The sequence below is a fragment of the Salmonella sp. NW722 genome (assembly GCF_051702785.1).
Classification (GTDB): Bacteria; Pseudomonadota; Gammaproteobacteria; order Enterobacterales; family Enterobacteriaceae; genus Salmonella; species Salmonella enterica.
In genome coordinates, this window is sequence record NZ_JAMMIN010000001.1 from 806,866 (window position 1) to 864,536 (window position 57,671).

Sequence of the window (57,671 nt, forward strand, 5' to 3'; positions counted from 1 at the left end):
TATTATGCCATGATTACTACCCTTACCGCGCCGGGCAGTATGCGCTGGTGAGCGTGCGTAATTCAGCGGAAACGCTGCGCGCCTACACCCTTTCGTCTACGCCGGGCGTCAGTGAATATATCACGCTGACCGTTCGTCGGATTGAAGATGGCACGGGTTCACAGTGGTTGACCCATGACATCAAGCGCGGCGATTACATCTGGCTGTCTGATGCAATGGGCGATTTTACCTGTGACGATAAAACAGAAGATAAGTTTCTGCTGCTCGCCGCCGGTTGTGGCGTAACGCCAATCATGTCGATGCGTCGCTGGCTGGCAAAATACCGCCCGCAGGCCGATGTGCAGGTCATCTTTAACGTCCGTTCGCCGGATGATGTGATTTTTGCCGACGAGTGGCGACAGTATCCGGTCACGCTAGTGGCGGAAAATCATGCCACGGAAGGTTTTGTCGCGGGCCGTCTGACCACGGAATTGTTACAGCGCGTACCGGATTTGGCATCGCGCACCATCATGACCTGCGGCCCGGCGCCCTATATGGATTTCGTCGAACAGGGAGTGAAAGCGCTTGGCGTAACGCGCTTCTTTAAAGAGAAGTTCTTCACGCCGGTGGCGGAAACGGCAACCAGCGGCCTGAAATTCACCAAGCTACAGCCAGCGCAGGAATTCTATGCTCCGATCGGTACGACGCTGTTGGAGGCGCTGGAGAGTAACAAAGTACCGGTTGCCGCTGCCTGTCGGGCAGGTGTTTGCGGCTGCTGTAAAACCAAAGTCGTTTCCGGCGACTATACGGTGAGCAGCACCATGACGCTGAGCGAGGCGGAGATTGCCGAAGGTTACGTACTGGCCTGCTCCTGCCATCCGCAGGGCGATCTTGTTCTCGCATAATCGGTAAACGTTCCATCGTAGGCCCGGTAAGCGTTAGCGCCACCGGGCGATTTACCACTCGCTTCATCCTTTCGCCCCTCTCTTCGCCAAAGAAAAACGTCATCGTCATCTTCAACTAAACTTGTAACCGTTATCACATTTAAGGAGATGGAGAACCATGAAACAAACCGTTGCTGCTTTTATCGCCAAAACGCTGGAACAGGCTGGCGTAAAACGAATCTGGGGCGTCACTGGCGATTCCCTGAACGGCCTGAGCGATAGCCTTAATCGTATGGGAACCATTGAATGGATGCCAACCCGCCACGAAGAGGTCGCCGCTTTCGCCGCCGGCGCACAAGCGCAGCTTACCGGCGAGCTGGCAGTGTGCGCCGGTTCATGTGGACCGGGCAACCTGCACCTGATCAATGGCCTGTTTGATTGCCACCGTAACCACGTCCCTGTTCTGGCGATCGCCGCCCATATTCCGTCCAGTGAAATCGGCAGCGGTTATTTCCAGGAGACCCACCCGCAGGAGTTGTTCCGTGAATGCAGCCACTATTGCGAGTTGGTTTCCAGCCCGGAGCAGATCCCGCAGGTACTCGCCATCGCCATGCGCAAAGCGGTGTTAAATCGCGGCGTCTCCGTGGTCGTACTGCCGGGTGACGTGGCGCTGAAACCCGCGCCTGAAAACGCCGTCACCCATTGGTACCATGCCCCGCTCCCCGTCGTCACGCCGGCGGAGGAAGAGCTGAAAAAACTGGCGCAACTGCTGCGCTACTCCAGCAATATCGCATTGATGTGCGGTAGCGGCTGCGCGGGCGCGCATGAGGAGTTGGTCGCGTTGGCGGCAAAACTAAAAGCGCCAATCGTTCATGCCCTGCGCGGCAAAGAGCACGTTGAGTACGATAACCCTTATGATGTGGGAATGACCGGCCTGATTGGCTTCTCTTCTGGCTTCCACACCATGATGAACGCCGATACGCTGATCCTGCTCGGCACCCAGTTCCCCTACCGCGCCTTTTATCCGAGCGATGCCAAAATCATTCAGATTGACATCAACCCGGGCAGTATTGGCGCGCACAGCAAAGTCGACATGGCGCTGGTGGGCGATATTAAAGCCACGCTTCGCGCCCTGCTGCCGCTGGTGGAAGAAAAAAGCAATCGTAAATTCCTCGATAAAGCTCTGGAGCACTATCGGGACGCCCGTAAGGGACTTGATGACTTAGCCAAACTCAGCGACAAAGCCATCCATCCGCAATATCTGGCGCAACAAATTAGCCATTTCGCCGCTGACGACGCTATTTTTACCTGCGATGTCGGCACGCCGACCGTCTGGGCGGCCCGCTATCTAAAAATGAACGGCAAGCGCCGCCTGCTGGGCTCGTTTAACCACGGGTCAATGGCCAACGCCATGCCGCAGGCGCTCGGCGCTCAGGCCACCGCGCCGGGTCGGCAGGTTATCGCGATGTGCGGTGATGGCGGCTTCAGTATGCTGATGGGCGATTTTCTCTCGGTGGTACAGATGAAGCTGCCGATAAAAATCGTCGTCTTTAATAACAGCGTGCTGGGCTTTGTGGCGATGGAAATGAAAGCCGGCGGCTACCTTACCGACGGTACCGAACTGCACGACACCAATTTCGCGCGTATCGCCGAAGCCTGCGGCATTACCGGTATTCGCGTGGAAAAAGCCGCAGACGTGGACGGTGCGCTACAGCGCGCGTTTTCCATTGACGGCCCGGTACTGGTTGACGTGGTCGTGGCAAAAGAAGAGCTGGCGATCCCGCCGCAGATCAAACTGGAACAAGCGAAAGGCTTTAGCCTGTACATGCTACGCGCCATTATTAGCGGCCGCGGCGATGAAGTGATCGAACTGGCGAAAACGAACTGGCTAAGGTAAAACAGTGCACATCACCTTTTAAAATCCAGGGATGTGCCATGATTGATTTACGCAGTGATACCGTTACCCGACCGGGCCGCGCCATGCTCGAGGCGATGATGACCGCCCCGGTCGGGGACGACGTATACGGCGATGACCCTACTGTTAACGCCCTTCAGCGCTACGCCGCCGACCTTTCCGGTAAAGAAGCGGCGCTTTTTTTACCCACCGGCACCCAGGCCAATCTGGTCGCGCTGCTTAGCCATTGTGAACGCGGCGAAGAGTATATCGTCGGTCAGGGCGCGCATAATTATCTCTATGAAGCTGGCGGCGCGGCGGTGCTCGGCAGCATTCAGCCGCAGCCTATCGACGCCGCCGCGGACGGTACGCTGCCGCTGGAGAACGTGGCGGCGAAGATTAAAGCGGATGACATCCACTTCGCGCGCACGCGCTTGCTCAGTCTGGAAAATACGCATAACGGGAAAGTGCTGCCGCGCGCGTATCTGAAAGACGCCTGGACGTTTACCCGCGAACGTGGGCTGGCGCTGCACGTTGACGGCGCCCGAATTTTTAACGCGGTGGTTGCCTACGGCTGTGAGTTAAAAGAAATTTCGCAGTATTGCGACTCTTTTACCATCTGCCTGTCAAAAGGTCTCGGGACGCCGGTCGGTTCGCTGCTGGTCGGCAACCGCGACTACATTAAACGCGCGACGCGCTGGCGTAAAATGGTCGGCGGCGGAATGCGTCAGGCCGGGATTCTGGCAGCGGCCGGACTGTATGCGCTGAAGCATAACGTGGCGCGTCTGCAAGAGGATCATGATAACGCCGCCTGGCTGGCGCAGCAGCTTCGGGAAGCGGGCGCGGAGGTCATGCGCCACGAAACGAATATGCTGTTTGTTCGCGTTGGCGAAGCACAGGCCGCCGCGCTTGGCGACTATTTGCGGGAACGGAATATCCTGATTAACGCCGCGCCGATTGTGCGTCTGGTGACGCATCTGGATGTCTCTCGCGAACAGCTTGCCGACGTCGTCGCCCACTGGCGCGCCTTTTTAGCCCGCTAAGGAGAGCAATGTGGCGCAACGCATTCTGGTTCTCGGCGCCAGCGGCTATATCGGCCAGCACCTGGTCTTTGCGCTAAGTCAGCAAGGGCATCAGGTGCGGGCGGCGGCGCGACGCGTCGAACGTCTGGAAAAACAGCGCCTCGCCAACGTCAGTTGTCATAAGGTCGATCTGCACTGGCCGGAAAATTTACCCGCGCTGCTTCGCGACATTGATACCGTTTACTATCTGGTACACGGCATGGGCGAAGGCGGCGATTTTATCGCCCATGAGCGTCAGGCGGCGCTCAACGTGCGCGACGCGCTGCGCCAGACGCCGGTTAAACAACTTATTTTCCTCAGTTCATTGCAGGCGCCGACGCATGAGCAATCCGATCACCTGCGCGCCCGCCAGCTTACGGCTGACACGCTGCGCGACGCAGGCGTACCGGTGACGGAATTACGCGCCGGGATCATCGTCGGCGCAGGCTCCGCCGCCTTCGAAGTCATGCGTGACATGGTTTACAACCTGCCAATACTCACGCCGCCGCGCTGGGTGCGTTCGCGCACCACGCCCATCGCTCTGGAAAATTTACTCTACTACCTGGTCGGCTTGCTGGACCACCCTGCGCACGAGCATCGTATTCTGGAAGCCGCCGGGCCGCAGGTATTAAGCTATCAGCAGCAGTTTGAACGTTTTATGGCCGTCAGCGGTAAACGGCGTCCGCTGATCCCGGTGCCTTTTCCGACCCGCTGGATTTCGGTCTGGTTTTTAAACGTCATTACCTCCGTGCCGCCGACTACCGCAAAAGCCTTAATTCAGGGGTTAAGGCACGATTTGCTGGCCGATGACGCCGCGTTAAAAAAGTTGATCCCCCAAACGCTTATCACCTTTGACGACGCCGTTCGCCGCACGCTGAAAGAAGAAGAAAAACTGGTGAACTCCAGCGACTGGGGCTACGACGCGCTGGCCTTCGCCCGCTGGCGTCCCGAATACGGCTATTTTCCAAAGCAGGCGGGCTTTACCGCGCAGACCCCGGCCAGCCTATCGGCGCTATGGCAGGTCGTAAATCGGCTGGGTGGCAAAGAGGGCTATTTTTTCGGCAATATTTTGTGGCAGACGCGCGCCGCGATGGACCGTCTGGTGGGGCATAAACTGGCGAAAGGCCGCCCGTCGCATACCTTGCTCAAGCCTGGCGATACGGTAGATAGCTGGAAAGTGATCATTGTCGAACCAGAAAAACAGCTCACGCTCTTGTTTGGCATGAAAGCGCCGGGTCTGGGGCGGCTTAGCTTCACGCTGCACGATAAAGGCCGCTACCGCGAAATTGACGTGCGCGCCTGGTGGCATCCACACGGAATGCCGGGCCTGATTTACTGGCTACTGATGATCCCGGCGCACCTGTTTATTTTCCGGGGAATGGCAAGGCGTATTGCCCGACTTGCAGAACAAATCACAGAAAAATGAGAAAAAGTTGCTGTATTCTTTCGTGTTTCCCATTGCATACCGACGTAATTCACGGAAGAATGCGCACGACGGTTTATTAAACACAGTGGATTGATATGAAGGTACTGGTTACCGGCGCCACCAGCGGCTTAGGTCGAAACGCGGTTGAATTTTTGCGCAATAAAGGCATCAGCGTCAGAGCGACGGGTCGCAATGAAGCGATGGGCAAGCTGCTTGAAAAAATGGGCGCGGAATTCGTCCATGCGGATTTAACCGAACTGGTCTCCTCGCAGGCTAAAGTGATGCTCGCCGGGATCGACACGTTGTGGCACTGCTCCAGCTTTACCTCGCCCTGGGGAACCCAACAAGCTTTCGATCTGGCGAATGTTCGCGCCACCCGCCGCCTGGGAGAATGGGCGGTCGCCTGGGGCGTGCGCAATTTTATTCATATCTCCTCTCCCTCACTCTATTTTGATTACCACCATCACCGTGATATCAAAGAGGATTTCCGTCCGCATCGGTTTGCCAATGAGTTCGCCCGCAGTAAAGCCGCCGGTGAAGAGGTGATTAATCTGCTGGCGCAGGCCAATCCGCAAACACGTTTTACGGTGTTGCGTCCGCAAAGCCTGTTTGGCCCACACGATAAAGTATTTATCCCACGTCTGGCGCATATGATGCACCATTACGGTAGCGTCTTATTACCGCACGGGGGCAGCGCGCTGGTCGATATGACCTACTATGAAAATGCGATCCACGCCATGTGGCTGGCCAGCCAGCCGGACTGCGATCATCTGCCTTCTGGCCGCGCTTATAACATCACTAACGGCGAAAACCGCACCTTACGCAGCATCGTACAAAAGTTAATTGATGAACTGACTATCGACTGCCGCATTCGCTCTGTGCCTTACCCGATGCTGGATATGATCGCCCGCAGTATGGAACGCTTCGGCAAAAAATCCGCCAAAGAGCCCCCGCTAACGCATTACGGCGTGTCAAAACTGAATTTTGATTTTACGCTCGATACGACTCGCGCGCAGGACGAGCTGGGCTACCAGCCCATCGTCACGCTGGACGAAGGCATTGAGCGCACCGCCGCCTGGCTGCGCGATCACGGAAATTTACCGCGTTAATCCTGGCCGTACTTCTCCAGTAATGCTTCGGCAATCGCCTGCGTTTCGGCATCTGCGATACCGTTCCATTGCGCCGGACGGAAGTGCATCTGGAACGCCATAATCACCCGCTGTTGCTCGCGCGCCGTCATATCGGCTTTGACTTCATAGCCATAGCGCGAGAGTAACGCAAGCACCGTTGCGGTATCGACTGGCGTATACGGCGCGCGTCCAGCCAGATAAAACGCCACACGCTGGGCGTCAGGCCAGGCGCCAATCCCCTGCGCCGCCAGCTCGCGCCACGGGAAGCGCGGGCCGGGATCGTCTTTACGCTGCGGCGCGATATCCGCATGGGCCACCACATTCTGTGGTTTGATGTCATAGCGCGCGATAATGTCCTTCGCTAACGGAATCAATGCCTGAATTTGCGCGGATTCAAACGGCGCGAAAGATTTCACCCCGCCGGACATTCGCCAGCCGCGATTTTCCAGCTCAATGCCAATAGACGTATCATTGAGACGCGTGGCGCCTCGCCAGAAACTGACGCCCGCATGCCAGGCCTGATCCTGTTCCGGCACCAGTTGCCAGATGCGCGGTTTACCGCCATATAATGGCGGGGTTGCGGGAATCAGGTAATGCGAACTGACGTTGCGGCCCGTTAACGTCGCCAGCGAAACGTCAAAGTTTTCCGCCGTATAGTGAATCACCAGGACTTTAATGCGCGGATAGGCCGCCTGCGCCCGATGTCGGGTATCAAGCTGATATCCCTCTTTATCGATAATTCCTTTTTCGCTCGCGCAGCCTGTTAACAGCAACGCGAGACCCACCAGCCACAGTAGCGCTCTCATCGGCGCGTTTTCACCGCCGTTCCGCTGACGCTGACCATCAGCATACTGCCATCCTTGCCGACAGTTTCGTAATCAATATCGATGCCTACCACCGCATCGGCGCCCAACGCTTTAGCCTGCTCGCCAAGTTCCTGAAAAGCGATTTCACGCGCTTTACGCAGCTCTTTCTCATACGCGCCGGAACGTCCGCCGACGATATCCCGAATGCCGGCGAAAAAATCGCGGAAAATATTGGCGCCTAAAATGGCTTCGCCCGTTACCACACCGCAATACTCCACGATGCTTTGTCCTTCCAGCGTTGGGGTTGTTGAAAACTGCATAGTGAATCTCCCGGGTTAGCTAAGCACACGATCTCAAACGCATTATCAAGCTGATACGCTATCATTGAAAGGATATAATTGATTATCGTAGATCGGTTTTTGCTCGATCGCCTATAAGGAAATCATCATGCGCTATTCTAAACTCTCTTTGCTCATCCCGTGCGCGCTTCTGCTTAGCGCCTGTACGACCGTCACTCCCGCCTACAAAGATAATGGCCCGCGTATCGGCGCGTGTGTGGAAGGCGGCCCGGACAGCGTGGCTCAACAATTTTACGACTACCGTATTCAACACCACAGCAATGATATCGCCGCGCTTCGCCCCTACTTGAGTGATAACCTGGCGAAATTGTTGACCGACGCCAGCCGCGATACGGAGCACCGCCAGTTGATGAGCGGCGATCTGTTCTCCAGCCGCGCTACGCTGCCGGATAGCGCCAACGTCGCCAGCGCATCAACCATTCCGAACCGAGATGCGCGCAATATTCCTCTGCGGGTGGCGTTAAAACAGGGCGATCAAAGCTGGCAGGATGAAGTGCTTATGATTCACGAAGGCTCATGCTGGGTGATTGACGACGTTCGCTATCTGGGCGGAGATGTCCATGCCCCTGCCGGTACGCTGCGCCAGTCGATAGAAAACCGTTAACAGCCAGTATTCCCCCGCTTTTGCACCCATAACCCCGTAAATTGTCTGGCATTCTGCCCGGGATGCCGACAATTCTTCTTACCTACTATTCCTCCTGCTATTTTGTGCTATGTTTAGGGAAGAATGTGGGATATATTTAACTTTTAACGCATAAATATTGCATAACTATTCTGCGAAAGGTACTATCTGCGGCTTCAATAGCTATCAGACTGCCTGTATACGAGTGTCAATGAGTATTCAATTAAACGGCATTAATTGCTTTTACGGCGCGCATCAGGCGCTGTTCGATATCACGCTGGATTGCCCCGAAGGCGAAACGCTGGTGTTGCTTGGCCCAAGCGGGGCGGGTAAAAGTTCGCTGCTGCGTGTACTCAATCTGCTTGAGATGCCGCGCTCCGGCACTCTGACTATCGCCGGGAACCATTTTGACTTTACGAAAACGCCGTCCGATAAGGCGATTCGTGAGCTACGTCAAAATGTCGGAATGGTCTTTCAGCAATATAATCTTTGGCCACATCTCACCGTTGTGCAGAATCTGATTGAAGCGCCCTGCCGCGTACTGGGTCTGACAAAAGATCAGGCGCTGGCGCGCGCAGAAAAGCTGCTGGAGCGTTTACGTCTGAAGCCATATAGCGATCGTTATCCGTTGCACCTTTCCGGCGGTCAGCAGCAGCGCGTCGCGATTGCCCGCGCGCTGATGATGGAGCCGCAGGTGCTGCTGTTTGATGAACCGACCGCCGCGCTGGACCCGGAAATTACCGCTCAAATCGTCAGCATTATTCATGAGCTGGCGGAAACGAACATTACTCAGGTGATCGTTACGCATGAAGTCGAAGTGGCGCGTAAGACCGCCAGTCGTGTGATTTATATGGAAAATGGTCACATCGTCGAGCACGGTGATGCGGGTTGCTTTGCCCACCCTCAGACCGAAGCGTTCAAAAACTATCTCTCTCACTAAGATTCGGGACAATGACAATGAAAAAAGTTCTGATTGCCGCGCTAATTGCAGGCTTTAGCCTTTCCGCTACAGCAGCCCAGACCATTCGTTTTGCGACCGAAGCGTCCTATCCGCCGTTCGAATCGATGGATGCTAATAACAAGATTGTCGGCTTTGACGTCGACCTGGCCAACGCGCTATGTAAAGAGATCGACGCCTCCTGTACCTTTACCAATCAGGCGTTCGACAGCCTGATCCCCAGCCTGAAATTCCGCCGCTTCGACGCTGTAATGGCGGGAATGGATATCACGCCGGAACGTGAAAAGCAGGTGCTGTTTACCACGCCATATTACGACAACTCCGCGCTGTTCGTGGGTCAGCAGGGCAAATACACCAGCGTCGATCAACTGAAAGGCAAGAAAGTCGGCGTACAGAACGGTACGACGCACCAGAAATTCATCATGGATAAGCATCCGGAAATCACCACCGTACCGTATGACAGCTATCAGAACGCGAAGCTGGATCTACAAAATGGCCGTATCGACGCTGTTTTCGGCGACACGGCGGTCGTGACCGAATGGCTGAAAGCCAATCCTAAGCTGGCGCCGGTCGGCGATAAAGTCACCGATAAAGATTATTTCGGCACCGGCCTGGGTATCGCGGTACGTCAGGGCAACACCGAGCTGCAGCAGAAATTCAATACTGCGCTGGAAAAAGTGAAGAAAGATGGGACTTACGAGACCATCTATAACAAATGGTTCCAGAAGTAATCTTTGATGAACGAATTTTTTCCTTTAGCAAGCGCCGCCGGGATGACCGTCGGCCTTGCCGTCTGTGCGCTGATCATTGGCCTCGCGTTAGCCATGTTCTTTGCCGTCTGGGAGTCCGTAAAATGGCGCCCGATTGCCTGGATAGGCTCCGCGCTGGTCACTATTTTGCGCGGCCTGCCGGAAATTCTGGTGGTGCTGTTTATCTATTTCGGCTCCTCGCAACTCCTGCTTACGCTGTCTGACGGGTTTACCCTCCATCTCGGCTTTACGCAGATCCCGGTGCAAATGGAGATTGAGAACTTTGACGTCAGTCCGTTCCTGTGCGGCGTGATTGCGTTGTCCCTGCTGTATGCGGCCTATGCGTCGCAGACGCTACGCGGCGCGCTGAAAGCCGTTCCGTCTGGTCAGTGGGAGTCGGGTCAGGCACTGGGATTATCAAAGACGGCGATTTTTTTCCGTCTGGTGATGCCGCAGATGTGGCGTCACGCCCTGCCAGGGCTGGGTAATCAGTGGCTGGTGTTGCTAAAAGATACGGCTCTGGTCAGCCTTATCAGCGTTAACGATCTGATGTTGCAGACCAAAAGTATTGCCACACGCACCCAGGAACCGTTTAACTGGTACATTATTGCGGCGGCTATTTACCTGGTCATTACGCTGATCAGTCAGTACATTCTCAAACGCATAGACCTGCGCGCGACACGTTTTGAGCGGAGGCCGGACTAATGCTTGAGTACTTACCTGAACTGCTAAAAGGGCTACACACCAGCCTGACGCTGACCGTGGCTTCTATTGCCGTCGCTTTGGTGCTGGCGTTAGTTTTTACCATTATCCTGACGCTAAAAACGCCGTTCGTGGTGTGGCTGGTGCGCGGCTATATCACGTTGTTTACCGGTACGCCGTTGTTGGTGCAAATTTTCCTGATCTACTACGGACCCGGTCAATTCCCGACACTGCAAGAGTATCCGCTACTCTGGCATCTACTGTCTGAACCGTGGCTGTGCGCACTGATCGCGTTGTCGCTAAACAGCGCCGCTTACACAACGCAGCTATTTTATGGTGCGATTCGCGCGATTCCGGAAGGTCAGTGGCAGTCCTGTGGCGCGCTGGGGATGAGTAAGAAAGATACGCTGGCGATTTTGTTGCCCTATGCGTTTAAACGCGCCCTCTCCTCCTATTCTAATGAGGTGGTACTGGTCTTCAAAAGTACCTCGCTGGCCTATACCATCACCTTGATGGAAGTCATGGGGTACAGTCAGTTGCTCTATGGTCGTACCTACGATGTGGTGGTATTTGGCGCGGCAGGCGTAATTTACCTGGTCGTCAACGGTCTATTGACGCTGATGATGCGTTTGATTGAGCGTAAAGCCCTGGCGTTTGAGCGGCGCAATTAACCCGGCAGGATAAGGCATTCTCGCCGCCGTTCGACAATGGTCAGATGGCGCTGCGCTTATCAAACCTACGATGCATAATATTGAATAAACCCGACGGACAAGTGGTTAACCTGTCCGTCTTTTTTTATCCATTTCAAAATATTTAATCATTTTTATTGCATATAAATTCAATTGATGGCATTGTAAATCTATGCCGCAGACACGGCGCATAATCATAAGATTACGGGAGTGACATCATGAAAAAGTTAGTTCTGGCTGCATTACTCGCCTCTTTCGCCACTGGCAGCATCGCCGCTGAAAAAATCAATTTCGGGGTTTCCGCCACCTATCCCCCGTTTGAATCCCTGGATGCGAGTAATAAAATTGTGGGCTTCGATATCGATCTGGCAACCGCATTATGCAAGCAAATGCAGGCAGAATGTACTTTTACCAATCATGCTTTCGATAGTCTTATCCCGGCGCTGAAATTCAGAAAATATGATGCCGTCATTTCCGGAATGGACATTACCCCGGAGCGCAGTAAGCAGGTCGCCTTTAGCAATCCCTATTATGCGAACTCCGCGCTGGTGATTGCCAAAAAAGACACCTATAAAACCTTTACCGATCTAAAAGGTAAGCGTATCGGTATGGAAAATGGCACCACGCATCAAAAATATCTCCAGGATAAACATCCGGAGGTCAAAACCGTGGCCTACGACAGCTACCAGAATGCGATTATCGACCTGAAAAATGGCCGTATTGACGGCGTCTTTGGCGATACCGCAGTGGTCAATGAGTGGCTGAAAACGAATCCGCAACTGGGTCCGGCAACAGAGAAAGTGACCGATCCGCAATACTTCGGTACCGGACTTGGCATCGCGGTGCGCCCGGACAATAAGGCGTTGCTGGAAAAACTGAATAATGCGCTGGCCGCCATTAAAGCGGACGGCACTTATCAGAAAATCAGCGATCAGTGGTTCCCGCAGTAAGACGTATGTGATTAGCCCACCGTGTTGCGAAATGGCAGTATAAATACCTTATTCAGCCCACGGGCCGCCATCGGAAACTATCCTGGCCTGATAAGCGCAGCGCCATTGAGCATTCTACAGTTTGTCATCAGTCTCAAACGCCTGCATCAACAGGCGATTCGGACTAATACTTGCCGGGTGACGCTAACGCGCACCCGGCTTACAACATTGTTACGTTTTTAGACAACATCCAGACCCAGACGGCGATACTGCTCCGCCGGAGCATCATTTTCTTTCATCAAACGGATAAGTAAGTTGATCATCCTTGCTTCGATGGCCTCATCATGAATAGGATGTTGCTGCTGCGGATCGTCTCTGAGATCAAACAAAAGATGACCAAAGCTATTCACACCTTTATATTTTTCCCTGGCCGGAATACGTAATACCTGAAGCCCTTTAGTAAAGTTAAACGGAGGTGCCAGAGATAATTTTCCCAGTTCATCCACATCATAACGCGCATTCATCTTGATCGGCATTAACGTGTAGTTCGCAATGTCATGCTCACGCCCCGGCTGCGCGGCCCGCATATAAACATAGCGTCCGTCGGTAACATTAACATGTCCGCTAAACACGCCAAACAGCGCGCCTTCCCTGACGGGTTCATCACTGGCAATGACTTTCGCCAGCGGTTGGCCCTGCATATCTGCGGGAATAGGTTGCTGAAAATAATCCAGTAGCGTTGGCGCCCAGTCAATCATCTGCACCAGCGACTGCCGTCGCGCTCCGCATACCGCGCTGCGCGGGTCCCAGATAAACAGCGGGTTATTCGCCACCTCGTTATAATAGGGCATTTGATTTTTAGCCCACCAACCGTGCTCCCCCAGCAAGAAGCCGTGATCGGTACCGACAATCAGCATCGTATCGCGCCAGAGATCGTGTTCATCCATCAGATCAAGGATACGTCCAAGATTACGGTCGCACATGGAAACCAGGGCCCGATAACGACAGCGAATATGCGCTATCGCCTCCTCGCTTTCACTGACTTTGCCGCGCGGCCAGTCATAATGTGGGCCTTGCCACTCATCGTCATAGAGCGATAAATATTCCTCGGTGGTATAAAACGGCTCATGCGGATCGAACGTCTCAACCTGCAATAACCAGTTATCTTCGGCATGATTTTTATGGATAAAATCGCACCCTGCGTCAAAAACTTTCGTCTGGGGAAAATCGGCTTCCTGCTGGATGTATTCGCGGTTCGCCCAGTCATGACGCCATAGCCCGGAAACGCCGCCTCCGGTTTGTTTTTGTGGAACGCGCAGTACTTCCGGAATGGGCGGCTCGCCAACACTTGCCTTCCAGTGATCGCCCTCCTGACCGCGTACTACGTCCCAGGAGCTATAGCGGTTATGGTAGTTACCGCCGCCGTCTTCCCAGTAATGCAGATGATCGCTGATAAGATGGGTGTAGATCCCCGCTTTTTTCAATAATTCCGGCATGGAATCATCAAAGGGTTCCAGCGGCCCCCACTCACGATGCAGGAAATTATAGCGCCCGGTGTGCAGTTCCCGACGGGCTGGCATACAGGGCATACTGCCGACATAACTATTGTCAAAGGTGGCGGCATGTGCCGCCAGGCGTTGAAAGTTAGGCGCTTTCGTTAGCAAATCACCATAGGGCGGCAAATAGTTTTTATTCAGACTGTCAAACAGCAGAATAATCGCTTTCATGACTCACCCTCATTTGTTGAGCAGGTGCGGAAAATTTTTCTCTACCACATCGTAAATCTGTTTACCTATTGATTCGCCATCCATGATATTTTCAATGGGAATGAGATATTGTCCGTGTTTAGGATCGAGGCTAACGACATCAAGCAATTTTTTCGAAATCGCATAAATATCTGCCCAGTCGGTAAATCCACCGACCTCTCCCGCTGCCGTATGCTCCATATCAAAAGAGAAGTCATATTTTGCTAACGCTTTTTTAACAACAGTCTGTAACATTACGCTACTGCCTACACCATAACCGCATACGAATAAAATATTTACAGAATCTTTCATAATAAAATCCTTTATATAAACCGAATCAATTAAATGGAATAAGGACCAAGATGGAACGTTGAAGCAATAAATTTCAGTAATTCACAAATTGCAGGCCACAGAGTCGCCCAGTCAAATATTCCCGTCCAGCCCACGCCTTCTTTTGCCAGCCCGGTTAAAGGAATGGCCCATACCGTACCGAAAGTCTGAATAATCCCTAACAGGAAAGTACAAATAATAACGGAACGATATCCCCCCATTCGGTTGGCTAATACGCCGATGGGACCGCCGGAAAAGAAGAGCGGAACAAAACCAGGCAATACCATAATAGGGCTATGGATGAGCAGCAGAATGCCCATGGAAAAAATCGTGCCGAAGGTACAAAAGACGAATCCCAGCGTGGCCGCGTTCGGCGAAAAAGGTAATAAAGCAGCAACATCCACAGCCGGTATGGCGTTAGGAATAAAGCGATCCTGCCATCCTTTAAACGAACCGTTAATTTCACCAACCATCATCCGCACGCCCTGCAGCAAGATGACCATATACATAGAGAATTGCAGGCCCAGATTGATGATATAGATATACCAGGGTTTGCCTTTCGCCATTAACTGTACGTTATCGATCCCTGTCGCCAATAGAAAACCGCCAACGAAGAGCGTCATCACAATGGCGATTGCCGTCACGTTGTGGTTAAAAATGGCTAACCAACCGGGAAGTTTCAGGTTTTCGGCGTCATGCTTTTCCGGATCGCCGAATTTATGCGCGAATTTCGAGAAAAACCACAGTCCCAGCATCTGGTTATGCGCAATGGTAAAACCGGCGTTATTGGTCACTTTGGCGATGGGTTTAACAATAAGTGTAGTTGAAAACGCCCAAAAGACCCCGGTCAATACCCCGGCAATTACAATGGATTGTACCCAACCGAACCCCAGCCAGAAGACGATTAACCACAGTACCGCCTGTGAATGAGAGACCCCGGTATTACCGGTAAGAAATATACCTTTTGCGCCGGTATAACGGCCAAATAAAACTAATAACAGGTTAGTAAAAAACGCCAGTACAAAAACGTATCCTACATAGCCGAAATTATCGCCCAGCGCTATTTGCGTCGCGGCTTTCATGGCGTATGAATCCATTAAGTATCCATGCACGCCATAAGCCTTGCTGACTGCCTCTGCAACCGGTTTAAAAGTGGCTGAAAATTGAAAGCCGCCAAATAACACCATCATCAAACCGACCATCGCGCTGATCATACCGGTGATAATTTTTATAGGCGTCTTTTTATCCAGCGCATAGCCAACACCGACTAATATCCCAATTAATATTGCCGGTTCAGTTAAAAACGTTTGAATAACATCTATAAATTTGGCAAACATCGTCTGAACGCCCTCCATAAGCGTGCCTATTCGTTGTCATGATTGACCCCTTTACTGACGTTACGTATTGCTTCGCTGATGCTATTGAAAGTTACCCGATAAACCACCTTGTCTGATTTTGCCTTACACGCACTGTAATAATCAAAAGTAGTCATTAAAAGATTTAAAGTGATTATTTGTGATTTGATTTGCAAAAATAGGATAATACATAAATACAATCAATTGAATTAAATAATCAATTGATTGTATTTATTATTTTTATGAAATAGTTAAGGGATAACAATAAATACTGTGAATATATTATATTGACCTGCGCAGTAACGCTAAAACCTCATAATGCGCGGTATGCGGGAACATATCGAAAAGCTGAACACGTTGAATACGGTAGTTCGGCAGATGACGAATATCCTGCGCCATCGTCTGCGCGTTACAGCTCGAATAAATAATAAAACGCGGCGCCATTTGTGCAAGGTAATCGCACAACGGCTTGCCAATGCCGCGGCGGGGAGGATTCACCAACACCAGATCGGGCGTTTCGCCTTGTGCGGTGGCGAATTGAGTGGAATCCAGCGCCTGGAAATGAAGGCGGGTCAATCCCAGCTCGGCAGCGGATTGCTTCGCGCAGGCAATCGCCTCCGGCGCGATCTCAATACCGGTTAATTGCATCTGCGGCGTCGCGCAGTGCAGGCCGAATCCGCCCACTCCGCAAAAAAGATCCCACATATGGCGTACCGGCAGTTGTCCTACCCAATCGCGCGCCGTTGCATATAATCGGCTGGCGACCGTAGGGTTGGTCTGAAAGAAACTTTGCGGGCGAATCCACAGCGGCACATCGTTAAAACGTTCCGCCAGCGCCTGCTGATCCGTCAGATAGATTTCCGTCTCCCCTTCCATAATCGCCATATGTACCGGCTGAATATTTGCGGTGATCACTCTGAGCTGCGGCAGTTGCGCGCGCAGCCACGGTAACGCCGCGCGCAGTTGCGTAAGTTTGGTTTCTGAACGCAACACGAAGCGTAGCATCATACCGCCATCGAACTGGCTTTCCGTCAGCAACAGGTATTTCAGTTCGCCGCGTTTTCGCGCCACGTTATAAGGCGTGAGTCCGGCACGGGCAATAAAAGGTTTTAGCGCGCTGAATACGGGGGCAAAGGAGGCGGGATACAGCGGGCAGCCGCAAAGATCGACCGGCGTACCGTCGCGATGCAGCATCCCGAAGAGCGGTTTTTCTACACTACCGCTCACAACCATTTTCGCTTTGTTGCGGAAATGCTGTTCCGGGCCGCCAATCGGCGCGCACCACTGTTCAACAGGCAGCCCGGCCAGCAAACGATGTAAATCGGCTGTTTTTGCGGAAAGTTGTTCGTTAACCGACTGCGTAATCCATTGACAGGAACGGCAGCGACCCGCGTCATAGAGTGCGCACTGCATACCAAAAAACCTTCATATTATCCGGGGCGACGATTATACACATTATTGCAGCCGGAAGAACCGACGGCTGGGAGCGGGAATAAACAGCAGAAACAGAATTAAAAGATCGGGGAGTTTTTGCATGACCAGGGAATGCAGGATATCACGCTTCGATTCTCCCGCGATGCTAAACAACTCCGGATACCCGTAGCCTAACGACGCCGCCCACAGATATCCGCTCACAATAATTTGTGTCGCCAGGTACACCCAGCGCGCCCAGCTACGGCCTTTCACCAGCGAAAACGCACAATAAATTTCAATAAAGACCAGCACTAAGCTGGCCAGAAAGACCAGGGTTAAGCTCCACGTCTGCACGCTGCGATGAATAAACTCGCCCATCCCGCGTATGCCGAGGGTATTCATAATCATCAGCACATCGAGACCGCGAATCAAAATAATCGCCATAGCCGCAACCTGCACCAGCGTAGGCACATTTAAACGGGCATGTGATGAGGTTGATTGCTTTATAAATCCCAATGAATGTCTTCCCTGAAAATGATGCCGCGACCCGCGCGGCAACGCATTGCCATAGTGGAAGATTTTAGTGGCTTCAGCCGCGTCTTGCACGCTGGATATCGCGAATCCGCTGTTTTTCCGCTCGCGCCATCAGGTACCATGCAATAAATCCGACGATTCCTACCACGCCGAGGATTAACGTCGCCAGCGCGTTGATTTCCGGGTTCACGCCCATGCGCACGCTGGAGAAAACCAGCATCGGTAGCGTGGTGGCGCCGGGACCGGAAACGAAGCTGGCAATCACCAGATCGTCAAGGGAAAGCGTAAAGGCCAACAGCCAGCCCGAGATCACCGCTGGCATGATCATCGGTAATGTAATGACAAAAAAGACCTTTAACGGCGCCGCGCCAAGATCCATCGCCGCCTCTTCAATCGAACGATCCAGTTCGCGTAATCGCGAAGCGATCACCACTGCCACATAAGCGGTACAGAAAGTGACGTGCGCCAACCAGATGGTCAGCATCCCGCGATCGGAGGGCCAGCCGATAGCATGACCGAGCGCGACAAACAGCAGCAGCAGCGACAGCCCGGTAATCACATCCGGCATCACCAGCGGCGCGGTGATCATAAACGCAAAGCCGTTTGCGCCGCGAAATCGTCCAAATCGCACCATCACCACCGCGGCGATAGTACCGAGCACCACCGCCATCGTCGCCGCGCAGGCGGCAATTGTCAGGCTTAGTCCCACTGCGCTCATCATGGCGGTATCCCGAAAGAGCTCGCCATACCAGCGCGTCGACCATCCCGCCCACACCGTCACCAGCTTCGAACTGTTAAACGAGTAAATCACCAACATTAACATCGGCGCATAGAGAAAAGTAAACCCCAGCACCAGAATCAGAATGCGCCAGGGCGAGCGAACGACCGGTAAGTTATTCATCCATGCTCCCCCACACTTTTTTGCTGATGTTTATGGAACCACATGATCGGTACTATCAGCAGCAGCAACATAATAATGGCGACCGCAGAAGCAACCGGCCAGTCGCGGTTATTGAAAAACTCCTGCCACAGGACGCGACCAATCATGATACTGTCCGGCCCGCCAAGCAGTTCCGGGATCACGAACTCGCCCACCGCCGGGATAAAAACCAGCATCGAGCCGGCGATGATTCCGCCTTTGGTGGGCGGGACAATGATGCTAAAAAATGTTTTCAGCGGTCGGGCGCCGAGATCCAGCGACGCTTCCACCAGCGAATAATCAATACGCGTTAATGCGGTATAAATGGGCAGAACCATAAACGGCAGATACGCATAAACAATGCCGATATAGACGGCCAGGTTAGTGTGCAGGATCGTCAGCGGCTGATCGATAACCCCTAGCCACAGCAACACATTGTTCAGCACACCGTTGTTTTTCAAAATGCCCATCCAGGCATAGACGCGTATTAAAAAAGACGTCCACGAGGGCAGGATCACCAACAGCAGCAGGATATTGCGCGTGGAGGGCTTGCTGTGCGCCACCGCCCACGCCAGCGGGTAGCCCAGCAGCAGGCAGCAGATTGTGGAAATACCGGCAATTTGTAACGATTGCAGATAGGCTTCGAAATAAAGCGGATCGTCGGTCAGTTGCAAAAAATTACCGAGATTGAGCGTAATCGACAACTGACCGTCAGCCCATTCCAGCAGATCGGTATACGGCGGGATCGCCCGCGCCATTTCCGCCAGGCTTATCTTAAAGACGATAAGAAACGGCAGTAAAAACAGCAGAATGAGCCAGATATAAGGCAAAGCAATAACCAGCTTACGCCCATGTTTCATTTGCATTCGCGCCAACCATAGCGCCGCGCCGCCAGGTTTACTGATGCGTGCCGGAGGTTCAAGTGTGCTCATGTTTCCCCCTTATACCGTCAGGACCACGCAGCTATCCGCTTCCCAGCACAAACGCACTTCATCGCCCCAGGTCGGTAACCCTTTCCGGTAACGGTGCGCATTCTGCAGTTGAGCGCTGATCATCTGCCCGCTTTTTAGCCGCACATGATAAATAGACAGATCGCCGAGATACGCAATATGCGCCACTTCGCCGACGGCGAAATTATAGCCATCGGCAGGCGGCGACTCACAGAGCATGATTTTTTCCGGACGTAGCGCCACATATACCGGCACATTATCAACGACAGAGGCATCTGCATCGACTTTTAACGGATGAACCAAACCGGGCGCGTCAATGACCAGACCATCCTCTTCACGCGCTTTCAGTAAGCCCTCAAAAACATTTACCGATCCGATAAATTCGGCGCTGTAGCGGGTCGTCGGATGCTCGTAAATCTCCTCCGGTTCGCCAATTTGCACAAATTTTCCACGGTTCATGATGGCAATGCGCCCCGCCATCGTCATCGCTTCTTCCTGATCGTGCGTCACCATGACGCAGGTCACGCCGACGCGCTCAAGGATATCCACCACTTCAAGCTGCATCCGGTCGCGTAATTTTTTATCCAGCGCGCCCATCGGTTCATCCAACAAGAGCAGCTTAGGACGTTTCGCCAGGCTGCGCGCCAGGGCCACGCGCTGACGCTGACCGCCGGAAAGCTGATGCGGCTTACGTTTCGCAAACTCCTGCATGTGCACCAGACCCAGCATCTCATTGACGCGGCTGGTAATCTCCGCCTTCGGCAGTTTGTCCTGCTTCAGACCAAAAGCGATGTTCTGCTCTACCGTCATATGCGGAAACAACGCATAGGACTGAAACATCATATTAATCGGACGCTGATACGGCGGAACATGCGCCAGATCGACGCCGTCGAGCATAATTTGCCCGCTGCTCGGCGGTTCAAAACCTGCCAGCATCCGTAGCAGAGTCGATTTTCCACAACCTGACGCGCCCAGCAGGGCAAAAATCTCGCCTTTATAGATAGTCAGACTGACATCATCGACAGCATGTTGCCCGTCGAATGACTTCGTCAGGTTGCGAATTTCCAGAAGCGGCGTCAGCGCTTTACGGGTTTTCACCTGCGGGCGGTGGGGGACATCATTCACAAGGCGCTCTCCGGCATAACACAATCAAACGATACAAACGGTGGAATGCCCGATAGCGCACGCTTATCAGGCCATACCGTTAATAAATTACTTACCGCTTTTCACCTTCGTCCATGCGCGGGTGCGGACGCGATCAATCTTCGGCTCCTGCACTTTCAGGGTAAACAACTTGGCCCGCACATCCGCCGGCGGATAAATTCCCGGGTTATCGCGCACCTGCTGGCTGACCAGCGCCGTCGCCTCTTTATTCGCATTGGCGTAGAAAACGTGATCGGAAATATGGGCAATCACATCAGGGCGCAGCAGATAATTAAGGAACTGGTAGGCCTCGTCTTTATTTTTGGCGTCAGCCGGCATGGCAAACACATCAAAAAACGCCATTGCCCCCTCTTTGGGGATCGAGAAAGAGATATTGACGCCATTTTTCGCCTCTTTCGCCCGGTTAGCGGCCTGCCAGACATCGCCCGCCCAGCCGATGGCCACACAGGTATCGCCATTAGCCAGATCGTTAATGTATTGCGAGGAGTGGAAATAGCGAATGTTTGGCCGTAGCTTCAACAACAGATCGGTTGCCGGGCCGGTGTAGTCATCCGCTTTGCTGCTATTCGGATCTTTACCCAGATAGTTCAGCACAGTGGCAAAAATTTCTTCAGGCGCATCAAGGAAAGAGACGCCGCAGCTTTTTAGCTTCTCCAGATTTTCCGGCTTGAGGACTAAATCCCAGCTATTCACTGGCGCATCATCCCCCAGCACCGCTTTCACTTTATCAACGTTATAGCCAATGCCCGTCGTGGCCCACATGTAGGGCATGGCGTATTTGTTGTCAGGATCGTGCTTCGCTACCAGTTTCAGCAGTTCAGGATCGAGGTTTTTCCAGCCGGGAAGTTTGCTTTTATCCAGCGGCTGAAAAACGCCCGCGGTGAGCTGGCGCTCAAGAAAACTGGCCGATGGCACCACCAGATCGAACCCGGTGCTGCCTGCCATTAACTTGCCTTCCAGCACTTCGTTAGAGTCAAAGACATCATAGATAACGTTAATCCCGGTCTCTTTTTCAAAGTTCGCCACCGTGTCCGGCGCGATATAATCTGACCAGTTATAAATGTGCAGCGTTTTTTGTTCGGCAGCGAGCGTGCCGACAGAGACGACCATCAGAGCACCCGCAACCAGACCCGATAGCCATTTTTTCTTTAAGGCGGTCATCATCGCTTTCCTTCTGAAATCCGTTAACAAATGAACCCATTAGGCGTGGTTTAAAACATGCCTGAAATGTGCATACCTTTTCATTTGATACAAATGAAGAAGAGAGGTCGCCCTCCCTGCCCTCAAGCTCGCTATAGAAGCTTCGCAAGAATAACTTTAGCTAAGGTTTGAGGCTATAGCCCAGATTAAAAAACGCCTTTTATCAATTTTTTATGCAGGTTTTGTCTATGTGATAAAGCGAAATGGTCAGAAAGGAGGTGAATAATTCTTTAAATAAAGGTTAATAGCAGCATAAAAAAACGTAAACAGCAGCCGCGCTGGCAGCGACTGCCTGATTATCGGAAGGGATTAGTGAAGAAAATGGTCAACCGCGCTGGTTTTTTGCGCGTCTTCTTCCGCGTTAAACAGAAGCTGATGCGCCCCAGCCTCAAGGATCACCATAGAAATCTGCTCTTCACTTTGGCGAACAAACCATTCGAACTGTTCGTAGGTGACGCCTTGCATAACGGATAAAGACTGGCACACAACCAGTTTTGGCAGATTATCATCCTGCATATCGAGAAAGGCTTTTACCGTCAACGAACTGGCGTTGATAGCAGAGAGATCGGCCGCCAGCGGCAGCAACGCGGAAGGCCTGACCTCCGCCATCGCGGAAAAAAGAATGGTGTTGTCCACCAAATCGATTTTAGCATCGTAGACGCCGTCAAAATTCTGCATATGCGGCAAATGCAGCGCCTGGCAGGTATCACATTCGAAGAAATTCATGCCCAGGTCGTCGAGCCATTGACGCAACGTATCCAGAGTGGGAACGACCAGTGATATCATAATAATGTGCTACCTCTTACGATGACGATGAAAAAATTACCGGCACAGCTTACGCAAAAAGCGTGCTTCGTACTACGGCGGAATCCACGATTGCGATTAGCCGCCGATTTTAAGGCAAAATTCAGGCGTAGCGTGACGTTCTATCCACTGAATCATTCGCCCCGCGATATCCACGCCCGTAGTCTTTTCGATACCTTCCAGTCCCGGCGAGGCATTCACCTCCATCACCAGCGGCCCGCGCGCGGCGCGTAAAATATCGACGCCCGCCACATCCAGCCCCAGCGTCTGTGCGGCTTTGATGGCGATATCCCGTTCACGGGGCGTGATCGTCGCGATGCTGGCCACCCCGCCACGATGAAGATTGGAGCGAAAATCACCGGCTTTCGCGCACCGCTCAATCGCCGCCACAACCTCATTGCCGACGACCAGACAACGAATATCGCATCCTTTAGCTTCGGCAATGTATTCCTGAACCAGGATATGGGCATTGAGCCCCCGAAACGCATCAATAACGCTTTCAGCAGCCTGACGCGTCTCCGCCAATACCACGCCGATCCCTTGCGTGCCTTCTACCAGCTTCACGACCAGCGGCGCCCCGCCAACCATCTTAATAAGATCGCTGGTATCATCCGGCGAATGGGCGATCCCGGTAATGGGAAGATCGATCCCCTGGCGCGCCAGAAGTTGTAGCGATCGCAGCTTATCGCGCGCGCGGGTAATGGCGACGGATTCATTCAGCGGATAGCTACCCAATAGCTCAAACTGACGTAGCGCAGCGGTACCATAAAAGGTAATGGCCGAACCAATACGGGGAATAACGGCGTCAAAATGGGGCAGACGACGCCCCTTGTAATGGATCGACGACGCTGCCGGATTAATATTCATATAGCAGGAAAGAGGATCGAGTATCTCGACCAGATGGCCGCGCCGCATCGCCGCTTCGCGCAGACGTTTGCAAGAATAGAGCGTTCCATCCCTGGACAATATGGCAATTTTCACCCTGCACCTCGCTGAAAACCCTGAAAAGCCCGCGTATCATACACTGGCCCGCAGGTTTTAGCGCGTCGCCCAGCCCTGTTTATGCAAATATTCAAGGATAAATGGGCGATTTTCTTTAATCAGGGTGCGACGGATATGATCGCTCCAGGTATCGCGTCGCGTATTACTGCCGCGGGTCAGATAATACTCAGCCAACTGCTCGTCATAGCGCGCCAGCAGCTTTTCATCAAGCGGTTGATACTGGTTCTCATGAACCACAAGCTCGGCAGGCAGGCGCGGTTTCAGATCCGGATTATCCGCAGGCCATCCCAAACACAGGCCAAAGAGCGGCAATACATGCTTCGGCAATTTTAATAGTTCGGTAACAGACTCAATATTGTTACGGATGCCGCCGATATACACGCCGCCTAACCCCAGTGATTCCGCCGCCGTCAGCGCATTTTGCCCCATCATCGCCGTATCGACGACACCGAGCAGCAGTTGTTCGGCAAGCCCCAACTGCGCGTCAGGGCAGATCTGCAAATAACGATTAAAATCGGCGCAAAATACCCAGAACTCAGCGGCCTGCGCCACATGCTTTTGCCCGCCCGTCAGGGGCACTAACGCCTCGCGCAGCGCCCGATCGGTAATACGGATAATAGAGCTGCACTGTAAAAAACTGGAACTGGACGTGCTGCGCGCGGCGGCAATAATGGCCTCTCGCTGCGCGTCAGTCACGGGTTCATCGGTGAAATGGCGAATAGAACGATGGCCACAAAGAAGTTCAATGGTCGGACTCATTATGCTTTTCTCTATCTGAACGGGAAGAAATGTCGGGTGGACGTTTCATCAACTGCGGCGCCAGTAACTGCGCAATACGCCACATCATCGCCACCGCGGCGGGGAGGATCAACACGACGCCGAGGAAAACCATCAATACGCCAGCCAGCGACGTATTGAACGGCGCGGGCAGCGTAAGGTAATGATTAAGCGATAGCAGAGCAAGCGCCAGCAAAATCATACCGAGGTATTCCAGTATCAGTATGCTTTTGGGTAACACGCCAATCGTGCGCATATCAAGCCTCCCGGTTAACTGACGCACAGTGTAGAACGTTCTGGTCCGGCGTGCTTAACAGATATAGCCCTGGGTTATCAAAGGAACAGGCGTAACCTGCTTTTCATCTGCCGTAAATCGCGGCATGATAACACCTGTTCGCCGTCTGGCTTTATGTTCGAGGAGAGATATGTTTACTGTTATTTTTGGCCGCCCAGGGTGCCCTTATTGCGTGCGTGCAAAAGAGTTGGCGGAAAAACTGAGCAAAGAACGCGACGATTTTAACTACCGCTATATTGATATCCATGCAGAAGGCATTACTAAAGCGGATTTGGAAAAAACCGTAGGTAAACCTGTAGAAACCGTACCGCAGATTTTTGTCGATCAAAAACATATCGGCGGCTGTACGGATTTTGAAGCATGGGCAAAAGAAAATCTGAATCTTTTCGCCTGATTGCTCTGGCAACGCCCTCTACCGGAGGGCGCTATCGGCGTTTTTTTCGCCGGTGGCTAAACAGGCTGCTAATAAACAAATAGCAGAGCGCGCCTAACGCACACCAGAATACGGCGCTAAATAACCACGCCAGTTCTTGCCAAAACGATCGGGTAGGCATAAATACCACGCGCATTAACACCAGGCAAAACGGCGCCGCCAGCATCGCCCCGATCAGCGGTCGGATCACCTCGCGTCGGTGAGAACAAAAACTGGCCACCGCACCAGGCAACGTAAAAAATAACAGTCCAATCTCAGGATGCCCTGCCGCGCGAAAAGCGCCTTGTACATGCATAGTTAATGAAAGACACACCACAATAAAGAGTACAAAGCAGCAGACAACGCTTGCCCACCCGTGTTTATGTTTCAATCGTTCCTCCTGACACTCTCTATCGAACACGCTTTCCGCCGTGAGGCATCCAGTCAGATAAAGTCATGTGGCATTCCATGCCAAAAACACACCTGCACGATTCTTATAGCCGTTAGTACGCAATAAGATTAAACTAGCAGGATATATTGTTGTGTTGTTTTTATTTGGATGCTGTATGCAATACGATTGCACCCTTAATTCATGATAAAAACAGTAGCGTAAATTACCATTTCTTTCAACAGCTTACTCGTAAACAAGAAGTTAGTCTCCGTGAATATAAACGTCGCAGATTTGTTAAATGGGAATTACATCCTGTTATTATTTGTGGTCCTGGCTCTTGGCCTGTGTCTTGGCAAGTTACGTCTGGGTTCAGTCCAACTTGGTAATTCCATTGGCGTTTTAGTGGTCTCTCTATTATTAGGGCAGCAACACTTCAGTATTAACACCGACGCGCTAAATCTGGGATTTATGCTGTTTATTTTTTGTGTCGGCGTCGAGGCTGGCCCCAACTTTTTTTCGATTTTTTTTCGCGACGGTAAAAACTATCTGATGCTTGCCCTGGTCATGGTCGGTAGCGCTCTGCTAATCGCCTTAGGCCTTGGTAAGCTATTCGGCTGGGATATCGGCCTGACGGCCGGTATGCTGGCCGGCTCAATGACATCCACGCCCGTGCTGGTTGGCGCAGGCGATACCCTGCGACATTCCGGCATCGCCAGCACGCAACTCTCCTCCGCTCTTGATAATCTGAGCCTGGGCTATGCCCTGACCTATCTGATTGGGTTGGTCAGTCTGATCGTGGGCGCGCGCTACTTGCCTAAACTGCAGCATCAGGATTTGCAAACCAGCGCCCAGCAAATTGCTCGCGAGCGCGGTCTGGATACCGATGCTAATCGCAAAGTTTATTTGCCGGTTATCCGCGCCTATCGGGTTGGTCCGGAACTGGTGGCCTGGACTGACGGCAAAAACCTGCGCGAGCTGGGTATTTACCGCCAGACAGGTTGCTATATCGAACGTATTCGTCGTAACGGTATTCTGGCGAACCCGGATGGCGATGCGGTGCTGCAAATGGGCGATGAGATTGCGCTGGTCGGCTATCCGGACGCGCACGCCAGGCTCGATCCCAGCTTCCGTAATGGTAAGGAAGTGTTTGATCGCGATCTGCTTGATATGCGCATCGTAACGGAAGAAATTGTGGTGAAAAACCACAATGCGGTCGGTCGCCGCCTCGCTCAGCTCAAGCTGACCGATCATGGCTGCTTCCTTAACCGCGTCATCCGCAGCCAGATCGAAATGCCTATCGACGATAACGTCGTGCTGAATAAAGGCGACGTGTTACAGGTGAGCGGCGACGCCAGACGCGTAAAAACCATCGCCGATCGCATTGGTTTTATTTCGATCCATAGTCAGGTGACGGACCTGCTCGCCTTCTGCGCTTTTTTTATCATCGGGTTAATGATCGGGATGATTACCTTCCAGTTCAGCAATTTTAGTTTCGGCATCGGCAACGCGGCCGGATTGCTGTTCGCCGGGATCATGCTCGGTTTCCTGCGCGCTAACCATCCTACCTTTGGTTATATTCCGCAGGGCGCGCTTAACATGGTGAAAGAATTCGGCTTGATGGTATTTATGGCAGGCGTTGGTTTAAGCGCCGGCAGCGGTATCAGCAACGGTCTGGGCGCGGTCGGCGGACAAATGCTGATCGCCGGGCTTGTCGTCAGCCTGGTACCGGTGGTGATCTGCTTCTTGTTTGGCGCTTATGTGCTGCGCATGAACCGGGCGCTGCTGTTCGGCGCCATGATGGGCGCGCGTACCTGCGCCCCGGCGATGGAAATCATTAGCGATACGGCGCGCAGCAATATTCCAGCGCTGGGTTATGCGGGCACTTACGCCATCGCCAACGTTCTGCTAACGCTGGCGGGGACGCTTATTGTCATCATCTGGCCGGGGTTAGGATAAAACTGAAGTTTGCCTTTAAGTGAAAAAATTTTGCCAATAGGTCGAACTTTTCGTTAAAGCATCAGTCATACCTATTGCCACTGCTTTTCTTTGATGTCCCCATTTTGTGGAGCCCATCAACCCCGCCATTTCGGTTCAAGGTTGGTGGGTTTTTTGTTGCCTGACGCAGAGTGACACGACATTGACTCTCCGGCGATTCGCTTTACCATCTGTAAAATCGCTTCACGCGCCAGCGGCGTTCGATCCGTTACAAAATGCAGCGTCATCCCCTCGATAAACGCATCCAGCGCGCGGGCGGTCTGCGCGTCAAACCACTGCGCCAGCGTATTCTGGCTACGCTGCATCCAGTTTTGCATGACTATTTTTAACGCTGGCTTATCGCTGGCATAGGCATATAACTGATACATTAACGCCATATTATCCGGCGTCGTAACCTGCGAGCCGTAAATCATTTCCGTTATCGCCTGGCACGCCCCCTCCGCATCCGTCACCTGCGCAAAAAAATCCTGGTATTGACGCGACATGTTCTCGGTGAAAAGTGTAAAAGCTTCACTCAATAACGCATCCATACCGGCAAAATAGTAGGTCATCGAGCCAAGCGGCACCTGAGCGATAGCGGCGATTTTCCGGTGCGTCACGGCATGAACGCCATAGGTCTTTACCGCTTCCAGTGTGGCCTGAATTATTTTTTCCCGTCGCTTAGGATCATTGGCGCGTCTTACGGCATTTTCTTTCATGATGAGTTCCACATCTCATTCAGGATGCAGGCGATAGTAGCCTGCCGCTTACGCTGAAAAAACAGACAGTAAAAACTGTCTGCACAACGAAGTATGACGACGATATGTACAAATGTACACAAGCTTGCTAATGTTTACCTCTCGCTTCTATTTTCTGGCCTGACGCTATGACCGTCCTCTCCTCACGTAACGCCTTAAAACGCCGTACCTGGGCGCTGTTTATGTTCTTCTTTTTACCCGGACTGCTGATGGCCTCCTGGGCAACCCGAACGCCTGCTATTCGGGATATTCTTTCCGTCTCTACCGCGGAAATGGGGGCGGTCTTATTCGGGCTTTCTATCGGTTCAATGAGCGGTATTCTTTGTTCCGCCTGGCTGGTGAAACGATTTGGCACCCGGAAGGTTATTCGCACGACGATGACCTGCGCAGTAACCGGGATGGTTATTCTTAGCGTCGCGCTGTGGTGCGCCTCGCCGCTGATTTTTGCCCTTGGATTAGCCGTTTTCGGCGCCAGTTTTGGTGCCGCCGAAGTGGCGATTAATGTCGAAGGCGCGGCGGTCGAACGCGAGCTGAATAAAACCGTTCTGCCGATGATGCATGGTTTTTACAGTTTCGGCACGCTGGCGGGCGCTGGTGTCGGTATGGCGTTAACCGCATTAAGCGTCCCGGCTAACATCCATATCATCCTCGCGGCTGCCGTGGCGATCGCGCCCATTTTTATCGCCATTCGGGCGATCCCTGACGGTACGGGTAAAAACGCATCGGAAGATGCTCACCTTCAGGAAAAAGGATTACCTTTTTATCGGGACATCCAGCTTTTGCTTATTGGCGTGGTGGTGCTGGCAATGGCATTCGCCGAAGGCTCTGCGAATGACTGGCTGCCGCTACTGATGGTAGACGGACACGGTTTTAGCCCAACCTCCGGCTCTCTGATCTACGCCGGTTTCACGCTTGGTATGACCGTTGGCCGCTTTACCGGCGGCTGGTTTATTGACCGCTATAGCCGGGTGACGGTTGTTCGCGCCAGTGCGTTGATGGGAGCGCTGGGCATTGGCCTGATTATTTTTGTCGATAGCGACTGGGTTGCCGGCGTCTCGGTCATTCTTTGGGGCTTAGGCGCTTCGCTCGGCTTCCCGCTGACTATTTCCGCCGCCAGCGATACCGGTCCCGACGCGCCGACGCGCGTGAGCGTTGTCGCCACGACCGGCTATCTGGCGTTTTTGGTCGGGCCGCCGCTGTTGGGCTATCTGGGAGAGCATTATGGATTACGCAGCGCCATGATGGTTGTGCTGGCGCTGGTTATTCTGGCGGCGCTGGTGGCGAAGGCCGTCGCCAAACCTGTATCGACTCCGCAACCGGTGATGGAGCATAACGCATGAGTATCAAATTAATCGCCGTCGACATGGACGGCACGTTTCTGAGCGATCAAAAAACCTATAACCGTGATCGGTTTATGGCGCAGTACCAACAAATGAAGCGGCAAGGCATTCGCTTTGTCGTGGCCAGCGGCAACCAGTATTACCAGTTAATCTCGTTCTTTCCGGAAATTGCGCACGAAATCGCTTTTGTCGCGGAAAACGGCGGTTGGGTGGTCAGCGAAGGAGAGGATATTTTTAACGGCGAGCTGACAAAAGCCGACTTCCAGACGGTTGTCGAACACCTGCTCACACGCGCCGATGTGGAGATTATCGCCTGTGGAAAAAACAGCGCCTATACGCTGAAACGGTACAACGATGCGTTAAAAGCCGTTGCGGCAATGTATTATCATCGTCTGGAGTTTGTGGATAATTTTAATAACATCAACGATGTCTTTTTCAAATTCGGCCTTAATATTACCGATGAACGGATACCGGAAGTACAGGCGGCGCTGCACGACGCCATTGGCGATATCATGGTCCCCGTTCATACCGGCTATGGCAGTATTGATTTAATAATTCCCGGCGTGCATAAAGCCAACGGCCTGCGTCTGTTACAGCAGCGCTGGGGCATTCATGATAGTGAAGTGGTGGTATTCGGCGACGGCGGCAACGATATTGAGATGCTGCGTCAGGCCGGGTTTAGTTTTGCCATGTCGCACGCCAGCGAAGCGGTCGCGGCGGCGGCGAAATACCGCGCCGGATCGAACAACCAGGAAGGCGTGCTGGATATTATCGACAGCGTATTAAACAACGAGCCGCCGTTCAACGTCTAGCGGATGCCTCTCTATGCCTGATAACAAAAAGCTTATCAGGCGTAGCCGCTCTCTCAGACTGTTTGCAAATTCCCCGTCCGCTTATCTTTTAAGAAGACCAGCATCAGCAGTAGCCAAAGAATACCGTTTGCCAGATTAAACAGGCTAAATAGCCCATTGCCGCCGCTTAACCAGGCGTGTTTACTGACTTCAATGCCAACGGTAAAAATCAGCATTTGTATCATTCCCATCGCCGCCGAGACCGTTCCTTTACTCATATCGCTGGAGAAGAGCGTCAGGCGCACCAGTCCGGCATTCGCCAGCCCAATGCCAAAAGCGTATACGCTTAATCCCGCCGTCATCCATAAATAAGCATGGGATGAAACCACCGTCGCCGCCGCGGCGATGATCAGCCCCGCGACGATAGGCCAGCCGCCCATCACGATCAGCGAGCGAACCGTACGTCGGGAGGTTAAACGCGCCAACACCAGATTACCGGCAATGAGCGCGCCAAAAACGGGCACCTGCAGCAGACCATATTCATAGCTGCTGAGCTGTTCGCCGCTAATGATGATAATCGGCGACTGCGCAATCCAGGCCAACAGCGGCAGGCTGACAAATCCCAGCGCTAACGCCCCTGCGACGAACCGCCGGTTTTTTATCACCAGTCGATAATCCCGGCCCAGCGCCTTAAATGACAGCGTTTCGCCCCGCCGCGTGGCGGTCTCCGGCATTGCGCGCTGTAGCCCGAAAAAGGCGATAGCGGCCAGTGCGGCAAATAAAATAAACATCCCCTCCCACGGCAGAACATGCACCCATGCCGCCCCAACCAGTGGTCCCAGTAGCGGCGCGATTAACGCCACGTTCGCCATCAGCGCGGTAATTTTTATACAGACCGCTTCCTCAAAGGATTCCTGAATCGCGGCATACCCTACAGCGCCGATAAAACACAGGCTAATCCCTTGCAAAAAACGCAGGAATGTAAATTGTTCGATGTTTTTCGCCAGTAACGTCGCCAGGCAGGTGATAATAAACCACACGACGCCCGCCAGCATCACGGGACGACGGCCAATCCGGTCAGACAACGGGCCAAGCAGCCATTGTAAGAACATACCGCCCGCCAGATAAGCGGTCATGGACGTCGGAACCCAGTCCAGGCCCGCCTGATACTGCTCAACCACCGCCAGCATACCCGGTTGGATCATGTCGTTGCCAATATAAGTAGAAAACTCGTACAGCACCAGACAGAGAGGAAAAAGCAGCGCCTGACGTCCCAGCCTGCCGCCTGATTGTAAACGATTCTGCATACCATCTCTTCGCCAATAAAAACCGCGCAGAGTGTAATGAAAGTCGGGGAACTGAGATAGCGAATTATGAGGCAGCAAGGGAAATAGCGCACATTTTTACAGAAAGCCGCTTAGCGCTTGCGTACTTTAAGGTTAATTTAAGTTTGCGCCGTTATCATCGACATTATTTTATGCCATTGTCTTAAATCTCTTCATGTTGCCGCCAAATAAGACAATACTGCTTTTCCTCCCTGTTACGCTGCATTTATGCTCAGTTTGCACGGGGATGAGCTGGCTATCCCTTTTGATTTCATTGCTCCGAGCCTGGATGTTATGCTGGAAAACCTTAACAACTCGCTGTTTTATTTTATTAACGCCACGCCTGATTCCGCGCAGTGGACGATTTCGCTCGCTATCTTTATCGCCAAAGATGTCATCAACATCGTCCCGCTCTTAGCCGTGGTACTCTGGCTGTGGGGTCCCCGCGATCGGGTCTGCGCCCAGCGTCAGCTGATCGTTAAAATCGGCATCGCGCTGATTATCAGTCTGGCGGTCTCCTGGACAATGGGACACCTTTTCCCGCACGACCGTCCGTTTGTCGATCATATCGGCTATAACTTCCTGCATCATGCCGCCGATGACTCGTTTCCCAGCGATCACGGTACGGTGATTTTTACCTTTGCGCTGGCGTTTTTGTTCTGGCACCGCCTCTGGTCAGGCATCGTGATGATGGCGATAGCCATGACCATCGCCTGGTCGCGCGTCTATCTCGGCGTACACTGGCCGTTAGATATGATTGGCGCGCTGCTGGTAGCGATGCTTGGCTGCCTGAGCGCACAGCTGATCTGGCAATGGTACGGCGCGCCGCTCTACCAGGCGCTGCAACGTTGTTACCGTTTCTGTTTCGCATTGCCCATTCGAAAAGGCTGGGTACGTGACTAAATAGCGAAAAAAAGAGTAATATTAAGCGCTCTGTATGGTGCGGAGCGCTTATTTAACTCTCCAGGGGAACTATGGAAACGCGACGCGACGAGCGTATTGGTCAATTGCTGCAGGCCTTAAAACGCAGCGATAAACTTCATCTAAAAGAAGCCGCGACCCTGTTGGGCGTCTCTGAAATGACCATTCGTCGCGACCTGAACCATAAAAGCGCGCCTGTCGTATTGCTGGGCGGCTATATCGTACTGGAGCCCCGCAGCGCCAGTCATTATCTGTTAAGCGATCAAAAATCTCGTCTGGTGGAAGAAAAACGCCGAGCCGCTCAGTTGGCTGCGGGCCTGGTACAAGCGCATCAGACGGTATTTATTGATTGCGGCACCACCACGCCGTGGATCATTGAAGCCATTGATAATGACCTTCCCTTTACGGCGGTGTGCTATTCACTTAATACCTTTCTGGCGCTGCAGGACAAACCCCATTGCCGCGCCATCCTGAGCGGCGGGGAGTTTCACGCCAGCAACGCCATTTTCAAACCGCTTGATTTCCATGAAACGTTAAACAATATTTGTCCGGATATCGCGTTTTATTCCGCCGCCGGCGTTCATACCAGTAAAGGCGCTACCTGCTTTAATCTGGAAGAGCTGCCGGTAAAACATTGGGCCATGACAATGGCACAGAGCCATGTACTGGTGGTGGATCACAGTAAATTCGGCAAGGTACGTCCGGCGCGGATGGGGGAATTATCACGCTTTGATACGATTATCAGCGACCGCCGTCCCGATGAGGCCTTTGTGGCCTACGCTAAAGCGCAACAAATTACTCTGATGTATTAACTGCCCGTTGCCGGATGCGACGCGCACCCGGCAACGGAGTTATTTTACGAGAACCAACTGCCAAACCACTGATGGAGTTTCATCAGCACAAAATCCCACATCCGGCTGAAAAATCCCCCCTCCTCGACGTTTTCCATCACCATTAACGGGCGTTGCTCAATGGATTTTCCGTTAAGCTGGAAATCGATGGTGCCGACAACCTGCCCTTTCTTCAACGGCGCCGTGAGCTGTGGTTCGTTCAACGTAAAGCTGGCCTTCAGGTTTTTAAGCTGCCCACGCGGAATCGTCACAGACCCCGCATCGCCCGCCCCCAAATTGACCTCACGCTTATCGCCAAACCAGACCCGTTGCGTCACGAATGTCGCGTCAGGTTTAATCGGCGTGACCGTTTCAAAGAAGCGGAAACCCCAGGTCAGCAGTTTTTCTGACTCATTAAAACGAATACGGTCCGTTTTCGCCCCCAGCACGACAGAGATCAGGCGCATATCGCCCTGGGTGGCGGAGGCGACAAGGTTATATCCAGCCCCTGCCGTTGTCCCCGTTTTCATGCCGTCGACATGCAGATTGGTGCTCCACAACAGGCGGTTGCGGTTCGGTTGACGAATATTATTAAAAGTAAATTCTTTCTCTTTATGAATGGCGTATTCGTCAGGCACATCGTGAATCAAGGCCTTGCCGAGCAACGCCATATCGCGAGCGGTACTGAACTGCCCTGGCGCATCAAGACCGTGTACCGTCTGGAAGGTTGTATTGGTTAACCCCAGTCGTTTCGCATAGGCGTTCATCAGGCCGATAAAGGACTCCTGGCTTCCGGCGACGTAGTCGGCAAGCGCGATACAGGCATCATTACCTGACTGAATGATGATGCCTTTATTAAGATCCGCAACCGACACCTGATCGCCTGGCTTCAGAAACATCACCGACGACCCACGTAGCGCCGGGTTCCCCGTCGCCCAGGCATCTTTGCCCACCGTCACCATATCGGTCAGCTTGATTTTCCCTGCCTTCAGCGCCTGGCCCACCACGTAGCTGGTCATAATTTTTGTCAAACTGGCAGGGTCGAGTTTCTCATCGGCGTTGCCTTCCGCCAGTACTTTACCGCTGGCGTAATCCATTAAGATCCAGGCTCGCGCATCAACGCCCGGCGGCGCGATCGTTTGTTCCTCTGCCTTTACAGGCGAAGCGAAAAGGAATAAGAGAACCGAACCTGCCGCGAGGCTACGAAGGGAAGAAGCGTATTGCGTCATAGTACCACCCGAGTATCCATTCCAAAAACACACGTCACACCACCGTGTAATAAGTGCGGTGAGTAATAACGCACTCACGACGTTAAAGAAACCGTAACTTGGTAAAGTTTTTAAAGTTTATGCAATAACATCCCGTTACGCTTCCTTCATAACGATTTTTTTACAGACCATTGTGTAAATGTTAGGTTTATCTCACGGTAGGCCGATTACTGTCATCATCCTGATAAAACAGAAGGGGTTAATATGATTACGCTGTGGGGCCGGAACAACTCGACTAATGTTAAAAAAGTGTTGTGGACGCTTGAAGAGCTGGAACTGCCATACGATCAAATTCTGGCAGGCGGAAAATACGGCGTTAACCAGGATGCCGACTATCTGGCGATGAATCCTAATGGGCTGGTGCCGCTGCTTAAAGATGATGAAACCGACCTGTTATTGTGGGAATCCAATGCCATTGTCCGCTATCTGGCGGCGCAATACGGCCAGAACCGGCTATGGGTTGATAATCCGGCGCGGCGTGCGGAGGGCGAAAAATGGATGGACTGGGCGAATCAAACGTTGAGCCCGGCGCACCGCGTGATCCTGATGGGACTGGTCAGAACCCCGCCGGAAAAACGCGACCAGGCGGCAATTGAAGCCGGTATCGAAAAGTGTGACAGCCTGTTTGCGCTTCTTGATGATGCTCTGGCCCACCAGCCGTGGTTCTCCGGGGATAACTTTGGCACCGGCGATATCGCTATTGCGCCTTTCGTCTATAACCTGCTGAACGTGGATCTGAAATGGACGCCGCGCCCGAATCTGGAGCGCTGGTATCAGCAGCTTACCGAGCGCCCTGCTTTTCGCAAAGTGGTGATGATCCCGGTGACCTAACGCGTGGCTGCAGGACTTACCTTGAGTAACTGCCCGTCGGACTCATCGGTTAACACATATAAGTAGCCGTCAGGTCCGACACGCACATCCCGAATACGCTGCTTTCTGTCACCCAGAATACGGCCTTCTTCCGTCACCGTATTGCCATCGACGTGCATCACAATGACCTCTTTATCTTTTAGCGCGCCGATAAACAGTTTGTGCCGCCACGGCGCAAAAACGTCGCTGGCATAAAAAGCCATCCCGCTGATCGCCGGAGAATCCTTCCAGTAGTAAACCGGTTGCTCCGTTCCCTCGACAATTTCACCTTTGGCTTCCGGCACTTTCAGACCACTATAGTTGACGCCCCATGTGGCCAGCGGCCAGCCATAATTTTTGCCTTTTTCCGGGATGTTAATTTCATCGCCGCCGCGCGGACCGTGTTCATGCAGCCATAGCGCGCCGCTCCAGGGATTGATGGCCAGCCCCTGCGGATTACGAATACCGTAAGACCAGATTTCCGGACGCGCGCCCGCCTGATGTACAAACGGATTATCCGGCGGAATTTCGCCCTGCCCGGTCAGGCGCACCAGCTTACCCTGTAATTTATCCAAATCCTGCGCGGTAGCGCGCTGGTTATTTTCACCCAGGGCAATAAAAAGAGATCCTTGCGCATCGAATACCATACGTCCGCCGAAATGGTTGCCGGTAGACAGCTTAGGCATCTGGCGAAACACGGTACGAAAATGCTCCAGACGCTGAAGATCGTCGCTCAGCCGTCCAAAACCGACTGCCGTACCGGCGTTTCCTTCGCGGTCAGCTTCAGCATAGCTCAGCCAGACGCGGCGCGACTGGGCAAAATCAGGCGCCAGCACGACGTCCAGCAAACCTCCCTGCCCGTTTGCCCACACTTTCGGTACGCCAGCCAGCGGATCGGAAAGTCCCCGCCCCGCCTGCCAGTGGCGCAGTTGTCCCCCTTTCAGGGTAATGAGCATCCCACGGTTATCCGGCAAAAAAGCCAGCGACCACGGGTGATCGAGCCGGGTTTGCAGCACCTCAACGTTCACCGGCGCAAGATTGGCGTTCACCCATGAAGAGAAAAGAGAGAATGAAACTATCGCGAGAAGTATTCGACGCATACCGCCTCCTTCAGGGCTCTGCGTTAAAGCGTAGTCAGCATCGCAAGAGGTCGGTTTATTTTTACAAAACATTAAGCGGCGCGGTCCGGTAAAAAGGGGGAGTCGCCTCCCCCTTATTCAGACCTGTGTAAGCGGTGAATGTACTTTCAGACTCTGAATACTCAGCGTCAAAGTTGTCAGACAGTTTTCAAGTTTATCTGCGTTGACGGCAATAAAGGTCGGACAATCATGGTGTCCGCTCATTAAACAAACGGCGGCGGCTGCAAGCGCGCCTTCGGCACGGCGCAGCGCGTTCCACTCTTCCTGATCGAGATGCAGTCCCTGCCGTAAAGCGTGATCGTGGAGCTCGCGATTCAGTTCAAAAAAATTGTCACGCAGAGTGTCACTTTCGCTGACTGACATATACCCCTTCGCTTTTCGCAATTGCAGATAAGCGGCAAGATCGATACGCGCGTTTATCAGCTTGTTGAGAAGATCGGTTCTCAGTCTGTCAACGACCATACCTTTTTTCCTCCTCTTTTCTACCAGGGTTCAACTTAATAGTATGGTCGTTTTTTAGACAAAGGGGTGTCAGAGATCAAGAATTTTCTTAGAATTGCCCTTTTTCACCTTTTGCTGACAACCACAACGGTTGATGCCGCCGCTCCTGATGAGATTGCGATACAATTTTTGTTCGGATATCTGTAGAATCCCTGCCCTGACCATTCCAATAAATGAACACTTTTTAAGCTATGAGTAATGTAACCCACCAGCCAAAGATCGGCTTCGTTTCCCTGGGCTGTCCGAAAAACCTCGTTGATTCGGAACGCATCCTGACTGAGCTGCGTACCGAAGGCTATGACGTTGTGCCACGCTATGACGATGCGGATATGGTTATCGTTAATACCTGTGGCTTTATTGACAGCGCGGTACAAGAGTCTCTGGAAGCCATTGGCGAAGCGCTGAACGAGAACGGTAAGGTAATCGTCACCGGCTGCCTGGGCGCAAAAGAAGATCAGATCCGCGAAGTGCATCCGAAAGTACTGGAAATCACCGGGCCGCATAGCTATGAGCAAGTTCTGCAGCACGTACATCATTACGTACCGAAGCCGAAGCACAATCCATTTTTAAGCCTCGTACCGGAACAGGGTGTAAAACTGACGCCGCGCCATTATGCGTATCTGAAAATTTCTGAAGGCTGTAATCACCGCTGCACGTTCTGCATTATCCCGTCGATGCGCGGGGATCTGGTCAGCCGCCCGATTGGCGACGTATTAAGCGAAGCGAAACGTCTGGTTGATGCCGGGGTCAAAGAGATTCTGGTGATTTCGCAAGATACCTCCGCCTACGGCGTAGATGTGAAGCACCGCACCGGATTCCATAATGGCGAACCGGTGAAAACCAGTATGGTGAGCCTGTGCGAGCAGTTATCAAAACTGGGCGTCTGGACACGTCTGCACTACGTCTACCCCTACCCACACGTTGATGATGTGATTCCGCTAATGGCGGAAGGCAAAATCCTGCCTTATCTGGACATTCCGCTGCAACATGCCAGCCCGCGGATTCTTAAACTGATGAAACGTCCTGGTTCCGTTGACCGCCAGCTGGCGCGCATTAAGCAGTGGCGCGAAATCTGCCCGGAACTGACCCTACGCTCCACCTTTATTGTCGGCTTCCCCGGCGAAACGGAAGAAGACTTCCAGATGCTGCTCGACTTCCTGAAAGAGGCGCGCCTCGATCGTGTAGGCTGCTTCAAGTACAGCCCGGTGGAAGGCGCAGGCGCGAATGACCTGCCGGATCAGGTGCCGGAAGAGGTGAAAGAAGAGCGCTGGAACCGCTTTATGCAACTGCAACAGCAAATCTCCGCTGAGCGCTTGCAGGAAAAAGTGGGCCGCGAAATTCTGGTGATCGTTGATGAGGTTGACGAAGAAGGCGCTATCGGGCGTAGCATGGCGGATGCGCCGGAAATTGACGGCGCGGTCTATTTGAACGGCGAAACCAACGTCAAGCCGGGCGATATCGTGCGCGTGAAAGTGGAAAACGCCGACGAATATGATTTGTGGGGCAGTCGGGTTTAACGCCCCCTCCCCCGGCGCGGGTGCCGGATGTGTTATCCCGCCTGACGAGCCCGTTCCAGGCCCGCCAGGCGTCAACGCCACCGGGCTGGCTTACCCCTTAATCTTCGGGTCCAGCGCATCGCGCAACCCGTCGCCTAACAGGTTAAACGCCAGCACTGTCAGGAAAATCGCCACCGCCGGGAAGAGCGCTACGTGCGGCGCGATGACCATATCCGCCCGCGCTTCATTGAGCATCGCTCCCCACTCCGGCGTTGGCGGCTGCGCGCCTAATCCGAGAAATGACAGGCTTGCCGCGGAAATAATTGACGTACCGATACGCATCGTAAAGAAAACCACAATTGACGAGACCGTTCCCGGCAATATATGGCTAAACAAAATCGTCGTGTCGCTGGCGCCGATACTGCGGGCAGACTCAATAAACGTCTGCTGTTTTAAGACCAGGGTATTTCCGCGCACCAGACGAGCAAACGCCGGAATAGAGAAAATCGCCACCGCAACGATCACATTAGCAATACCGCTGCCTAACACCGCCACAACGGCAATCGCCAGCAAAATGCCGGGGAAGGCGAACAGCACATCGCAAATGCGCATAATAAAACGATCCCACCAGCCTTCATAATATCCCGCCAGCAATCCCAACACCGTACCGATTATCGCGCCGATAAATACCGCGAACACGCCCGCCGCCAGTGAGATCTGCGCCCCAACGAGAACCCGGCTAAAGATGTCTCTTCCCAGCGAGTCAACGCCAAACCAGTGCTGCAAAGAGGGGCCATTGTTCAGGCTATCGTAGTCAAAATAGTTTTCCGCATCGTAGGGCGTCAGCCAACGGGCAAAAATCGCCACCAGAATTAACGCCAGTACGAATCCCCCGGCGACCAACGCGACATGCTGGCGGCGAAAACGACGCCAGAACTCCCGCCACGGCGTGCGTATCTGGTCGGGTTTTACCACCGGCATAGCATGTAAAATCGCCTGACGGCGCCAGTTAAATAATCGCATCCTTACTTATACCTGATAGCCGGATTAATGGCGGCATAGAGAACATCCACCACTAAGTTGATAAGAATAAATTCCAGAGAAAACAGCAGCACTTCTGCCTGAATCACGGGGTAGTCGCGCATGTCGACGGAGTCGACCAGTAATCGCCCAAGCCCCGGCCAGTTAAACACTTTTTCGACGACGATCGATCCGCCAAGCAAAAAGCCAAATTGCAGTCCCATCATGGTGACGACCGGGATCATCGCATTGCGCAGGCCATGTTTTAACACCACCCACGTTTCACTGACGCCTTTCGCCCGCGCGGTCCTCATGTAATCCTCGCTCAGGACATCGACAAACGAGGAGCGCGTAAAACGCGCCATGACGGATGCCACCGCCGCGCCAAGCGTCAGGGAGGGTAAAATATAATGTTGCCAGCTATCCGCCCCCACGGTCGGTAGCCAGCCCAGATCCACGGAAAAAATCTGCATTAACAACATTCCCAGCGCAAAAGCCGGGAAAGAAATGCCGGTCACGGCAAGCGTCATTCCTAACCGGTCAGGCCAGCGATTACGCCACACGGCGGCGGCGATGCCGATCGCCATGCCAAACAGCACCGCCCATATCATACTGGTTATCGTCAGCCACAGCGTCGGCAAAAAGCGGCTGGCGATCTCCTCAGAAACCGGGCGGCGGGAAACCATTGACGTACCGAAATCGCCTTGTAAAACATGAGTGATGTAATGCCAAAACTGGACATGAAGCGGCTGATCAAGCCCCAGCTGCTGACGAACCAGCGCGATCACCTGCGCGTCGGCTTCCGGTCCGGCTATCAGCCGCGCCGGGTCGCCGGGCAACAAATGAACAAATAAAAACACCAGCACTGCCACAATCAACAGCGTAGGAATTAATCCCAGCAGGCGCTTGAGAACATAGTTAAGCATCACACGAACCTTTTACCGGATGGCGGACAACGCGCGCGCCATCCAGCCCCATCGCATTACTTACTTCAAATCCGCATCGTCAAAGCTGAAACCGGTATCCGGCATAATCCAGAAACCGGTCAAATTTTTACTGTGCGCAGAAACCAATTTCTCCACCACCAACGGTATCCAGGGCGACTCTTTCCAGATAATATCCTGCGCCTCTTTGTACAATCGTGTTTTCTCCTGCGGATCGTTGGTCTTTAAGGCCGCCGCCAAATCGCTGTCGACCTGCTTGTTGCTGTAAAAAGCGGTATTAAACTGCGTCGGCGGCCAGTTTTGTGATGTGAAGAGCGGCGATAACGCCCAGTCAGCTTCGCCCGTCGACGCCGACCAGCCGGTATAGAACATTCGCACGCCGCTCTCTTTTTGCCCTTTGCCCTCAACTTCCGCGGCGCGCTGGCCGGCGTCCATCGCGGTTATCCGGGCTTTAATGCCAATCTGCGCCAGTTGCTGTTGGGTAAACTGCAACACTTTTTGCGCGGTGCTATGGTTGTGCGATGACCACAGTGTGGTACTGAAACCGTCTGGATACCCCGCCTCTTTCAACAGTTCGCGCGCTTTAGCCGGATCATAGGGCCACGGCTGATAGCTTTGCGCATAGGCTATCGACGGCGGCACCACGCCCGTCGCCGGCGTGGCGTATCCGGCAAACGCCACTTTAACCAGCGCCTGACGATTGATAGCGTAATTCAACGCCTCACGCACCTTAGGATTATCAAACGGTTTCTGCGTCACATTCATACTGATATAACGCTGCATAATGGACGGGCTGGCGACCAGTTCGAGGTTTTTATTTTTCGCCAGTAACGCGGCCTGCTCATAAGGGATAGGAAAAGCAAATTGCGCTTCGCCGGTTTGCAGCATCGCCGCGCGGGTATTGTTGTCAGTAACCGGACGCCAGGTAATAGAATCCAGCTTGGGTAAGCCCTGCTGCCAGTAACCGGCGAACTTTTTCACTTTGACAAAGTCGGTCTGATTCCAGGTTTCAAGCTGGTATGGACCGGTACCGACCGGATGAAAACCAATATCCTTGCCATATTTTTCCAGCGCTTGCGGCGAGATCATCGCCGTCGCCGGGTGCGCCAGAATATTAATGAAAGCGGAGAACGGCTGTTTCAGGGTAATTTTTACCGTTGCCGGGTCGACAACCTCCGTTTTTGCGATATTTTTATACAGGTTATAACGCTTGAGGTGGTTATCCGGATTGCTGGCGCGATCGAGATTCGCTTTCACCGCCGCCGCATCAAAATCCGCGCCGTCCTGAAATTTCACCCCCTGTCGTAGGGTAATGGTGTAGGTCAGACCGTCATCAGAAACGGTATAGCCTTTCGCCAGGACGTTTTTTACCTTCATGTCTTTATCCAGGCCAAACAGCCCCTGATAAAATGACTTCGCCACCGCCTGCGAGAGCGTATCGTTGGCGTCATACGGATCGAGCGTGGTGAAATTAGACCCTACCGCCACCACCACATCTTTGGCCGCCAGGGCCGGAAAAGCCGCAATGGATGAGGCCAGTCCCAGCGCCGCCAGCCATTTATGCGTAATAAATTGCGTCATGTTGTTCTCCTGAAACCCTGCCAGTCTGAATGTTATAAGCGCGAGAGCGCATTATCCTGCAGCGGCCGCGCAACATAATGTCCCGGCCCGACCAACTGTAATGAAACGGCGGGCGTCTCTTCGCCACGTTTATGAATATTGCTGGGTATATCATCTGATAGCAGAACGCGCCGCGGCCGGTGTCTGGAGGGATCAGCAACCGGCACCGCCGCCATCAATTTACGCGTATAAGGATGCTGCGGATTTTCAAAAACGGCGCGCCGCGGCCCCATTTCAACAATTTGACCAAGATACATCACCGCCACGCGATGGCTAATTCGCTCCACGACCGCCATATCATGCGAAATAAACAGGTAGGCGATCCCCATTTCCCGTTGTAAATCGAGCAGTAAATTAATGATCTGTCCGCGAACGGAAACATCCAGCGCGGAGACCGCCTCATCAGCAATAATCACTTTAGGATTCAATGCCAGCGCGCGAGCAATGCAGATGCGCTGACGTTGACCGCCGGAAAACTCGTGCGGATAACGCCAGGCATGTTCAGGACGTAATCCGACACGCTCAAGCAGCCAGGCCACGCGCTTTGCCGCAGCGTCCCCCTGCCCCAGACCATGAATCCGTAAAGGTTCCATAATGGAATACCCCACGGTCTGGCGCGGGTCGAGCGAGGCGTAAGGGTCCTGGAAAATACACTGAATATCGCGGCGCAACGGCTGGAGTTTACCCGCAGACAGCGTGTCAATGCGCTGGCCGTTAAAGATAATCTCCCCCTGCCGGGATTCAACCAACCGCAACAGCGCGCGTCCGGTCGTCGATTTTCCGCTACCGGACTCGCCCACCAGCGATAGCGTTTCGCCGGGCCAGAGATCGAAACTGATATTCTCGACGGCATGAACTTCACGCGTAATACGGTTAAAGAGACCGCTACGCAGCGGGAATCGCGCCACCAGCCCCCGAACCTGGAGAATAGGTTCGCCTTCCACCACCGTGTCTTGCTCAATCTGCGATTCATAAAGGGCCGGTTCGTCAGCGGAAATCAACGGGAAACGGCGTGGCAGCGAGTGGCCGCGCATCGCGCCAAGCTGAGGGACGGCCGCCAGTAACGTTTGGGTATAAGGATGCGTCGGCGCATGGAAAATCTGCTCTACGCTGCCGGTTTCCACGGCCTCGCCCTGATACATCACCAGCACGCGATCGGCGATATCCGCCACGACGCCCATGTCGTGGGTGATAAAAATCACGCCCATCGACATCTCTTGCTGCAACACTTTGATAAGTTGCAGAATTTGCGCCTGGATAGTGACATCCAGCGCCGTGGTGGGTTCATCGGCAATCAATACCGCCGGACGACAGGATAGCGCCATCGCGATCATGACTCGCTGGCGCATCCCGCCGGAAAGCTGATGCGGATAACGCGATAAAAACGCCTGCGACTCCGGGATCCGTACCTGATCGAGCATACGTTTCGCTTCCGCCAGCGCCTCTTCGTGGCTGGCGCCCTGATGCAAACGAATAGATTCGGCAATTTGCTCGCCAACGGTAAATACCGGGTTGAGCGAGGTCATTGGCTCCTGGAAAATCATGGCGATATCCGCGCCGCGCACACGCCGCATCTGCGCGTCACTCTGCTCAGACAGCTCAATCACCTGGCGATTACGCCGACGCAACAGCATTTCGCCGCAGCGCACGTTCGCGCCCGACTGCTCAATCAGCCGCATTAACGCCAGCGCCGTCACCGATTTTCCCGATCCCGACTCGCCGACAATCGCCAGAGTCTCTCCACGCTTCAGGCGTAATGACACATTACGCACGGCGTCTACCTGTTGCCCTTCGTGGTGAAACGCGATATTCAGGCCACTGACGGACAGAACATCGCGGCTATCCAGTTCATCGCTGTGCGGCACCTGCGGCTCCTTATTCCCGGTAAATTCCTGTGGTAGGCGTATCCCCGGCATATCCCCAGGCGCGATACATCCCTTCGCTGTTAAACGGCAACGCGACATTACCTTCGTGATCAACGGCGATTAATCCACCGCTGCCGCCCAGCGCCGGTAATTTTTCCATCACCACGCGCTCACAGGCGTCGGCAAGGCTGAGTCCGCCATATTCCATCAATGCGGCGATATCGTAAGCCGCGAGCGTGCGAATAAAGACCTCTCCCGTTCCGGTACAGGAAACGGCGACGCTGGCGTTGTTGGCATAACACCCGGCGCCGACCAGCGGGCTGTCACCGACGCGCCCGGGCAATTTATTGGTCATCCCGCCGGTAGACGTTGCCGCCGCCAGATTGCCGAATTTATCCCGCGCCACCGCGCCGACTGTACCCATTTTTTTCGTTTCGTCCAGCGGCGCGCCGCTGTGATCGAGCGCCATTTCGCCCGCTGCACGCGCCGCCAGCAATTGCTCGTAACGCGCCGGGGTGGAAAAGATATCCGGCGAAACGCGCGCCATCCCCTGTGAAAAGGCAAAGTTTTCCGCCCCTTCCCCCACCATGAGTACATGCGGGCTGCGCTCCATCACCAGTCTGGCGGCGAGCACAGGATGGCGAACATGACTCACGCCCGCGACGGCTCCGGCTTTCAGGGTATTGCCGTCCATCACGCAGGCATCCAGTTCATGAGTCCCGTCTCGGGTATAGACCGCGCCGATACCCGCATTGAAGAGCGGACACGCTTCCAGCAGGCGCACCGCTTCCGTCACTACATCAAGCGCGCTGTCACCCGCTTCCAGCATCTTTTGCCCGCTTTCAACAATCTCTGACAACGCCTGGATATAGCGTAGCTCCTGCTCATGGCTCATTTGCGCGCGAGCAATCGCGCCTGCGCCGCCGTGAATCGCAATCACTGCTTTATTCATTTTTAGGGTCCATTACGGTGGCACACAACTTTTACTATAACTATCAGAATTGTTGTGAGTTATTCATTCGATTTTTGAATATAGAAAGATGCGTAAGGTATGTAAAGGCGCAAGGCTGTCTCTAAGACCGAGGTAGCATACTGCCCGCCACTGTTTTCTGACATAATAGCCGGATTCGATTTTGCCTCGCAGGAGTATGTTCATGGAATTTTCCGCCGGATTGATGCCGCTTGAAACGGCGCTGACCCAGATGCTTTCACGTATTACCCCGCTCACCGCCGTAGAAACGTTGCCGCTGGTGAACTGCTTTGGCCGCATCCTGGCGACCGATATCGTATCTCCCCTTGATGTCCCCGGCTTTGATAATTCAGCTATGGATGGTTATGCGGTACGCGTGGCGGATTTGTCTGCCGATAAGCCGCTGCCCGTCGCCGGCAAAGCATTTGCCGGTCAGCCTTACCAGGGAGAGTGGCCTGCGGGCACCTGCATTCGCATTATGACCGGCGCCCCGGTGCCGACAGGTTGCGAGGCGGTAGTTATGCAAGAGCAGACGGAACAAACCGATGACGGCGTGCGTTTTACCGCCGATGTTCGTTGCGGACAAAACATCCGCCGCCGCGGCGAGGATATTCGCCAGGATGCGGTGGTCTTTCCGGCCGGTACGCGCCTGACTACTGCCGAACTGCCGGTGCTGGCGTCGCTGGGAATTGCCGATGCGCAGGTTGTACGTAAAGTGCGCGTAGCGCTGTTCTCGACCGGCGACGAGCTCCAGCTTCCGGGCCAGCCGCTGGAGGCGGGACAAATTTATGACACTAACCGTTTAACCATACATTTGATGCTGCAACAGCTTGGCTGCGAAGTGATCAATTTAGGCATTATTCCTGACGATCCTGGTAAGCTCCGCGCCGCGTTTATCGACGCCGACAGCCAGGCCGATGTAGTGATAAGCTCCGGCGGCGTCTCGGTTGGTGAAGCGGACTATACCAAAACCATCCTTGAGGAGTTGGGCGAAATCGCCTTCTGGAAGCTGGCTATCAAGCCAGGCAAACCGTTTGCCTTCGGCAAACTCAGTAATAGCTGGTTCTGTGGCCTGCCGGGGAATCCAGTCTCTGCGGCGCTCACTTTTTATCAACTGGTTCAGCCTTTACTGGCGAAGCTTGGCGGCAACACGGCAAGCGCTGTACCGCCGCGCCAGCGTGTACGCACAGCATCTCGCCTGAAGAAAACGCCGGGGCGTCTCGATTTCCAGCGCGGCATCCTGCAACGTAGCGCCAACGGCGAACTGGAGGTCACGACCACCGGGCACCAGGGTTCACATATTTTCAGCTCGTTTAGTCTGGGCAACTGCTTTATTGTGCTGGAGCGTGAACGCGGCAATGTTGAGCCGGGAGAATGGGTGGAAGTCGAGCCGTTTAATGCTCTGTTCGGAGGCCTGTAATGGCGGAACTTAGCGACCAGGAGATGCTGCGCTATAACCGACAAATTATTCTGCGCGGCTTCGATTTTGAAGGGCAGGAAGCGTTAAAAGATGCGCGGGTATTAGTGGTCGGGCTGGGCGGACTCGGCTGCGCGGCAACGCAGTATCTGGCCGGCGCTGGCGTCGGGCAACTGACGCTACTCGATTTTGATACCGTTTCCGTTTCCAATCTCCAGCGTCAAACCTTGCACAGCGACGCCACGGTCGGGCAGCCAAAGGTAGAGTCCGCCCGCGACGCGCTGGCGCGAATCAACCCGCATATTACCATTACGCCCGTTAACGCGCGGCTGGACGACGACGCCATGACCAGCCTGATTGCCGGGCATTCGCTGGTACTGGACTGTACCGATAACGTTAGCGTACGTAATCAACTTAACGCCGGGTGCTATACCGCGAAAGTGCCGCTAATCTCCGGCGCGGCAATTCGTATGGAAGGACAAGTTACCGTCTTTACGTATCGGGAAAACGAACCCTGTTACCGCTGCCTGAGCCGTCTGTTTGGCGAAAACGCTCTGACCTGCGTAGAGGCAGGGGTGATGGCGCCGCTGATTGGCGTGATCGGTTCGCTACAGGCAATGGAGGCCATTAAGCTGCTGGCGCATTACGGTCAGCCCGCTAGCGGAAAAATCGTCATGTACGATGCGATGACCTGTCAGTTCCGCGAAATGAAGTTGATGCGCAACCCCGGCTGTGAGGTCTGCGGTCATTAGCCACTTTACGGATAAACATACCGAAGCACGGTTTATGGCCGTGCTGTATCAACAGATAATTACTGTCATCAGACGCAAAGCCAGCTTACCCAAGCTCCGACTGACGATCGGCTCAAGCAGCGCGGCATCATCTTAAACGCCATATCACAGCCTCAAACCGTGATGTTGTACCTCATTTAACGCCTCTTTATCAGAACCTCTCCATTCGTTGACGCACATCAAGATAACTTTCATTCGAAAGTAATTTAATCTTTATATGAAATAAGAGAGGCCGTTTATGATCTTCAATATTCAGCGCTATTCTACCCACGATGGCCCCGGTATCCGTACCGTAGTATTTCTCAAAGGCTGTTCGTTGGGCTGTCGCTGGTGCCAGAACCCGGAAAGCCGCGCCCGCGCTCAGGATCTGTTATACGACGCGCGGCTGTGTCTCGAAGGATGCGACCTGTGCGCGCAAGCTGCGCCGGACGTCATTGAGCGCGCGCTAAACGGCCTGCTCATCCATCGCGAGAAACTGATCGACGCCCATTTTTCCGTCCTGGCGCATTGCTGCCCCACACAGGCGTTAACCGTGTGCGGCGAAATAAAAAGCGTGGATGAGATCATGGCGACGGTACTGCGCGATAAACCTTTTTACGATCGCAGCGGCGGCGGTCTTACGCTTTCCGGCGGCGAACCGTTTATGCAGCCGGAACTGGCGGCAGAGCTGTTTAAAGCCAGCCATGACGCCGGTATTCATACAGCGGTTGAGACCTGTCTGCATGTTCCATGGAAATACATTGCGCCCTCACTGCCTTATATCGATCTGTTTCTGGCTGATTTGAAACATGTCGCCGACGGGCCGTTTAAGCAGTGGACCGATGGTAGCGCCTCGCGGGTGCTGGAAAATCTCAGGAAACTCGCCGCCGCGGGCAAAAAAATGGTGATTCGCGTCCCGCTGATTCAGGGATTTAATGCCGATGAGGAGGCCATTAAAGCCATTACCGACTTTGCCGCCGACGAACTGCACGTCGGGGAAATTCATTTTCTGCCCTACCACACGCTGGGCATCAATAAATACCACTTACTCAGTCAACCCTATCATGCCCCGGATAAACCACTGGATGCGCCGGCGTTACTTGATTTTGCCCAGAAGTACGCCTGCCAAAAAGGTTTAACCGCGACCCTACGAGGATAATTATCATGACCCAACTGAAACTGGACACGCTCAGTGACCGCATTAAGGCGCACAAAACCGCGCTGGTACATATCGTGAAACCGCCGGTCTGTACCGAACGCGCGCAGCATTATACCGAAATGTACCAGCAGCATCTGGATAAACCGATTCCGGTACGCCGTGCGCTGGCGCTGGCCCATCACCTGGCGGAACGCACTATCTGGATAAAACACGATGAACTGATCGTCGGCAACCAGGCAAGTGAAGTCCGCGCCGCGCCGATTTTCCCGGAATATACCGTCTCGTGGATTGAAAAAGAGATCGACGACCTGGCGGACCGACCCGGCGCAGGTTTTTCCGTAAGTGAAGAAAACAAACGTATTCTGCACGACGTCTGTCCGTGGTGGCGCGGTCAAACCGTCCAGGATCGCTGCTACGGCATGTTTACCGATGAACAAAAAGGGCTTCTGGCGACTGGCATTATCAAAGCCGAAGGCAATATGACCTCCGGTGACGCGCACCTGGCGGTGAACTTCCCGCTGCTGCTGGAAAAAGGGCTTGATGGCCTGCGCGATAAAGTCGCCGAGCGCCGCTCACGCATCAACCTGACCGTGCTGGAAGATCTGCATGGCGAGCAGTTCCTGAAGGCGATTGATATTGTGCTGGATGCGGTAAGCCAGCACATCACGCGCTTTGCCGCGCTGGCGCGCCAGATGGCGGGCGAAGAGTCCCGTGAAAGCCGTCGTAAAGAGCTACTTACCATCGCCGAAAACTGCGAGGTGATCGCCCACCAACCGCCGCAGACCTTCTGGCAAGCACTGCAATTGTGCTACTTCATCCAGCTGATTCTACAAATTGAGTCTAACGGTCACTCGGTGTCATTTGGTCGTATGGACCAGTATCTTTACCCCTATTATCGTCGCGATGTCGAACTAGACCAGACGCTGGATCGTGAGCACGCCATTGAACTGCTGCACAGCTGCTGGCTGAAACTGCTGGAAGTAAACAAGATCCGCTCCGGTTCGCACTCTAAAGCTTCCGCGGGCAGCCCGCTGTATCAAAACGTCACCATTGGCGGTCAGAATCTCATCAACGGTCAGCCAGTGGACGCAGTGAATCCGCTGTCTTACGCCATTCTGGAGTCCTGCGGACGTTTGCGTTCTACCCAGCCCAACCTCAGTGTGCGTTATCACGCCGGAATGAGTAACGACTTCCTTGACGCCTGCGTCCAGGTCATCCGCTGCGGCTTTGGGATGCCGGCGTTTAACAATGATGAAATCGTCATCCCGGAATTTATCAAGTTGGGGATCGAACCGCAGGACGCTTACGATTACGCGGCGATCGGCTGTATCGAAACCGCCGTCGGCGGGAAATGGGGTTATCGCTGCACCGGCATGAGCTTTATTAACTTTGCCCGCGTCATGCTGGCGGCGCTGGAAGGCGGTCGCGACGCCACCAGCGGCAAGGTATTTCTGCCGCAGGAAAAGGCGCTCTCCGCAGGCAACTTTAACAATTTTGACGAAGTGATGGCCGCCTGGGATACCCAAATTCGCTACTACACCCGCAAATCGATTGAAATTGAGTATGTGGTCGACACCATGCTGGAAGAGAACGTCCACGATATTCTCTGCTCAGCGCTGGTAGATGACTGTATTGAGCGAGCGAAAAGTATCAAGCAAGGCGGCGCGAAATATGACTGGGTATCCGGTCTCCAGGTCGGTATCGCCAACCTGGGCAACAGCCTCGCCGCCGTGAAAAAACTGGTCTTCGAACAGGGCGTTATCGGTCAACAGCAGCTTGCCGCCGCGCTGGCCGATGACTTTGACGGGCTGACCCATGAGCAGCTGCGCCAGCGTCTGATTAACGGCGCGCCGAAGTACGGTAACGACGATGACAGTGTCGATACCTTGCTGGCGCGCGCTTATCAGACCTATATTGATGAGCTGAAGCAATATCATAACCCGCGCTACGGTCGTGGCCCTGTCGGCGGCAACTATTACGCCGGTACGTCCTCTATCTCAGCAAACGTGCCGTTTGGCGCCGCGACTATGGCTACCCCGGATGGTCGCAAAGCGCATACGCCGCTGGCGGAAGGCGCAAGCCCTGCATCGGGTACGGATCATCTCGGCCCAACGGCGGTGATTGGTTCCGTAGGCAAATTACCTACCGGTTCCATTCTCGGCGGCGTGCTGCTCAACCAGAAACTGAACCCAACGACGCTGGAAAACGAATCCGACAAACAGAAACTGATGGTTCTGCTACGGACGTTCTTTGAGGTGCATAAGGGCTGGCATATTCAGTACAACATCGTGTCACGCGAAACGCTGCTGGATGCGAAAAAACATCCGGACCAGTACCGCGATCTGGTCGTGCGTGTGGCAGGCTACTCCGCCTTCTTCACCGCGCTGTCGCCGGATGCGCAGGACGATATCATCGCCCGTACCGAACATATGCTGTAATTTTCCCTGGCGCCATCGGCAATATGTCCGAACTGCCTGATGGCGCTACGTTTAACAGGCCTACGCAGGCCTGTTAATCAGAAGGGATCGGTGCCGTCAAGCACTGCCTGAATGACGTTGAGCGCGCCTTGATGGTTATTATCATCAGTGTGATAACGTGAAAGCGCTTTGATATTGTCTGCGGCATTGCCCATGGCAAAAGAGTAATGCGCCATTTTCAACATTTCCGCATCATTACCGCTGTCGCCAATGGCGACGACATTCTGTGGCGACCTGTTCCAGCGCTTTAACAGACGACTGATGCCATTCGCTTTATGCAGTCCCGGGATAATCAGGTCGATAAAACCGAAGCCGCTGGTGACGGGCTTCATGATGCCATCCAGAGATACATGCAGTTTGTCGATAACCAGCGGAATTTGTTCATCGGGCAAATTCAGGGAGAACTTAAACAGGATATCGTCAATGTCGTGATAATCGTTTACCGGCTGCAGGCGGTGATAATGTTTGGCCATCAGCGCCACGAAAGTCTCGGGAGCGTTTTTGCTGACATAAGCGCTTTTCAGACCGCAGGCGACGAAGTTAAGCTGCTTATCCTTCAGCAGTTCGCCAATCACAATACGCGATTCATGTCGGGTTAGCTCCCCGTGAAACAACTGCTTGCCATGTTCATACACCAGCGCGCCATTTTCTGCGACAAAGGAAATTTCGTCTTTCAGCTCGGGGAAGAAGGAGATCAACTGGTAGTACTGATTACCGCTGGCGACCACAAATTCGATATTACGTTTTTTCAGTTCCTGGTATTGCGCCATGAAGCGTACACGATCGTACTGCTTGGCATCGTCGAGAAAAGTGCCGTCCATATCGGTAACGACAACGTTAACGGTCATACTTAAGCTCCTGGCTGTAACTGCGACCAGAAACATTTTAATAACAATGTGAGCAGAACCACAAATTTATTTCGAATGAAAAGTGGCTGAACGAAAGGAATAGCCGCATAAGACATTAAGGCGTCCTGGCCACCTTACGTTTTCCTCTCGCTTCCCTCTTTGTGCGCTCCTGCAATATTTTAAACTTGCATTAACCTTATTTTAACTTAAAGTATCACATGTAACTAATTTTACTTTCGAACGAAAGATGGTGAGGTTGATATGACGACTCCTTTTACCCACGAAACGCTACCCGCCGACCCAAAAGCGGCCATTCGTCAGATGAAGCAGGCGCTACGCGCGCAAATCGGCGACGTACAGGCGGTGTTCGACCGTTTGAGCGCCACCATAGCAGCCCGGGTGGCGGAAATTAACGATCTGAAAGCGCAGGGACAGCCGGTATGGCCAATTATCCCTTTTAGCGAACTGGCGATGGGCAACATTAGCGATGCCACCCGCGCCGAGGTTAAGCGCCGCGGGTGCGCGGTGATTAAAGGTCATTTTCCACGCGAACAGGCGCTGGCATGGGACCAGTCGATGCTCGACTATCTGGACAAGAACCATTTTGACGAGGTGTATAAAGGACCGGGGGATAATTTTTTCGGTACACTGAGCGCCTCCCGGCCTGAAATCTATCCTGTCTACTGGTCGCAGGCGCAAATGCAGGCCCGCCAAAGTGAAGAGATGGCGCTGGCGCAGTCGTTCCTCAACCGTCTATGGCAGGTAGAGCACGACGGCAAGCGATGGTTTAATCCGGATATCAGCATCATTTATCCGGATCGCATCCGTCGCCGCCCGCCGGGCACCACATCCAAAGGACTGGGAGCGCATACCGACTCCGGCGCGCTGGAACGCTGGCTGCTGCCAGCCTATCAGCAGGTATTCGCCAGCGTGTTTAACGGCAACGTCGAGCAGTACGATCCGTGGAATGCGGCGCACCGTACCGAAGTTGAAGAGTATACGGTGGATAACACCACAAAATGCTCGGTATTTCGCACCTTCCAGGGCTGGACCGCGCTCTCCGATATGCTGCCCGGTCAGGGGTTGCTTCATGTCGTCCCTATCCCGGAGGCGATGGCGTATATTCTGCTGCGCCCGCTGCTGGATGATGTCCCGGAAGATGAATTATGCGGCGTCGCGCCGGGCCGGGTGCTGCCGATTTCTGAACAGTGGCATCCTTTACTGATGGCGGCGTTAACCAGCATTCCGCCACTGGAAGCCGGGGATTCCGTGTGGTGGCATTGCGATGTCATCCACTCCGTCGCCCCCGTCGAAAATCAGCAGGGCTGGGGCAATGTGATGTACATTCCTGCCGCGCCAATGTGTGAGAAAAATCTGGCCTATGCGCGTAAGGTGAAGGCGGCGCTGGAGACAGGCGCATCACCGGGCGATTTCCCGCGCGAGGACTATGAAACCACCTGGGAAGGGCGCTTCACGCTGCGCGATCTGAATATTCACGGTAAACGGGCATTAGGTATAGATGTTTGACGGTCGTACCGCCCTTCCCGCTCACCTGCGGTGTGCCCTTTACCTGGGCGCACCCGTCTTACCGAACCTACGCGCCAGGATACGTAGGCCCGGTAAGCACAACGCCACCGGGCGTCAGTGTTTAGCTTTCAATCCCTTTACTACGCAAATAATCGTCGTAGTTGCCGCTGAAGTCCACCACGCGCTCCGGCGTAATTTCAGGAACTGAAAAAGCGCGGCATTGAGTTCGTTGTCGCCAGCGGTAATCAGTATTACCAGCTTATTTCGTTCTTTCCTGAGCTAAAGGATGAGATCTCTTTTGTCGCGGAAAACGGCGCGCTGGTGTATGAACATGGCAAGCAACTGTTCCACGGCGAACTGACCCGACATGAATCGCGGATTGTGATTGGCGAGTTGCTGAAAGATAAGCAACTTAATTTTGTCGCCTGCGGTCTGCAAAGTGCATATGTCAGCGAAAATGCGCCAGAAGCATTCGTTACCCTGATGGCAAAACACTACCATCGCCTGAAACCCGTAAAAGATTATCAGGAGATTGATGACGTACTGTTCAAGTTTTCGCTCAACCTACCGGATGAACAAATCCCGCTGGTATCGACAAACTACACGTTACGCTCGATGGCATTATGAAGCCCGTCACAAGTGGTTTTGGCTTTATCGTTCTGATTATTGCCGGCCTGCATAAAGTAAACGGTATTTCGCGGTTACTGAAACGCTGGGATCTGTCGCCACAAAATGTGGTAGCGATTGGCGACAGCGGCAATGACGCAGAGATGCTTAAAATGGCGCGTTATTCCTTTGCGATGGACAATGCCGCAGAAAACATTAAACAAATCGCCCGTTACGCTACCGATAATAATAAGCATGAAGGCGCACTGAATGTGATTCAGGCGGTGCTGGAAAATAAAGTACCGTTTACACTTTAACGAGAGTCGGGGCAATCGCCCCGATTTCTCAATGAGCATTACACTCATCTTCTTCAATCAGTTCAACCACTAATGTGGTTCCAGGCCCCTGTAAGTAATATTCATCGTCAAGGGGATCGCGCAGTTTCATAAATGTCGTTTTACCGACTTGCATGGTATGCCCGGCAGCCATTTCTGCTCCACTTTCAAGCAGGTAACGCAGAACATTATTGAAAATATCAGAATATTTTTGCCCTTCGTGATGACCTTGTGCGTGTGCTGCGAAATCTGGTAGCCCAAAGCAATCAGCACCATAGGTACGCATCCATACGCCTTCGATATCCTCAACTTCATATTTCACAAATCCACAAAATAGAGAGGTCAGCGGGAAACCTTCACGCAACATCTCCAGACTATGCTTACCCAACTCCTGAGACTTAAATACCCCCGCAGGTAATGAAGTGTGAGCCGATTCATTTAATACAGCGACAGCCCCCATGTTACTTAATGCACCTGCAACCACAGCCAACGCAACATATTGCTCTAAAGGTGAAGTATCATACCCCTTATAATATAAAATAATATTTGCACTGGTTGCCCGTACTTGCTCTTTTACTTCCTGGGGATAATGAGCTGGCGCGACGCATTGTTCGATTGATTCCTGAGGGTAAGGCGTTTTAAATCCAACCATCGATATTACATGTTTACCCCATCCTGCTAAACCAAAAAAATCCAGTTCAGGGACAAGTTCACACATTGCCTGTTTCATACTGGAATGATAATTACGCAACAAGCGGGTGAGTTCTTTTGAATTATTTTCCGGGAGAGTATCAAATACAACAACTAAACTTAGTGGGTTATCAATTTCAGCATTCGCTACTAAAACACCTTGTATATTAGATGAGTTTTTTTCTTTACGGCCCAAAAAGCGTTCCAAAATGCTCATATTTATTCCTTTTGTTGAACAATAAAGGAATATAAAATAGCACTTGAATTCTTATAAAGAAAATAACATTACAATATGTTTACCACAAAATATATTCGCAATTTTTATGATAGATCCTCTTCTTTCATTTAATTTTAAAATCGAACATTAAGAGTATATATAATTTTCACATTGCATTCGGAAAAAATAAAAATTACCTTGTTAACATTCTGTAACCCCGACGCTATCGGGGTTACAGACAATAACTTACTCGATCCCTTTACTACGCAAATAATCGTCGTAGTTGCCGCTGAAGTCCACCACGCGCTCCGGCGTAATTTCAATGACGCGGGTTGCCAGCGAGCTGACGAACTCACGGTCGTGCGAAACAAAGATCAGCGTGCCCTGATACAGCTCCAGCGCCATATTCAGCGATTCGATCGACTCCATATCCAGGTGGTTAGTCGGTTCGTCCATGATCAGGATATTCGGCTTTTGCATCATCAGTTTGCCGAACAGCATACGGCCCTTCTCGCCACCGGAAAGGACTTTCGCAGACTTTTTGATATCATCCTGGCTAAATAACAGGCGGCCCAGAATACTGCGCACTGCCTGCTCGTCGTCGCCTTCCTGCTTCCACTGACTCATCCATTCAAACACCGTCAGGTCATTTTCGAATTCATATTCGTGGTCCTGCGCGTAGTAACCAATACGCGCGTTTTCCGACCATTTAACGGTGCCGTGATCGGCGTCCAGATCGCCAACCAGCGTCTTCAGCAGCGTAGATTTACCCACGCCATTGGTGCCGAGTACCGCCAGCTTCTCGCCGACTTCGAGCAGCAAATTGACATTTTTAAACAGCGGACCGTTATCAAAACCTTTCGTCAGCGCCTCCACTTCCAGAGCGTTACGGAACAGTTTTTTATCCTGCTCAAAACGGATGAACGGGTTCTGACGGCTGGAGGCTTTCACCTCTTCCAGCTTGATTTTATCAATCTGCCGCGCGCGCGACGTTGCCTGACGCGATTTAGAGGCATTGGCGCTAAAACGGCTAACAAAAGATTGCAGCTCGGCAATTTGCGCTTTTTTCTTCGCATTATCGGCCAACAGACGTTCACGCGCCTGGGTCGCCGCCGTCATATACTCATCATAGTTACCCGGATAGACGCGCAAGTCGCCGTAATCCAGATCCGCCATATGCGTACAAACCATATTCAGGAAGTGACGGTCGTGCGAAATGATGATCATCGTGCTATCGCGCTCGTTCAGCACCTGCTCCAGCCAACGGATAGTATCAATATCCAGGTTGTTGGTCGGTTCGTCGAGCAACAGGATGTCCGGATTAGAGAATAACGCCTGCGCCAGCAGCACACGCAATTTCCAGCCTGGCGCGACTTCACTCATCAGACCGTAATGCTGCTCCAGCGGGATGCCCACCCCCAACAGCAGTTCGCCCGCGCGCGCCTCAGCGGAATAACCGTCCATCTCGCCGTATTTTACTTCCAGATCGGCGACTTTATAGCCGTCTTCTTCGCTCATTTCCGGCAAGGCGTAGATACGGTCGCGCTCCTGCTTGACTTCCCACAGTTCGCCATGCCCCATAATGACAGTATCAAGTACGGTGAATGTTTCAAAAGCGAACTGGTCCTGACGCAGCTTACCGATGCGCTCATTCGGATCGAGGGAAACATTGCCCAGCGTCGGCTCCAGGTCGCCGCCGAGGATTTTCATAAAAGTGGACTTTCCGCTACCGTTGGCGCCGATCAGGCCGTAACGGTTGCCGCCGCCAAATTTGACGGAAATGTTTTCGAACAGCGGCTTACTGCCGAACTGCATGGTAACGTTGCTGGAAACTAACACAGGCTTATCCTGAAAAAAGATGTGACAAACCGCTTATTATGCCACAAGTCTGAAATAAGATCGCGCCCTGTACAAAGGGCTACACTGAACCGTAAGGGGAAAAAAACGTGATTTCGTACACATCTGAATTCCCTGTTTACTGGAATGCACCTATAATGCGCTCCCAACATGACAGAATTCTCAACCTACTAGCCTGCTTGGCACAGAATCTCGCATAACATGAATATGAAATTAACAACGCTTTTCGCGGCGGCTTTCGCTGTAGTTGGTTTTTGTAAAACAGCCTCAGCAGTCACTTACCCGCTGCCTACCGATGGTAGCCGTTTAATTGGGCAAAATCAGGTCATCACCGTTCCGGAGGGCAATACCCAGCCGCTGGAGTATTTTGCCGCGGAGTATCAGATGGGGCTCTCCAACATGCTGGAAGCCAACCCGGGCGTGGATACCTTCCTGCCGAAGGGCGGTACCGTGCTGAATATTCCGCAGCAGCTGATCCTGCCGGATACCGTACACGAAGGCATTATCATTAATAGCGCGGAAATGCGCCTCTATTACTACCCGAAAGGCACAAACACCGTTATCGTCCTGCCGATTGGGATCGGTCAGTTAGGTAAAGACACGCCTATCAACTGGACGACCAAAGTTGAACGTAAAAAAGCCGGTCCGACCTGGACGCCTACGGCAAAAATGCACGCT

The 57,671-nt window shown here is 53.2% G+C and carries 54 protein-coding genes and 2 pseudogenes (2 of these 56 only partly in view); 26 read left to right on the forward strand and 30 right to left on the reverse strand.

The features are described 5' to 3' along the window. The 5 genes from hcr to NA330_RS03980 form a co-directional block, all read left to right on the forward strand. A protein-coding gene (hcr, locus tag NA330_RS03960) for an NADH oxidoreductase (RefSeq protein WP_000178698.1) crosses the window boundary here: on the forward strand, window positions 1–884 show its 3' portion. 85 nt of this gene lie to the left of the window's left edge; only the last 884 of its 969 coding nucleotides appear in the window; its start codon lies off the left edge, out of view; its stop codon occupies window positions 882–884. A gap of 157 nt (window positions 885–1,041) precedes the next feature. Continuing rightward, window positions 1,042–2,760 carry a ubiquinone-dependent pyruvate dehydrogenase gene (gene poxB, locus NA330_RS03965; protein WP_001728981.1) on the forward strand — a complete coding sequence of 573 codons (1,719 nt, stop codon included), beginning with the start codon at window positions 1,042–1,044 and terminating at the stop codon, window positions 2,758–2,760. A 38-nt stretch (window positions 2,761–2,798) separates the two neighbouring features. Continuing rightward, window positions 2,799–3,800 (forward strand): low-specificity L-threonine aldolase, encoded by a 1,002-nt coding sequence (gene ltaE, locus NA330_RS03970; RefSeq protein ID WP_017440907.1) that lies wholly within the window; start codon window positions 2,799–2,801, stop codon window positions 3,798–3,800. A 10-nt stretch (window positions 3,801–3,810) separates the two neighbouring features. Then, a complete protein-coding gene (locus tag NA330_RS03975) occupies window positions 3,811–5,244 on the forward strand; it encodes an SDR family oxidoreductase (protein ID WP_000079013.1) in 1,434 nt (477 codons plus the stop codon). Window positions 5,245–5,339: 95 nt separating this feature from the next. Beyond that, window positions 5,340–6,353 (forward strand): NAD-dependent epimerase/dehydratase family protein, encoded by a 1,014-nt coding sequence (locus NA330_RS03980; protein ID WP_017440906.1) that lies wholly within the window; start codon window positions 5,340–5,342, stop codon window positions 6,351–6,353. On the opposite strand, the gene NA330_RS03985 is transcribed toward NA330_RS03980, so the two are convergent. Both NA330_RS03985 and NA330_RS03990 read right to left on the reverse strand, forming a co-directional pair. Continuing rightward, window positions 6,350–7,180: an N-acetylmuramoyl-L-alanine amidase gene (locus NA330_RS03985; protein ID WP_001202293.1), complete on the reverse strand. Its 831-nt coding sequence runs from the start codon at window positions 7,178–7,180 to the stop codon at window positions 6,350–6,352. The genes NA330_RS03980 and NA330_RS03985 overlap by 4 nt on opposite strands. Beyond that, entirely contained in the window at window positions 7,177–7,500 is a 324-nt protein-coding gene (locus NA330_RS03990) for a heavy metal-binding domain-containing protein (RefSeq protein ID WP_001160725.1), read from the reverse strand. The genes NA330_RS03985 and NA330_RS03990 overlap by 4 nt, the downstream gene beginning before the upstream one ends. A 127-nt stretch (window positions 7,501–7,627) precedes the next feature. Here NA330_RS03990 and NA330_RS03995 point away from each other — a divergent pair, with 127 nt between their 5' ends. The 6 genes from NA330_RS03995 to artJ all read left to right on the forward strand — a co-directional run bounded on the left by NA330_RS03995 (window position 7,628) and on the right by artJ (window position 12,209). Then, entirely contained in the window at window positions 7,628–8,143 is a 516-nt protein-coding gene (locus NA330_RS03995; protein ID WP_001270724.1) for a lipoprotein, read from the forward strand. 229 nt (window positions 8,144–8,372) lie between these two features. Then, the gene (gene artP / locus NA330_RS04000) at window positions 8,373–9,101 is read left to right on the forward strand and encodes an arginine ABC transporter ATP-binding protein ArtP (RefSeq protein ID WP_000027186.1); all 729 of its coding nucleotides are present in this window, start codon (window positions 8,373–8,375) and stop codon (window positions 9,099–9,101) included. A 17-nt stretch (window positions 9,102–9,118) separates the two neighbouring features. Further along, on the forward strand, window positions 9,119–9,850 hold the full coding sequence (gene artI / locus NA330_RS04005; protein ID WP_000756586.1) for an arginine ABC transporter substrate-binding protein ArtI: 732 nt from the start codon (window positions 9,119–9,121) through the stop codon (window positions 9,848–9,850). 6 nt (window positions 9,851–9,856) lie between these two features. Continuing rightward, window positions 9,857–10,573 (forward strand): arginine ABC transporter permease ArtQ, encoded by a 717-nt coding sequence (gene artQ / locus NA330_RS04010; RefSeq protein WP_001001677.1) that lies wholly within the window; start codon window positions 9,857–9,859, stop codon window positions 10,571–10,573. Further along, window positions 10,573–11,241, forward strand: coding sequence for an arginine ABC transporter permease ArtM (gene artM, locus NA330_RS04015; RefSeq protein ID WP_000895396.1), 669 nt, complete (start codon window positions 10,573–10,575; stop codon window positions 11,239–11,241). The genes artQ and artM overlap by 1 nt, the downstream gene beginning before the upstream one ends. A 236-nt stretch (window positions 11,242–11,477) precedes the next feature. Next, window positions 11,478–12,209 (forward strand): arginine ABC transporter substrate-binding protein ArtJ, encoded by a 732-nt coding sequence (gene artJ / locus NA330_RS04020; RefSeq protein WP_000737538.1) that lies wholly within the window; start codon window positions 11,478–11,480, stop codon window positions 12,207–12,209. Between the two features lie 218 nt (window positions 12,210–12,427). On the opposite strand, the gene NA330_RS04025 is transcribed toward artJ, so the two are convergent. From NA330_RS04025 to NA330_RS04085, 13 genes are all read right to left on the reverse strand, one after another. Next, window positions 12,428–13,915 carry a sulfatase gene (locus NA330_RS04025; protein ID WP_000644020.1) on the reverse strand — a complete coding sequence of 496 codons (1,488 nt, stop codon included), beginning with the start codon at window positions 13,913–13,915 and terminating at the stop codon, window positions 12,428–12,430. A gap of 9 nt (window positions 13,916–13,924) precedes the next feature. Then, window positions 13,925–14,245 carry a PTS sugar transporter subunit IIB gene (locus NA330_RS04030; protein WP_000655399.1) on the reverse strand — a complete coding sequence of 107 codons (321 nt, stop codon included), beginning with the start codon at window positions 14,243–14,245 and terminating at the stop codon, window positions 13,925–13,927. A 29-nt stretch (window positions 14,246–14,274) separates the two neighbouring features. Then, complete coding sequence (locus NA330_RS04035; protein ID WP_000399323.1) at window positions 14,275–15,618, reverse strand: PTS sugar transporter subunit IIC; 1,344 nt, start codon at window positions 15,616–15,618, stop codon at window positions 14,275–14,277. A 282-nt stretch (window positions 15,619–15,900) separates the two neighbouring features. Beyond that, window positions 15,901–17,031: a 23S rRNA (uracil(747)-C(5))-methyltransferase RlmC gene (gene rlmC, locus NA330_RS04040; RefSeq protein ID WP_001149776.1), complete on the reverse strand. Its 1,131-nt coding sequence runs from the start codon at window positions 17,029–17,031 to the stop codon at window positions 15,901–15,903. 42 nt (window positions 17,032–17,073) lie between these two features. Continuing rightward, on the reverse strand, window positions 17,074–17,547 hold the full coding sequence (locus tag NA330_RS04045) for a YbjO family protein (RefSeq protein WP_001668047.1): 474 nt from the start codon (window positions 17,545–17,547) through the stop codon (window positions 17,074–17,076). Window positions 17,548–17,620: 73 nt separating this feature from the next. Then, window positions 17,621–18,466 carry a putrescine ABC transporter permease PotI gene (gene potI / locus NA330_RS04050; RefSeq protein ID WP_001061629.1) on the reverse strand — a complete coding sequence of 282 codons (846 nt, stop codon included), beginning with the start codon at window positions 18,464–18,466 and terminating at the stop codon, window positions 17,621–17,623. Then, the gene (potH, locus tag NA330_RS04055; RefSeq protein ID WP_023242443.1) at window positions 18,463–19,416 is read right to left on the reverse strand and encodes a putrescine ABC transporter permease PotH; all 954 of its coding nucleotides are present in this window, start codon (window positions 19,414–19,416) and stop codon (window positions 18,463–18,465) included. The genes potI and potH overlap by 4 nt, the downstream gene beginning before the upstream one ends. A gap of 9 nt (window positions 19,417–19,425) precedes the next feature. After that, window positions 19,426–20,559, reverse strand: coding sequence for a putrescine ABC transporter ATP-binding subunit PotG (potG, locus tag NA330_RS04060; RefSeq protein ID WP_001000698.1), 1,134 nt, complete (start codon window positions 20,557–20,559; stop codon window positions 19,426–19,428). 87 nt (window positions 20,560–20,646) lie between these two features. Beyond that, window positions 20,647–21,759: a spermidine/putrescine ABC transporter substrate-binding protein PotF gene (gene potF / locus NA330_RS04065; RefSeq protein ID WP_000125769.1), complete on the reverse strand. Its 1,113-nt coding sequence runs from the start codon at window positions 21,757–21,759 to the stop codon at window positions 20,647–20,649. A gap of 348 nt (window positions 21,760–22,107) precedes the next feature. Then, window positions 22,108–22,584, reverse strand: a complete 477-nt coding sequence (locus tag NA330_RS04070) for a YbjN domain-containing protein (protein ID WP_000624810.1) — start codon at window positions 22,582–22,584, stop codon at window positions 22,108–22,110. A gap of 96 nt (window positions 22,585–22,680) precedes the next feature. Then, complete coding sequence (gene rimK / locus NA330_RS04075) at window positions 22,681–23,583, reverse strand: 30S ribosomal protein S6--L-glutamate ligase (protein ID WP_000684361.1); 903 nt, start codon at window positions 23,581–23,583, stop codon at window positions 22,681–22,683. 57 nt (window positions 23,584–23,640) lie between these two features. Beyond that, window positions 23,641–24,363, reverse strand: a complete 723-nt coding sequence (nfsA, locus tag NA330_RS04080; RefSeq protein WP_038429076.1) for a nitroreductase NfsA — start codon at window positions 24,361–24,363, stop codon at window positions 23,641–23,643. Continuing rightward, window positions 24,347–24,637, reverse strand: a complete 291-nt coding sequence (locus NA330_RS04085; RefSeq protein WP_001259129.1) for a YbjC family protein — start codon at window positions 24,635–24,637, stop codon at window positions 24,347–24,349. Before NA330_RS04085 ends, nfsA begins: the two co-directional genes overlap by 17 nt. A gap of 169 nt (window positions 24,638–24,806) precedes the next feature. Here NA330_RS04085 and NA330_RS04090 point away from each other — a divergent pair, with 169 nt between their 5' ends. Beyond that, entirely contained in the window at window positions 24,807–25,070 is a 264-nt protein-coding gene (locus NA330_RS04090; RefSeq protein ID WP_000495513.1) for a GrxA family glutaredoxin, read from the forward strand. A 31-nt stretch (window positions 25,071–25,101) separates the two neighbouring features. Here NA330_RS04090 and NA330_RS04095 read toward each other — a convergent pair whose 3' ends face one another. Further along, the gene (locus NA330_RS04095; RefSeq protein ID WP_000680850.1) at window positions 25,102–25,479 is read right to left on the reverse strand and encodes an inner membrane protein YbjM; all 378 of its coding nucleotides are present in this window, start codon (window positions 25,477–25,479) and stop codon (window positions 25,102–25,104) included. Window positions 25,480–25,749: 270 nt separating this feature from the next. Here NA330_RS04095 and NA330_RS04100 point away from each other — a divergent pair, with 270 nt between their 5' ends. After that, window positions 25,750–27,435: an aspartate:alanine antiporter gene (locus tag NA330_RS04100; protein ID WP_001024853.1), complete on the forward strand. Its 1,686-nt coding sequence runs from the start codon at window positions 25,750–25,752 to the stop codon at window positions 27,433–27,435. A 116-nt stretch (window positions 27,436–27,551) separates the two neighbouring features. Here NA330_RS04100 and NA330_RS04105 read toward each other — a convergent pair whose 3' ends face one another. Continuing rightward, complete coding sequence (locus tag NA330_RS04105; RefSeq protein ID WP_000661873.1) at window positions 27,552–28,172, reverse strand: TetR/AcrR family transcriptional regulator; 621 nt, start codon at window positions 28,170–28,172, stop codon at window positions 27,552–27,554. A gap of 167 nt (window positions 28,173–28,339) precedes the next feature. Here NA330_RS04105 and NA330_RS04110 point away from each other — a divergent pair, with 167 nt between their 5' ends. Both NA330_RS04110 and NA330_RS04115 read left to right on the forward strand, forming a co-directional pair. After that, complete coding sequence (locus NA330_RS04110) at window positions 28,340–29,551, forward strand: MFS transporter (protein WP_000217430.1); 1,212 nt, start codon at window positions 28,340–28,342, stop codon at window positions 29,549–29,551. Further along, on the forward strand, window positions 29,548–30,363 hold the full coding sequence (locus NA330_RS04115; protein ID WP_000023554.1) for a Cof-type HAD-IIB family hydrolase: 816 nt from the start codon (window positions 29,548–29,550) through the stop codon (window positions 30,361–30,363). Before NA330_RS04110 ends, NA330_RS04115 begins: the two co-directional genes overlap by 4 nt. Before the next feature lie 53 nt (window positions 30,364–30,416). On the opposite strand, the gene NA330_RS04120 is transcribed toward NA330_RS04115, so the two are convergent. Then, window positions 30,417–31,649 (reverse strand): MFS transporter, encoded by a 1,233-nt coding sequence (locus NA330_RS04120; protein WP_023242444.1) that lies wholly within the window; start codon window positions 31,647–31,649, stop codon window positions 30,417–30,419. Window positions 31,650–31,961: 312 nt separating this feature from the next. On the opposite strand from NA330_RS04120, the gene ybjG reads away from it, so the two are divergent. Continuing rightward, window positions 31,962–32,570 carry an undecaprenyl-diphosphate phosphatase gene (gene ybjG / locus NA330_RS04125; RefSeq protein ID WP_023181381.1) on the forward strand — a complete coding sequence of 203 codons (609 nt, stop codon included), beginning with the start codon at window positions 31,962–31,964 and terminating at the stop codon, window positions 32,568–32,570. Between the two features lie 71 nt (window positions 32,571–32,641). Next, window positions 32,642–33,400, forward strand: coding sequence for a DNA-binding transcriptional repressor DeoR (deoR, locus tag NA330_RS04130; RefSeq protein ID WP_000450106.1), 759 nt, complete (start codon window positions 32,642–32,644; stop codon window positions 33,398–33,400). 44 nt (window positions 33,401–33,444) lie between these two features. Here the strand turns inward: deoR and dacC are convergent, their stop codons facing one another. Beyond that, on the reverse strand, window positions 33,445–34,647 hold the full coding sequence (gene dacC / locus NA330_RS04135; protein ID WP_000195712.1) for a serine-type D-Ala-D-Ala carboxypeptidase: 1,203 nt from the start codon (window positions 34,645–34,647) through the stop codon (window positions 33,445–33,447). A gap of 243 nt (window positions 34,648–34,890) precedes the next feature. Here dacC and NA330_RS04140 point away from each other — a divergent pair, with 243 nt between their 5' ends. Next, a complete protein-coding gene (locus NA330_RS04140; RefSeq protein WP_023242445.1) occupies window positions 34,891–35,517 on the forward strand; it encodes a glutathione S-transferase family protein in 627 nt (208 codons plus the stop codon). Here NA330_RS04140 and NA330_RS04145 read toward each other — a convergent pair. Continuing rightward, window positions 35,514–36,635: a PQQ-dependent sugar dehydrogenase gene (locus tag NA330_RS04145; protein WP_023242446.1), complete on the reverse strand. Its 1,122-nt coding sequence runs from the start codon at window positions 36,633–36,635 to the stop codon at window positions 35,514–35,516. The genes NA330_RS04140 and NA330_RS04145 overlap by 4 nt on opposite strands. 117 nt (window positions 36,636–36,752) lie before the next feature. Continuing rightward, on the reverse strand, window positions 36,753–37,136 hold the full coding sequence (gene bssR, locus NA330_RS04150) for a biofilm formation regulator BssR (RefSeq protein WP_023242447.1): 384 nt from the start codon (window positions 37,134–37,136) through the stop codon (window positions 36,753–36,755). A gap of 230 nt (window positions 37,137–37,366) precedes the next feature. On the opposite strand from bssR, the gene rimO reads away from it, so the two are divergent. Next, a complete protein-coding gene (gene rimO / locus NA330_RS04155) occupies window positions 37,367–38,692 on the forward strand; it encodes a 30S ribosomal protein S12 methylthiotransferase RimO (protein WP_000073314.1) in 1,326 nt (441 codons plus the stop codon). A gap of 90 nt (window positions 38,693–38,782) precedes the next feature. On the opposite strand, the gene gsiD is transcribed toward rimO, so the two are convergent. From gsiD to iaaA, 5 genes are read right to left on the reverse strand one after another with little or no spacing between them, the layout of a single operon-like run. Then, window positions 38,783–39,694 carry a glutathione ABC transporter permease GsiD gene (gene gsiD, locus NA330_RS04160; RefSeq protein ID WP_001236024.1) on the reverse strand — a complete coding sequence of 304 codons (912 nt, stop codon included), beginning with the start codon at window positions 39,692–39,694 and terminating at the stop codon, window positions 38,783–38,785. A 2-nt stretch (window positions 39,695–39,696) separates the two neighbouring features. After that, window positions 39,697–40,617 (reverse strand): glutathione ABC transporter permease GsiC, encoded by a 921-nt coding sequence (gene gsiC / locus NA330_RS04165; protein ID WP_000936064.1) that lies wholly within the window; start codon window positions 40,615–40,617, stop codon window positions 39,697–39,699. Between the two features lie 60 nt (window positions 40,618–40,677). Beyond that, entirely contained in the window at window positions 40,678–42,216 is a 1,539-nt protein-coding gene (gene gsiB / locus NA330_RS04170) for a glutathione ABC transporter substrate-binding protein GsiB (RefSeq protein WP_017441944.1), read from the reverse strand. A 32-nt stretch (window positions 42,217–42,248) separates the two neighbouring features. Continuing rightward, window positions 42,249–44,120 carry a glutathione ABC transporter ATP-binding protein GsiA gene (gene gsiA, locus NA330_RS04175; RefSeq protein WP_017441943.1) on the reverse strand — a complete coding sequence of 624 codons (1,872 nt, stop codon included), beginning with the start codon at window positions 44,118–44,120 and terminating at the stop codon, window positions 42,249–42,251. Between the two features lie 10 nt (window positions 44,121–44,130). Continuing rightward, the gene (iaaA, locus tag NA330_RS04180; RefSeq protein WP_001030503.1) at window positions 44,131–45,072 is read right to left on the reverse strand and encodes a beta-aspartyl-peptidase; all 942 of its coding nucleotides are present in this window, start codon (window positions 45,070–45,072) and stop codon (window positions 44,131–44,133) included. 202 nt (window positions 45,073–45,274) lie between these two features. Between iaaA and moeA the strand changes: the two genes are divergently transcribed. From moeA to NA330_RS04200, 4 genes are all read left to right on the forward strand, one after another. Then, entirely contained in the window at window positions 45,275–46,510 is a 1,236-nt protein-coding gene (gene moeA, locus NA330_RS04185; protein ID WP_000395800.1) for a molybdopterin molybdotransferase MoeA, read from the forward strand. Continuing rightward, window positions 46,510–47,259: a molybdopterin-synthase adenylyltransferase MoeB gene (gene moeB, locus NA330_RS04190; protein WP_052894799.1), complete on the forward strand. Its 750-nt coding sequence runs from the start codon at window positions 46,510–46,512 to the stop codon at window positions 47,257–47,259. The genes moeA and moeB overlap by 1 nt, the downstream gene beginning before the upstream one ends. 277 nt (window positions 47,260–47,536) lie before the next feature. Continuing rightward, complete coding sequence (locus NA330_RS04195) at window positions 47,537–48,436, forward strand: glycyl-radical enzyme activating protein (RefSeq protein ID WP_052894801.1); 900 nt, start codon at window positions 47,537–47,539, stop codon at window positions 48,434–48,436. Window positions 48,437–48,441: 5 nt separating this feature from the next. Beyond that, window positions 48,442–50,874 (forward strand): glycyl radical protein, encoded by a 2,433-nt coding sequence (locus tag NA330_RS04200; RefSeq protein ID WP_000192657.1) that lies wholly within the window; start codon window positions 48,442–48,444, stop codon window positions 50,872–50,874. A 77-nt stretch (window positions 50,875–50,951) separates the two neighbouring features. Here the strand turns inward: NA330_RS04200 and NA330_RS04205 are convergent, their stop codons facing one another. Continuing rightward, a complete protein-coding gene (locus NA330_RS04205) occupies window positions 50,952–51,761 on the reverse strand; it encodes a Cof-type HAD-IIB family hydrolase (RefSeq protein ID WP_000217910.1) in 810 nt (269 codons plus the stop codon). A gap of 261 nt (window positions 51,762–52,022) precedes the next feature. Between NA330_RS04205 and NA330_RS04210 the strand changes: the two genes are divergently transcribed. Then, window positions 52,023–53,288: a DUF1479 domain-containing protein gene (locus tag NA330_RS04210; RefSeq protein ID WP_023242271.1), complete on the forward strand. Its 1,266-nt coding sequence runs from the start codon at window positions 52,023–52,025 to the stop codon at window positions 53,286–53,288. A 121-nt stretch (window positions 53,289–53,409) separates the two neighbouring features. Here NA330_RS04210 and NA330_RS04215 read toward each other — a convergent pair. Then, window positions 53,410–53,493, reverse strand: a pseudogene (locus NA330_RS04215) (hypothetical protein); the annotation flags it as partial. On the opposite strand from NA330_RS04215, the pseudogene NA330_RS04220 reads away from it, so the two are divergent. Beyond that, window positions 53,484–54,211, forward strand: a pseudogene (locus NA330_RS04220) (Cof-type HAD-IIB family hydrolase); the annotation flags it as partial. The pseudogenes NA330_RS04215 and NA330_RS04220 overlap by 10 nt on opposite strands. Before the next feature lie 28 nt (window positions 54,212–54,239). Here NA330_RS04220 and NA330_RS04225 read toward each other — a convergent pair. Both NA330_RS04225 and NA330_RS04230 read right to left on the reverse strand, forming a co-directional pair. Next, window positions 54,240–54,983 carry a DUF4261 domain-containing protein gene (locus NA330_RS04225; RefSeq protein ID WP_077943786.1) on the reverse strand — a complete coding sequence of 248 codons (744 nt, stop codon included), beginning with the start codon at window positions 54,981–54,983 and terminating at the stop codon, window positions 54,240–54,242. A gap of 399 nt (window positions 54,984–55,382) precedes the next feature. Next, window positions 55,383–56,975, reverse strand: a complete 1,593-nt coding sequence (locus NA330_RS04230) for an ABC-F family ATPase (RefSeq protein ID WP_023242275.1) — start codon at window positions 56,973–56,975, stop codon at window positions 55,383–55,385. Between the two features lie 219 nt (window positions 56,976–57,194). Here NA330_RS04230 and ldtB point away from each other — a divergent pair, with 219 nt between their 5' ends. Beyond that, window positions 57,195–57,671, forward strand: partial view of a L,D-transpeptidase gene (gene ldtB, locus NA330_RS04235; protein ID WP_001056404.1) — the 5' portion only. It continues 444 nt past the right edge of the window; the window shows 477 of its 921 coding nt (coding positions 1–477); its start codon is at window positions 57,195–57,197; the stop codon falls past the right edge of the window.

Bases quoted from the DNA above. Each gene is read 5' to 3' on its own strand.
- poxB (WP_001728981.1), top strand. From the start codon at position 1,042: ATGAAACAAACCGTTGCTGCTTTTATCGCCAAAACGCTGGAACAGGCT.
- ltaE (WP_017440907.1), top strand. From the start codon at position 2,799: ATGATTGATTTACGCAGTGATACCGTTACCCGACCGGGCCGCGCCATG.
- NA330_RS03980 (WP_017440906.1), top strand. From the start codon at position 5,340: ATGAAGGTACTGGTTACCGGCGCCACCAGCGGCTTAGGTCGAAACGCG.
- NA330_RS03985 (WP_001202293.1), bottom strand. From the start codon at position 7,180: ATGAGAGCGCTACTGTGGCTGGTGGGTCTCGCGTTGCTGTTAACAGGC.
- NA330_RS03990 (WP_001160725.1), bottom strand. From the start codon at position 7,500: ATGCAGTTTTCAACAACCCCAACGCTGGAAGGACAAAGCATCGTGGAG.
- NA330_RS03995 (WP_001270724.1), top strand. From the start codon at position 7,628: ATGCGCTATTCTAAACTCTCTTTGCTCATCCCGTGCGCGCTTCTGCTT.
- artP (WP_000027186.1), top strand. From the start codon at position 8,373: ATGAGTATTCAATTAAACGGCATTAATTGCTTTTACGGCGCGCATCAG.
- artI (WP_000756586.1), top strand. From the start codon at position 9,119: ATGAAAAAAGTTCTGATTGCCGCGCTAATTGCAGGCTTTAGCCTTTCC.
- artQ (WP_001001677.1), top strand. From the start codon at position 9,857: ATGAACGAATTTTTTCCTTTAGCAAGCGCCGCCGGGATGACCGTCGGC.
- artM (WP_000895396.1), top strand. From the start codon at position 10,573: ATGCTTGAGTACTTACCTGAACTGCTAAAAGGGCTACACACCAGCCTG.
- artJ (WP_000737538.1), top strand. From the start codon at position 11,478: ATGAAAAAGTTAGTTCTGGCTGCATTACTCGCCTCTTTCGCCACTGGC.
- NA330_RS04025 (WP_000644020.1), bottom strand. From the start codon at position 13,915: ATGAAAGCGATTATTCTGCTGTTTGACAGTCTGAATAAAAACTATTTG.
- NA330_RS04030 (WP_000655399.1), bottom strand. From the start codon at position 14,245: ATGAAAGATTCTGTAAATATTTTATTCGTATGCGGTTATGGTGTAGGC.
- NA330_RS04035 (WP_000399323.1), bottom strand. From the start codon at position 15,618: ATGGAGGGCGTTCAGACGATGTTTGCCAAATTTATAGATGTTATTCAA.
- rlmC (WP_001149776.1), bottom strand. From the start codon at position 17,031: ATGCAGTGCGCACTCTATGACGCGGGTCGCTGCCGTTCCTGTCAATGG.
- potI (WP_001061629.1), bottom strand. From the start codon at position 18,466: ATGAATAACTTACCGGTCGTTCGCTCGCCCTGGCGCATTCTGATTCTG.
- potH (WP_023242443.1), bottom strand. From the start codon at position 19,416: ATGAGCACACTTGAACCTCCGGCACGCATCAGTAAACCTGGCGGCGCG.
- potF (WP_000125769.1), bottom strand. From the start codon at position 21,759: ATGACCGCCTTAAAGAAAAAATGGCTATCGGGTCTGGTTGCGGGTGCT.
- NA330_RS04070 (WP_000624810.1), bottom strand. From the start codon at position 22,584: ATGATATCACTGGTCGTTCCCACTCTGGATACGTTGCGTCAATGGCTC.
- nfsA (WP_038429076.1), bottom strand. From the start codon at position 24,363: ATGAGTCCGACCATTGAACTTCTTTGTGGCCATCGTTCTATTCGCCAT.
- NA330_RS04085 (WP_001259129.1), bottom strand. From the start codon at position 24,637: ATGCGCACGATTGGCGTGTTACCCAAAAGCATACTGATACTGGAATAC.
- NA330_RS04090 (WP_000495513.1), top strand. From the start codon at position 24,807: ATGTTTACTGTTATTTTTGGCCGCCCAGGGTGCCCTTATTGCGTGCGT.
- NA330_RS04105 (WP_000661873.1), bottom strand. From the start codon at position 28,172: ATGAAAGAAAATGCCGTAAGACGCGCCAATGATCCTAAGCGACGGGAA.
- NA330_RS04110 (WP_000217430.1), top strand. From the start codon at position 28,340: ATGACCGTCCTCTCCTCACGTAACGCCTTAAAACGCCGTACCTGGGCG.
- NA330_RS04115 (WP_000023554.1), top strand. From the start codon at position 29,548: ATGAGTATCAAATTAATCGCCGTCGACATGGACGGCACGTTTCTGAGC.
- NA330_RS04120 (WP_023242444.1), bottom strand. From the start codon at position 31,649: ATGCAGAATCGTTTACAATCAGGCGGCAGGCTGGGACGTCAGGCGCTG.
- ybjG (WP_023181381.1), top strand. From the start codon at position 31,962: ATGCTGGAAAACCTTAACAACTCGCTGTTTTATTTTATTAACGCCACG.
- deoR (WP_000450106.1), top strand. From the start codon at position 32,642: ATGGAAACGCGACGCGACGAGCGTATTGGTCAATTGCTGCAGGCCTTA.
- dacC (WP_000195712.1), bottom strand. From the start codon at position 34,647: ATGACGCAATACGCTTCTTCCCTTCGTAGCCTCGCGGCAGGTTCGGTT.
- NA330_RS04140 (WP_023242445.1), top strand. From the start codon at position 34,891: ATGATTACGCTGTGGGGCCGGAACAACTCGACTAATGTTAAAAAAGTG.
- NA330_RS04145 (WP_023242446.1), bottom strand. From the start codon at position 36,635: ATGCGTCGAATACTTCTCGCGATAGTTTCATTCTCTCTTTTCTCTTCA.
- bssR (WP_023242447.1), bottom strand. From the start codon at position 37,136: ATGGTCGTTGACAGACTGAGAACCGATCTTCTCAACAAGCTGATAAAC.
- rimO (WP_000073314.1), top strand. From the start codon at position 37,367: ATGAGTAATGTAACCCACCAGCCAAAGATCGGCTTCGTTTCCCTGGGC.
- gsiD (WP_001236024.1), bottom strand. From the start codon at position 39,694: ATGCGATTATTTAACTGGCGCCGTCAGGCGATTTTACATGCTATGCCG.
- gsiC (WP_000936064.1), bottom strand. From the start codon at position 40,617: ATGCTTAACTATGTTCTCAAGCGCCTGCTGGGATTAATTCCTACGCTG.
- gsiB (WP_017441944.1), bottom strand. From the start codon at position 42,216: ATGACGCAATTTATTACGCATAAATGGCTGGCGGCGCTGGGACTGGCC.
- iaaA (WP_001030503.1), bottom strand. From the start codon at position 45,072: ATGAATAAAGCAGTGATTGCGATTCACGGCGGCGCAGGCGCGATTGCT.
- moeA (WP_000395800.1), top strand. From the start codon at position 45,275: ATGGAATTTTCCGCCGGATTGATGCCGCTTGAAACGGCGCTGACCCAG.
- moeB (WP_052894799.1), top strand. From the start codon at position 46,510: ATGGCGGAACTTAGCGACCAGGAGATGCTGCGCTATAACCGACAAATT.
- NA330_RS04195 (WP_052894801.1), top strand. From the start codon at position 47,537: ATGATCTTCAATATTCAGCGCTATTCTACCCACGATGGCCCCGGTATC.
- NA330_RS04200 (WP_000192657.1), top strand. From the start codon at position 48,442: ATGACCCAACTGAAACTGGACACGCTCAGTGACCGCATTAAGGCGCAC.
- NA330_RS04205 (WP_000217910.1), bottom strand. From the start codon at position 51,761: ATGACCGTTAACGTTGTCGTTACCGATATGGACGGCACTTTTCTCGAC.
- NA330_RS04210 (WP_023242271.1), top strand. From the start codon at position 52,023: ATGACGACTCCTTTTACCCACGAAACGCTACCCGCCGACCCAAAAGCG.